Source organism: Desulfobacula sp. (assembly GCF_030145145.1).
GTDB lineage: Bacteria > Desulfobacterota > Desulfobacteria > Desulfobacterales > Desulfobacteraceae > Desulfobacula.
Window position 1 is genome coordinate 1 of record NZ_JAQYWD010000012.1, and the last position, 57,671, is coordinate 57,671.

Annotated in this window: 52 protein-coding genes and 1 other RNA gene (1 of these 53 running past the window's edge); 30 read left to right on the forward strand and 23 right to left on the reverse strand. The window is 43.7% G+C overall.

Translation table 11 applies throughout. The features are described from left to right. Window positions 1-1,088 precede the first annotated feature (1,088 nt). The 3 genes from Q1Q15_RS08335 to Q1Q15_RS08345 are packed head-to-tail and all read right to left on the reverse strand — an operon-like array spanning window position 1,089 to window position 2,001. Window positions 1,089-1,541, reverse strand: coding sequence for a type II toxin-antitoxin system PemK/MazF family toxin (locus Q1Q15_RS08335; protein WP_300458428.1), 453 nt, complete (start codon window positions 1,539-1,541; stop codon window positions 1,089-1,091). Beyond that, entirely contained in the window at window positions 1,535-1,780 is a 246-nt protein-coding gene (locus Q1Q15_RS08340; protein ID WP_300458430.1) for an AbrB/MazE/SpoVT family DNA-binding domain-containing protein, read from the reverse strand. The genes Q1Q15_RS08335 and Q1Q15_RS08340 overlap by 7 nt, the downstream gene beginning before the upstream one ends. After that, window positions 1,780-2,001: a type II toxin-antitoxin system prevent-host-death family antitoxin gene (locus tag Q1Q15_RS08345; protein WP_300458433.1), complete on the reverse strand. Its 222-nt coding sequence runs from the start codon at window positions 1,999-2,001 to the stop codon at window positions 1,780-1,782. Before Q1Q15_RS08345 ends, Q1Q15_RS08340 begins: the two co-directional genes overlap by 1 nt. A gap of 423 nt (window positions 2,002-2,424) precedes the next feature. Here Q1Q15_RS08345 and trpE point away from each other — a divergent pair, with 423 nt between their 5' ends. Genes trpE through Q1Q15_RS08370 form a run of 5 tightly spaced genes read left to right on the forward strand, consistent with a single transcriptional unit; the run spans window position 2,425 to window position 6,970 of the window. After that, window positions 2,425-3,915, forward strand: a complete 1,491-nt coding sequence (trpE, locus tag Q1Q15_RS08350) for an anthranilate synthase component I (RefSeq protein WP_300458435.1) — start codon at window positions 2,425-2,427, stop codon at window positions 3,913-3,915. Then, window positions 3,916-4,494, forward strand: a complete 579-nt coding sequence (locus Q1Q15_RS08355) for an aminodeoxychorismate/anthranilate synthase component II (protein ID WP_300458437.1) — start codon at window positions 3,916-3,918, stop codon at window positions 4,492-4,494. Continuing rightward, window positions 4,491-5,510 (forward strand): anthranilate phosphoribosyltransferase, encoded by a 1,020-nt coding sequence (gene trpD, locus Q1Q15_RS08360; RefSeq protein WP_300458439.1) that lies wholly within the window; start codon window positions 4,491-4,493, stop codon window positions 5,508-5,510. Before Q1Q15_RS08355 ends, trpD begins: the two co-directional genes overlap by 4 nt. Further along, window positions 5,503-6,309, forward strand: a complete 807-nt coding sequence (locus tag Q1Q15_RS08365) for an indole-3-glycerol phosphate synthase TrpC (RefSeq protein WP_300458441.1) — start codon at window positions 5,503-5,505, stop codon at window positions 6,307-6,309. Before trpD ends, Q1Q15_RS08365 begins: the two co-directional genes overlap by 8 nt. Beyond that, window positions 6,299-6,970, forward strand: a complete 672-nt coding sequence (locus tag Q1Q15_RS08370) for a phosphoribosylanthranilate isomerase (protein WP_300458443.1) — start codon at window positions 6,299-6,301, stop codon at window positions 6,968-6,970. Before Q1Q15_RS08365 ends, Q1Q15_RS08370 begins: the two co-directional genes overlap by 11 nt. Window positions 6,971-7,115: 145 nt before the next feature. Here the strand turns inward: Q1Q15_RS08370 and Q1Q15_RS08375 are convergent, their stop codons facing one another. Together Q1Q15_RS08375 and Q1Q15_RS08380 are read right to left on the reverse strand one after the other, a co-directional pair. Further along, window positions 7,116-7,325: a dodecin family protein gene (locus Q1Q15_RS08375; RefSeq protein WP_300458444.1), complete on the reverse strand. Its 210-nt coding sequence runs from the start codon at window positions 7,323-7,325 to the stop codon at window positions 7,116-7,118. A gap of 313 nt (window positions 7,326-7,638) precedes the next feature. Next, a complete protein-coding gene (locus Q1Q15_RS08380; RefSeq protein WP_300458446.1) occupies window positions 7,639-8,322 on the reverse strand; it encodes a LysM peptidoglycan-binding domain-containing protein in 684 nt (227 codons plus the stop codon). 199 nt (window positions 8,323-8,521) lie between these two features. Between Q1Q15_RS08380 and Q1Q15_RS08385 the strand changes: the two genes are divergently transcribed. After that, window positions 8,522-9,382, forward strand: coding sequence for a formylglycine-generating enzyme family protein (locus Q1Q15_RS08385; protein ID WP_300458448.1), 861 nt, complete (start codon window positions 8,522-8,524; stop codon window positions 9,380-9,382). Here Q1Q15_RS08385 and Q1Q15_RS08390 read toward each other — a convergent pair. From Q1Q15_RS08390 to murJ, 5 genes are read right to left on the reverse strand one after another with little or no spacing between them, the layout of a single operon-like run. Further along, on the reverse strand, window positions 9,369-9,797 hold the full coding sequence (locus tag Q1Q15_RS08390) for a MauE/DoxX family redox-associated membrane protein (protein ID WP_300458449.1): 429 nt from the start codon (window positions 9,795-9,797) through the stop codon (window positions 9,369-9,371). The genes Q1Q15_RS08385 and Q1Q15_RS08390 overlap by 14 nt on opposite strands. Then, on the reverse strand, window positions 9,787-10,287 hold the full coding sequence (locus tag Q1Q15_RS08395; RefSeq protein ID WP_300458451.1) for a rhodanese-like domain-containing protein: 501 nt from the start codon (window positions 10,285-10,287) through the stop codon (window positions 9,787-9,789). Before Q1Q15_RS08395 ends, Q1Q15_RS08390 begins: the two co-directional genes overlap by 11 nt. Further along, on the reverse strand, window positions 10,284-10,565 hold the full coding sequence (locus Q1Q15_RS08400; protein WP_300458453.1) for a hypothetical protein: 282 nt from the start codon (window positions 10,563-10,565) through the stop codon (window positions 10,284-10,286). Before Q1Q15_RS08400 ends, Q1Q15_RS08395 begins: the two co-directional genes overlap by 4 nt. Beyond that, window positions 10,562-10,864 carry a septum formation initiator family protein gene (locus Q1Q15_RS08405; protein ID WP_300458455.1) on the reverse strand — a complete coding sequence of 101 codons (303 nt, stop codon included), beginning with the start codon at window positions 10,862-10,864 and terminating at the stop codon, window positions 10,562-10,564. The genes Q1Q15_RS08400 and Q1Q15_RS08405 overlap by 4 nt, the downstream gene beginning before the upstream one ends. 3 nt (window positions 10,865-10,867) lie before the next feature. Further along, complete coding sequence (gene murJ / locus Q1Q15_RS08410; protein WP_300458456.1) at window positions 10,868-12,409, reverse strand: murein biosynthesis integral membrane protein MurJ; 1,542 nt, start codon at window positions 12,407-12,409, stop codon at window positions 10,868-10,870. Window positions 12,410-12,510: 101 nt separating this feature from the next. Here murJ and rpsT point away from each other — a divergent pair, with 101 nt between their 5' ends. Then, window positions 12,511-12,765: a 30S ribosomal protein S20 gene (rpsT, locus tag Q1Q15_RS08415; protein ID WP_300458458.1), complete on the forward strand. Its 255-nt coding sequence runs from the start codon at window positions 12,511-12,513 to the stop codon at window positions 12,763-12,765. A 96-nt stretch (window positions 12,766-12,861) separates the two neighbouring features. Here the strand turns inward: rpsT and lptE are convergent, their stop codons facing one another. Together lptE and leuS are read right to left on the reverse strand one after the other, a co-directional pair. Further along, window positions 12,862-13,380 (reverse strand): LPS assembly lipoprotein LptE, encoded by a 519-nt coding sequence (gene lptE, locus Q1Q15_RS08420; RefSeq protein ID WP_300458459.1) that lies wholly within the window; start codon window positions 13,378-13,380, stop codon window positions 12,862-12,864. A 1-nt stretch (window position 13,381) separates the two neighbouring features. Then, the gene (gene leuS, locus Q1Q15_RS08425) at window positions 13,382-15,985 is read right to left on the reverse strand and encodes a leucine--tRNA ligase (RefSeq protein ID WP_300458461.1); all 2,604 of its coding nucleotides are present in this window, start codon (window positions 15,983-15,985) and stop codon (window positions 13,382-13,384) included. A 199-nt stretch (window positions 15,986-16,184) separates the two neighbouring features. Between leuS and Q1Q15_RS08430 the strand changes: the two genes are divergently transcribed. Then, the gene (locus tag Q1Q15_RS08430; RefSeq protein ID WP_300458463.1) at window positions 16,185-17,840 is read left to right on the forward strand and encodes an HD domain-containing phosphohydrolase; all 1,656 of its coding nucleotides are present in this window, start codon (window positions 16,185-16,187) and stop codon (window positions 17,838-17,840) included. 162 nt (window positions 17,841-18,002) lie between these two features. On the opposite strand, the gene Q1Q15_RS08435 is transcribed toward Q1Q15_RS08430, so the two are convergent. The 4 genes from Q1Q15_RS08435 to Q1Q15_RS08450 all read right to left on the reverse strand — a co-directional run bounded on the left by Q1Q15_RS08435 (window position 18,003) and on the right by Q1Q15_RS08450 (window position 20,129). Continuing rightward, window positions 18,003-18,494: an ADP-ribosylglycohydrolase family protein gene (locus Q1Q15_RS08435; protein ID WP_300458465.1), complete on the reverse strand. Its 492-nt coding sequence runs from the start codon at window positions 18,492-18,494 to the stop codon at window positions 18,003-18,005. 43 nt (window positions 18,495-18,537) lie between these two features. Further along, entirely contained in the window at window positions 18,538-18,771 is a 234-nt protein-coding gene (locus Q1Q15_RS08440; protein ID WP_300458621.1) for a DNA/RNA non-specific endonuclease, read from the reverse strand. 283 nt (window positions 18,772-19,054) lie between these two features. Further along, on the reverse strand, window positions 19,055-19,267 hold the full coding sequence (locus Q1Q15_RS08445) for a hypothetical protein (RefSeq protein WP_300458467.1): 213 nt from the start codon (window positions 19,265-19,267) through the stop codon (window positions 19,055-19,057). Window positions 19,268-19,511: 244 nt separating this feature from the next. Continuing rightward, window positions 19,512-20,129, reverse strand: a complete 618-nt coding sequence (locus Q1Q15_RS08450; protein ID WP_300458469.1) for a sigma factor-like helix-turn-helix DNA-binding protein — start codon at window positions 20,127-20,129, stop codon at window positions 19,512-19,514. Between the two features lie 279 nt (window positions 20,130-20,408). Here Q1Q15_RS08450 and Q1Q15_RS08455 point away from each other — a divergent pair, with 279 nt between their 5' ends. Next, window positions 20,409-21,287 (forward strand): site-specific integrase, encoded by an 879-nt coding sequence (locus Q1Q15_RS08455; RefSeq protein WP_300458471.1) that lies wholly within the window; start codon window positions 20,409-20,411, stop codon window positions 21,285-21,287. Window positions 21,288-21,453: 166 nt separating this feature from the next. Here Q1Q15_RS08455 and ssrA read toward each other — a convergent pair. The 4 genes from ssrA to Q1Q15_RS08475 form a co-directional block, all read right to left on the reverse strand. Then, window positions 21,454-21,810: a transfer-messenger RNA gene (gene ssrA / locus Q1Q15_RS08460) on the reverse strand. A gap of 108 nt (window positions 21,811-21,918) precedes the next feature. After that, the gene (gene smpB, locus Q1Q15_RS08465; RefSeq protein ID WP_300458472.1) at window positions 21,919-22,383 is read right to left on the reverse strand and encodes an SsrA-binding protein SmpB; all 465 of its coding nucleotides are present in this window, start codon (window positions 22,381-22,383) and stop codon (window positions 21,919-21,921) included. Beyond that, window positions 22,380-24,155 carry a phosphoenolpyruvate--protein phosphotransferase gene (gene ptsP, locus Q1Q15_RS08470; RefSeq protein WP_300458475.1) on the reverse strand — a complete coding sequence of 592 codons (1,776 nt, stop codon included), beginning with the start codon at window positions 24,153-24,155 and terminating at the stop codon, window positions 22,380-22,382. Before ptsP ends, smpB begins: the two co-directional genes overlap by 4 nt. Beyond that, a complete protein-coding gene (locus Q1Q15_RS08475) occupies window positions 24,152-24,439 on the reverse strand; it encodes an HPr family phosphocarrier protein (protein WP_300458477.1) in 288 nt (95 codons plus the stop codon). Before Q1Q15_RS08475 ends, ptsP begins: the two co-directional genes overlap by 4 nt. A 218-nt stretch (window positions 24,440-24,657) precedes the next feature. Here Q1Q15_RS08475 and Q1Q15_RS08480 point away from each other — a divergent pair, with 218 nt between their 5' ends. Next, window positions 24,658-25,332: a TIGR00730 family Rossman fold protein gene (locus Q1Q15_RS08480; protein ID WP_300458478.1), complete on the forward strand. Its 675-nt coding sequence runs from the start codon at window positions 24,658-24,660 to the stop codon at window positions 25,330-25,332. 3 nt (window positions 25,333-25,335) lie between these two features. Here Q1Q15_RS08480 and Q1Q15_RS08485 read toward each other — a convergent pair whose 3' ends face one another. Continuing rightward, window positions 25,336-29,205 carry a class I adenylate cyclase gene (locus Q1Q15_RS08485; RefSeq protein WP_300458481.1) on the reverse strand — a complete coding sequence of 1,290 codons (3,870 nt, stop codon included), beginning with the start codon at window positions 29,203-29,205 and terminating at the stop codon, window positions 25,336-25,338. A 105-nt stretch (window positions 29,206-29,310) separates the two neighbouring features. On the opposite strand from Q1Q15_RS08485, the gene parE reads away from it, so the two are divergent. The 11 genes from parE to topA all read left to right on the forward strand — a co-directional run bounded on the left by parE (window position 29,311) and on the right by topA (window position 44,555). After that, window positions 29,311-31,251, forward strand: coding sequence for a DNA topoisomerase IV subunit B (parE, locus tag Q1Q15_RS08490; RefSeq protein ID WP_300458483.1), 1,941 nt, complete (start codon window positions 29,311-29,313; stop codon window positions 31,249-31,251). After that, window positions 31,251-33,530 (forward strand): DNA topoisomerase IV subunit A, encoded by a 2,280-nt coding sequence (gene parC / locus Q1Q15_RS08495; RefSeq protein WP_300458485.1) that lies wholly within the window; start codon window positions 31,251-31,253, stop codon window positions 33,528-33,530. Before parE ends, parC begins: the two co-directional genes overlap by 1 nt. Next, the gene (gene mltF / locus Q1Q15_RS08500; protein ID WP_300458488.1) at window positions 33,527-34,909 is read left to right on the forward strand and encodes a membrane-bound lytic murein transglycosylase MltF; all 1,383 of its coding nucleotides are present in this window, start codon (window positions 33,527-33,529) and stop codon (window positions 34,907-34,909) included. The genes parC and mltF overlap by 4 nt, the downstream gene beginning before the upstream one ends. Before the next feature lie 168 nt (window positions 34,910-35,077). Then, window positions 35,078-36,550 (forward strand): Rne/Rng family ribonuclease, encoded by a 1,473-nt coding sequence (locus Q1Q15_RS08505; protein ID WP_300458491.1) that lies wholly within the window; start codon window positions 35,078-35,080, stop codon window positions 36,548-36,550. 160 nt (window positions 36,551-36,710) lie between these two features. Continuing rightward, a complete protein-coding gene (locus tag Q1Q15_RS08510; RefSeq protein ID WP_300458492.1) occupies window positions 36,711-37,445 on the forward strand; it encodes a hypothetical protein in 735 nt (244 codons plus the stop codon). Window positions 37,446-37,479: 34 nt separating this feature from the next. Further along, complete coding sequence (gene yajC / locus Q1Q15_RS08515) at window positions 37,480-37,815, forward strand: preprotein translocase subunit YajC (protein WP_300458495.1); 336 nt, start codon at window positions 37,480-37,482, stop codon at window positions 37,813-37,815. A 21-nt stretch (window positions 37,816-37,836) separates the two neighbouring features. After that, the gene (gene secD, locus Q1Q15_RS08520) at window positions 37,837-39,408 is read left to right on the forward strand and encodes a protein translocase subunit SecD (RefSeq protein WP_300458496.1); all 1,572 of its coding nucleotides are present in this window, start codon (window positions 37,837-37,839) and stop codon (window positions 39,406-39,408) included. Window positions 39,409-39,420: 12 nt separating this feature from the next. Continuing rightward, complete coding sequence (gene secF / locus Q1Q15_RS08525; RefSeq protein ID WP_300458499.1) at window positions 39,421-40,452, forward strand: protein translocase subunit SecF; 1,032 nt, start codon at window positions 39,421-39,423, stop codon at window positions 40,450-40,452. A gap of 4 nt (window positions 40,453-40,456) precedes the next feature. After that, window positions 40,457-41,146 (forward strand): tol-pal system protein YbgF, encoded by a 690-nt coding sequence (gene ybgF / locus Q1Q15_RS08530; RefSeq protein ID WP_300458501.1) that lies wholly within the window; start codon window positions 40,457-40,459, stop codon window positions 41,144-41,146. Window positions 41,147-41,217: 71 nt separating this feature from the next. Continuing rightward, entirely contained in the window at window positions 41,218-42,291 is a 1,074-nt protein-coding gene (dprA, locus tag Q1Q15_RS08535; protein WP_300458502.1) for a DNA-processing protein DprA, read from the forward strand. After that, entirely contained in the window at window positions 42,288-44,555 is a 2,268-nt protein-coding gene (gene topA, locus Q1Q15_RS08540; protein ID WP_300458504.1) for a type I DNA topoisomerase, read from the forward strand. The genes dprA and topA overlap by 4 nt, the downstream gene beginning before the upstream one ends. 27 nt (window positions 44,556-44,582) lie before the next feature. On the opposite strand, the gene efp is transcribed toward topA, so the two are convergent. Further along, on the reverse strand, window positions 44,583-45,146 hold the full coding sequence (efp, locus tag Q1Q15_RS08545) for an elongation factor P (RefSeq protein WP_300458506.1): 564 nt from the start codon (window positions 45,144-45,146) through the stop codon (window positions 44,583-44,585). A gap of 245 nt (window positions 45,147-45,391) precedes the next feature. On the opposite strand from efp, the gene guaA reads away from it, so the two are divergent. From guaA to Q1Q15_RS08565, 4 genes are read left to right on the forward strand one after another with little or no spacing between them, the layout of a single operon-like run. Beyond that, the gene (gene guaA, locus Q1Q15_RS08550; protein ID WP_300458507.1) at window positions 45,392-46,921 is read left to right on the forward strand and encodes a glutamine-hydrolyzing GMP synthase; all 1,530 of its coding nucleotides are present in this window, start codon (window positions 45,392-45,394) and stop codon (window positions 46,919-46,921) included. Between the two features lie 22 nt (window positions 46,922-46,943). Further along, window positions 46,944-47,924, forward strand: coding sequence for a hypothetical protein (locus Q1Q15_RS08555; protein ID WP_300458509.1), 981 nt, complete (start codon window positions 46,944-46,946; stop codon window positions 47,922-47,924). Between the two features lie 20 nt (window positions 47,925-47,944). Then, window positions 47,945-49,549: a SidJ-related pseudokinase gene (locus Q1Q15_RS08560; RefSeq protein ID WP_300458511.1), complete on the forward strand. Its 1,605-nt coding sequence runs from the start codon at window positions 47,945-47,947 to the stop codon at window positions 49,547-49,549. A gap of 46 nt (window positions 49,550-49,595) precedes the next feature. Further along, the gene (locus tag Q1Q15_RS08565) at window positions 49,596-49,763 is read left to right on the forward strand and encodes a hypothetical protein (protein ID WP_300458513.1); all 168 of its coding nucleotides are present in this window, start codon (window positions 49,596-49,598) and stop codon (window positions 49,761-49,763) included. A gap of 2 nt (window positions 49,764-49,765) precedes the next feature. On the opposite strand, the gene Q1Q15_RS08570 is transcribed toward Q1Q15_RS08565, so the two are convergent. After that, window positions 49,766-50,875 (reverse strand): lytic transglycosylase domain-containing protein, encoded by a 1,110-nt coding sequence (locus Q1Q15_RS08570; RefSeq protein WP_300458515.1) that lies wholly within the window; start codon window positions 50,873-50,875, stop codon window positions 49,766-49,768. 288 nt (window positions 50,876-51,163) lie between these two features. Here Q1Q15_RS08570 and Q1Q15_RS08575 point away from each other — a divergent pair, with 288 nt between their 5' ends. The 5 genes from Q1Q15_RS08575 to Q1Q15_RS08595 all read left to right on the forward strand — a co-directional run. Beyond that, complete coding sequence (locus Q1Q15_RS08575) at window positions 51,164-51,925, forward strand: inositol monophosphatase family protein (RefSeq protein WP_300458516.1); 762 nt, start codon at window positions 51,164-51,166, stop codon at window positions 51,923-51,925. 74 nt (window positions 51,926-51,999) lie between these two features. Beyond that, window positions 52,000-52,851, forward strand: coding sequence for a ribosome biogenesis GTPase YlqF (gene ylqF / locus Q1Q15_RS08580; RefSeq protein WP_300458518.1), 852 nt, complete (start codon window positions 52,000-52,002; stop codon window positions 52,849-52,851). Then, window positions 52,832-54,898: a carboxy terminal-processing peptidase gene (locus Q1Q15_RS08585; RefSeq protein ID WP_300458520.1), complete on the forward strand. Its 2,067-nt coding sequence runs from the start codon at window positions 52,832-52,834 to the stop codon at window positions 54,896-54,898. Before ylqF ends, Q1Q15_RS08585 begins: the two co-directional genes overlap by 20 nt. 89 nt (window positions 54,899-54,987) lie before the next feature. Then, on the forward strand, window positions 54,988-55,266 hold the full coding sequence (locus Q1Q15_RS08590; RefSeq protein ID WP_300458624.1) for a peptidylprolyl isomerase: 279 nt from the start codon (window positions 54,988-54,990) through the stop codon (window positions 55,264-55,266). A gap of 88 nt (window positions 55,267-55,354) precedes the next feature. Further along, window positions 55,355-57,671, forward strand: the 5' portion of a protein-coding gene (locus tag Q1Q15_RS08595) for an AsmA-like C-terminal domain-containing protein (protein ID WP_300458521.1). 896 nt of this gene lie beyond the right edge of the window; 2,317 of the gene's 3,213 nt are visible here — the first part of the coding sequence; the start codon lies at window positions 55,355-55,357; the stop codon falls past the right edge of the window.

The following is a 57,671-nucleotide window of genomic DNA, read 5'->3' on the forward strand; positions in this document are numbered from 1 at the left end:
TGACAAAGGAAGCTATGAAAAAAATAGAAAACACTATCTGGCGGATAGAAGGAATTGGGAAATGGGCAGTTGATATACTGTGCTATGATGAATAAAATGGCCGATTTAATTTTGACTCATTGCCTAACTCAACTTTCGGGATTCAGATTCATAAAGACAAAAAAAGCATAACAAATTGAAATTATATTAAAAAATAGTTGAAGAGCTCAGACATTTGATATAATATGGATTTGCGAAAAATACAATAATATCAGACAGTAAGGGCTCAAATTATTCATAACAATATTGACACAGAAGCACAAGCGGACATTCAAATTCTTGGTAAAATTGATGATTTTTTTGACCAATTTAAAATTGCTACTTCCCTACATCAATGTGGCGTTCGAAAACGGCATGGGCATATTGTACGCTCCTTGATTATTGCCATTTTCACATTGCCTTTTGTGGGGAAGAATTTTTTCAGAGGCATTGCGATTAACGATAGTTTAGCATTTGGTAAAGACGTTGCAATTCCGGAGCAATTCCGGGGACAGTAAATTCCGGGGACAGTATATTAAATTCCAATCGGGTAGCTGGCAATTTTAATCCCACAGCCTCCGCAGCACACTGCATGCTGACCCGCACAGGTCGAAAAATTGTACTTGCTAAGCAATGAAAACAAAATAAACTGAACATAATCATGCTTTTTCTGGTATTGCTCTAAAATTCCGGAAATTCCGGGTAGAGTAGAGCACTGATTCAGCAGGTTTCTTCCGGCTCTTTTATTTAACGCCTTGCCGCACGCGGCTACTACGTGCTCCGGATTCCTTATCTTTCCTCAGTGCTCCCTCATCAAACCGTGCATACGGTTTTCCCGTACACGGCTTTCCGATGTTCTTCATTGTACAAAAATTCTGGGAGTAAAATTCTGGGGACAGAATTCTGGGTAAATTCTGGGGACAGTAAAATTCTGGGGACAGAAATTCTGGGGACAGTATATTAAATTCCAATCGGATTGCCAGGGGTTTTAATCCCACAGCCTCCGCAACATACTGCCTGCGGACCCGCACAGGTCGAAAAATTGTACTTGTTAAAATGATTCACCTTTTTTACAAAAATTCTACCACAAAAACCGAGATTTTTTTTACTGGAAAGTGTGGAATGCAGTGAACGATAAGCTGTGTGACAACAAAACCAGGTCCATTACCAGCGATAGATTGGACCCCCCACATTAAAATGCAAATAATCTCTGTAGGATTGAAATAACGTCCAACTGGGCTCGTGAATCTATCGTGCCAAGTTTTTTTAATAAGTCGTGCCTTATCTATTGTGCGTATTTGATCTATAACAATTTGGCCACGTTTCTTTCTAAAAGTACAGGAAACAAGGGTGGGGTATTCTTTTTGGGCAGGGGTCATGGGAGCTATAATCACTGTCCGAATGTTACGATTCATTTCATCCGGTGAAATAACCAGACACGGCCTTGTTTTTTGAATCTCCGACCCGATAGTAGGATCAAGGGTTACCAAAAAAATGTCAAAACGGCTCACTACCATTACCATTCTTCTTCATCCCACGGGTGCGGAATGGTTTCGTCAATGATTGGTACATCATCACCTATTTCGGCCATAATTTTAAACGCTGCCTCCCAACCCTCCCGAAGATTTTTAACAGGTCGAATGATTATTTGATTTTTTCCAACCTCAATTTCAACATCATCCAAAATCCCCGTTTGCTCAAGAATAGGCTTTGGCATACGCAATCCTTGGGAATTACCAATTTTTATTACACGTGCCCTCATTACATGTATGCCTTAAAATCTTCCAGGGAAGTGTCAAAGTCGTCAGACATTTTAATCAATCCTTTTGCTGAGCCAAACTCGCGTTGTTTTTTATTTTTTGATATGCCGACGATTTTGGCAATCGGTAAACCCTGTTTTGTTATGATAATAGTCTCGTCAATGCTCTGTTCAAGAATTTGTGGCAAGCTCTGTTTCAGCTGGTTAATATCTATATTTTTCATTGTATATCCCCATGTTTAATTATTTTGCATCATCCATTGAATTGACTAAATCCGATCTTACTCTTTCCTTTTTTTAAGATCATAACACTCGTCCGAGAATAGAAAAACTATAAAATCAGTGAGTTTTTATTTTGTTTCTGTTTATAGAAACATTTTTCTTGACACCCGATTTCATTTGGGTTAATTTATCGCAAACAATAAAGAACACAAGGGCTATGACAAAAGACAATATACATATGAACGAAACAATCAACTGGTGGTGGCAAAGCTGGACCTGGCCCTTGCTGCCGTCAGACTAATCGTTCAATTGACATAAAAGAACCTTAAGGCTGCGGCAGCAACACATTGTCGCAGCCTTTTTGTTGTAAAAGGCTGCATCGTGATACACGCTTGCATGCCTTTTTTTGATTTTAAGGAACCCCAATGATATTACAACAATTTCCGGACAGAGAAACCTTTTTAACTGCTGCCGACACCTGCACGGTCATCCCGGTGTGCACCCGGATCCTGGCGGATACGGAAACACCGGTGTCCATTTTACAAAAATTCTACCACAAAGACAAAGAATGTTTTTTACTGGAAAGTGTGGAAGGTGGTGAACGATGGGCCCGGTATAGTTTTTTAGGGGTGTCTGCCTTTGGCACCATTAAAATTTTCGCCCACCATGTTGAGATCCGGACAAAGAATGACACCCGGCACATTGCCCACCACAATGATCCCCTGGATGTCATCCGGACCGTTTCAAAGGAATTTATTCCGGCTCAAATTCCTGAACTGCCCAGGTTCTGGAGTGGATTTACCGGATACTTCACCTATGAAATGGTGTCATTTTTTGAAGACATTCCCGTGTCTTTGCCCGAAGATATGCCCTATGCCCATTTTATCATTCCCCAGGAAATGATCATTTTTGATAATGTAAAACAGACCCTGACCTGCCTGGAAATGATCTACCTCCAGGCAGGAGATGACCATGATGCCCTGTTTGACCAGGCCCAAACAGACCTTGACCGGATGATCGACACCATTCACCAGCCGTTTGTACCCCAGAAACCTTTGCCTGCCGTGGCGGTTCAACTGGCATCGGAAACACCGGCCCAGGAGTATCTGCAAGGGGTGAAAAAGATTAAAGAGCATATTGTTGAAGGAGATATTTTCCAGGCAGTGTATTCCCAGGCCTTTTCCTGCCATACCCCGGTGGATCCCCTCCAAATCTACCGGGCCCAGCGGTATATCAATCCGTCTCCTTACATGTTTTTTATGAATTTTACGGATATCACCATTGCCGGATCTTCGCCGGAAACCATGGTGAGGCTTGAAAATGATATTGCCACCCTGCGGCCCATTGCCGGCACCCGGCCCCGGGGGAAAACCGAGCAGGATGACCGACGACTGGCCGATGAGCTCTTGAACGATGAAAAGGAACGGGCCGAACACGTCATGCTCATTGATCTGGGTCGAAACGACCTGGGCCGGGTGGCCAAAGCCGGTACCGTCCAGGTCACGGACACCATGGTGATTGAGCGTTACTCCCATGTCATGCACCTGGTGTCCAATATCACCTGTGACATGAAAAAAGATACCGATGCCTATGACCTGTTCAAGGCCACGTTCCCGGCAGGTACACTGTCCGGGGCACCCAAAATCCGAGCCATGGAAATCATTTCCGAACTGGAGACCCCACCCCGAAGAGTTTATGGGGGGGCTGCAGGGTATATCTCCTTTACCGGAAACATGGATTTTGCCATCACCATTCGAACGGCGGTCATGGAAAAAGGCAAACTCACGGTGCAGGCCGGGGCCGGGATTGTGTATGATTCTGACCCGGAAACAGAATTGTTGGAATGTAAAAACAAGGCGAAAAGTGTGGAAATGGCATTAAAACTTGCCCTTGGCAAACCCAGCGGAGGCCGATAAATGTTAGTTGTTGTCATTGATAATTATGATTCATTCACCTTTAACCTGGTTCACCACCTGCTGCATACAGGGGTGGAGGTACAGGTGTTTCGAAACGACAAGATTTCCATTGATGACCTTGGGGCGCTGAAACCGGGCGCCATTGTCATCTCCCCGGGACCCGGCCGGCCCGAAGATGCCGGTATTTCCCTGGATGCTGTCCAGGCGTTTTCCGGCACGGTTCCCATCCTGGGGGTCTGCCTGGGTCACCAGGTCATTGCCCAGCGCTTTGGCGGAACCATCTGCCATGCCCAACAGATCATGCACGGAAAGACCTCGAAGATCACCGCTGACGGGCAGCACATCTATTCGGGCATTAACAAGCCCTTTTCCGTGATGCGATACCATTCCCTGGCCGTGGCAAGAGAGGACCTCCCTGACTGCCTGACCATTACAGCCGCGACACAGGCGGGAGACATCATGGGAATTCGACATAAAACCCACCCCACCCAGGGGGTCCAGTTTCATCCGGAATCTTTCATGACCCCCATGGGCAAACGGTTGATCAGAAATTTTATCAAAGGAGCAAAAACACCATGACCTTTACCCAGAATTTACAAACGATTATTGCCGGACAAAACCTTGACCAGGACAGCAGCGCTGCCATGCTCATGGATATTTTTTCAGGACAGATCACGGATGCCCAGATCGGGGCATACATGGCTGCCCTGGCCACCAAGGGGGAAACCTTTGAAGAACTGGCCGGTGCTGCCAGGGCCATGCGGCGAAAGGCCGTCAAAATCCAGACCCTGTCCCAGAATGCCATTGATATCGTGGGGACCGGCGGGGATGCCACGGGAACTTTCAATATCTCCACCACCACGGCCTTTGTGGTGGCCGGGGCCGGTGTCACGGTTGCCAAGCACGGGAACCGGAGCATATCCAGCCAGTGCGGCAGTGCAGACGTGCTGGAAGAACTGGGGGTGAACCTGGCCACCGACCCTGAAATCGTTGAGGAGGCCATTAATGAAATCGGCATTGGGTTCATGTTTGCCCCCCTGTACCACGGGTCCATGAAATATGCGGGCCAGGCCAGGCAGGACTGCGGTATCCGGAGTATGTTCAACATGCTGGGGCCCCTGACCAACCCGGCAGCGGCCAGTTGCCAGCTGCTGGGAGTATATGCCCCACAATTAACGGAAATGTTTGCCCAGGCCCTGAAATTGTTGAAGGTGAAAAAAGCCTTTGTGGTCCACGGCCACGACGGCATGGACGAAATCACCACCACGGCCCCCACACGGATCTGTGAACTCCATGACGGTCATATCCGGTCCTATGACCTGGACCCGTTGGATTTTTTTGACGATTATGCCGATCCAGAAGACCTGAAAGGCGGGGATGTGCGAACCAATGCCGCCATTACCCGGGCCATCCTCAACCGAGCGACCGGGCCCAAACGGGATATTGTTGTTCTCAACGCAGGGGCAGCCCTGGTGGCCGCACAAATCGCTGACACCATTAAAAGCGGAATTGAACTGGCCGAAGCATCCATTGATTCCGGCCGGGCCCTGGAAAAGCTGGACCTGCTGGTGGGGTATACCCGGGAGAATGGCTGATATGAGAATTGACGGATTTTTAAAAAGTGTACGGGAAAGCACCGCCCTGGCAATCGCGAAAAGCAACGCCATCCTTCCGTTGAATACCCTTCGAAGGGAAGCAGAACAGACCGCACCGCCAGCCAGTTTTTTAACGGCCATGGAAACCAGCCATGCCGGGGACATCGGCATTATTGCCGAAATTAAAAAAGCCTCGCCCTCCCAGGGGGATATCCGGCCGGACCTGGATCCGGCACTGTATGCCCAAGCCTATACCCGGGCCGGGGTGAGGGCGATTTCCGTTCTCACGGAACCCCGATATTTTAAAGGCAGTTTAACTGATCTGGAAACGGTTTGTGCCCATACCGACCTGCCGGTTTTGAGAAAAGACTTTACCATCAGTTCCTACCAGATTTATGAGGCCAAACGAGCCGGGGCTGCTTCCATCCTGCTCATCACCACCCTGTTGTCCAAAGACCAGTTGACGGCATATATCCATCTTTGCCGGGAGCTGGGCCTGGAGCCGCTGGTTGAAGTCACCTCGGAAAAAGAATTTGAAATGGCCCATACCTGTGATGCCCGGGTGGTGGACATGAACAATCGAAACCTTCAAACCCTTAAAACCGATTTGACGATTTCCAAACGCATTGCCGCCATTCTTCCCCCGGGTATCATACCCGTAGAGGCCAGCGGCATCGCCGGCCCGGCTGACATACAAAACGGCCTTGCTGCCGGTATCCATAATTTTCTTGTGGGGGAAAGTATTGTCCGGGCCAATGACACGGAATCGTTTATCAAGGCACTGCGACATGTCCAGTGATCCGGCCGTCATCCCCTGCATGTCCCAAACCAGACCCTGGATCAAGATCTGCGGACTGACAGACCCGGAAAATGCCCTGGGGTGTGCCCGCCTGGGCGCTGATGCCCTGGGGTTTGTGTTTTTTGAACAAAGCCCCCGGAATGTGTCAATAAAAACAGCGGCCCATATCGCAAGTGTCTTGCCGGACCATATCCTGACCATTGGGGTATTTGTGAATGAAACCTATGATACGATCATGGAAACCGTCCATGAGTGCCGGTTAAAGGGGGTTCAATTGCATGGCAATGAACCCCCTGAACTTGTCAACTGCCTGTTAAAAGAAAACCTGTGGGTCATTAAAGCGCTGTTTGCAGCAAAACCCCCTTTTTTAAGCCAGGCCCCCCAATACGAAACCGCTTCCTTTGTATTGGTTGAATATGGAAAAGGCCCCCTGCCCGGCGGGAACGCAGAATCCTGGACCTATGAACACGCCCTTGACGCGGCGACAACCCCACCGGTGGTGATTGCCGGCGGTCTGCATCCTGACAACATCTGCCAGGCCATCCGGGCTGCTCACCCGGCCGGGGTGGATGTCTCCTCCGGTGTTGAAAAAGCCTATGGCATAAAAGATTTAAAAAAGGTCAACGCGTTTATCACCCGGGTTCATAACCAGCAATTCTAACTATGAAACATCAGGATGGGGTCAGGCTTGCTTTATGGCGCTTTTAGCCCCTTCAAGAATCGATTTGTATAAAAAGCACAATAAAACAAGCCTGACCCCTTCACGAAAATACCAAAATGAGAATTGCTGGTCAATAACACCTTCCCTAACCCTTGTACTTAAATGACAACCGCAGATTTGTCCTGAATTGTGCGGGCTTGCCGGCTTCAATTTTAATGTCCAGTTTCTGAACTTCTGCAATCCTTAAATCTTTTAATGACGCTGAAGCCTTTGCAATGGCGCTCGTGGCTGCATCTTCCCAGGATGTCTGGCTTGAACCGACAAGATCAATAATTTTGTAAACACTGTCACTCATAATACCCTCCTGTAATCAATGAAAAAATTAATAAAAAAGCGGGAAAAGAACATCAGATCTTTGAAACGCAGAACAAAATCAAGAAATGGAATAGTATTGATTATATAAAAATATAAACAATTGTCAAACCTATTTTTTCACCATCAGCAATTCTCATTATGGCGATAACCAAACCGGTTCCGGCTGCGCTCAAAACCACAATATGCCTGGGGTCAGGCTTTCTTTATGGCACTTTTTACCCATCGGGTCATGGAATCAGGAAAAAAAGCACCATAAAAAAAAACCCTGCCATTAAAGCTGAAGAGCAGTTGAATCAGTTACGAATCCGAATGGTATTTCCCGGATAAATTTTCGCCGTAGCGGACAGTTGATTCAGTTTTCGCAAGGTTTCAACACTGGTGTTATACTGCTTGCTGATCTGATACAAGGTTTCTCCCTTTTGCACGGTATGCAACAACGCCGATGCCGGCTCTTTTTTTAACGACTTTTTTACCGGTATGACAGGGGGGGGTGTTTGTTTTGGCGGCACTGCCGCAATGGGGTTGCGGTTTATCCGGGATATCTGTTGTTCAATGCTCCCCATTCGTTCGGTGATGGAATCGAATTTCACTGAAAAAGCCGTTTCAAGCCGTGTCATCCGACCCTTCAGCGTGTCCATATCGCCCCGCTCCTTTGCTGCGGCATCATCTGCCGACCCCAGGGACGGTTCCCGGGTTTCAAGGGCGTTTTCCAGTCTGTCCATCCGCTTTTCAAGATCTGCAACCAAGACATTTGACGAATTTTTTTGAAGCGATTCAGATGTTGGACCGGGGGATTTGAAAAAAAGGAAAAATATCACCAGGGTCAATACCAGGGCCCCCACCAGAATCAAGGCAAATTCATTTTTTTTTAACAGCACCGTATCCATCCGTTTCTGGCTGCCCCGGGCTTTGGATGGCTTTTCTTTGCTGATCTTTGGGGTCTTTAGGGGGGATCCGGGTTTTTCTTTGGGGGTCATGGCAACACTCCTGCTTTATTTTTTTTATCCAACGTTCGGTCATTGGCTTTGGTGTTTCATCTGTTCACTTCATATCATTTTAACCGTTATTTTCAACCTGTAAACATAAAAAATGCAGACTTTCAGTGTTGAACAACCGATCCGTTGTATGATAGAGTCCTGGACAATACTTGGGGTGCACACTACTGAGGATGCGGTCATGAACCTTTATGTTAAATTTGTTGTCATTGGTATTTTTGTTGCTTTGTTGGCGTGTTTGAATCCGTTGGTTTTTGCCCAGACACAGGTCTATACCAATAAACTGGGGATGCGGTTTGTCCTCATTCCCCGGGGAAACTTTTTAATGGGAAGCCCGGAATCCGAACCCGGTCGCCAGTGGAATGAGAAGCGCCACCGGGTTGTCCTTTCAAAAGCGTTTTATATGGGAGAAACAGAAGTCACCCAGGGACAATGGAAAAAACTGGTGGGATTTAACCCGTCATCCTTCTCCGCCCTGGGCAAAACCTTTCCAGTGGATACGGTTTCCTGGAACGACTGCATGGAATTTATCCGGGTATTAAACGAATGGGAGGGAACCCAGAAGTATCGTTTGCCAACGGAAGCGGAGTGGGAATATGCGTGTCGGGCAGGCTCCGACGAGGCGTTTGCCGGCGGTCCCATTACCACGGTTTCCTGCAATGACCCCGAACCCGCCCTTTTTAAGATGGCATGGTATTGCTACAATTCAGGACTGACAGATCCCCCCCGGGATTTTAAACCCCATCCTGTCAAAACCCGAGCCCCCAACCGCTGGGGCCTTTACGATATGCACGGCAATGTCCAGGAATGGGTCCTGGATGCCTGCAAGTGGCGTAGTTTCTGGAGAGCCAAGGTCGGTGTTGTCACAACGACTTACACGGATAATATTGTGGACCCCTTGAATAAAACCGGAGACCGCAGAATCATCCGGGGCGGGGGATGGTACCAGACAAGCAAATATCAACGAAGTGCTTACAGAAGTTATTATAAGCCGGGGGTTAAACGAAACAGCCTGGGATTCCGCATTGTCAGGATGCCCTGATGAATCGCCATGCCACCATCCCAAATCCCAGCAGGAAGACATCCCGGACCAGCAGAAAAATGTTTGATGCGGCATGACCCTGACTGGGGATGGAAAAACAGCCGCAATCAAATTGATGACCCCGCAGCAGGTTAAATCCAATGACAAGGATAAACCCGGCAAGCAATGCATTGATGATCAAAAGCGCCGACCGGGGATATACCCCCATAATCAAACTGAACCCGGCCACCAGTTCGATAAAGGGAAGGGTCATGGCCATGAGATTGATACTGGCACCCGGAAAAATCCCATATCCATATATGATCCTGGCAAATCCGGCAGGATCTTCAATCTTATGCCAGCTGGCATAAATAAAGGTGATCCCCAGCACCAGCTTGATGATAAACACAAGCATTGTTGAAACTTCAGTCTTCATTTTTCTCTATTTCATACCCCTTTTCCTGCCATTGCCGGAATCCGCCTGAAAACACCTTGACACTCGTATACCCCAGATTTTTCAACCGCCCGGCAACAGTATGACTGTCGGTGCACTCAATGCTGGCGCAATACACCAGAATGTCAGATGACCGTTGGGTTGACGTTAAGAATTGGGGCAGGGCCTCATCAAACGCCATGAGGGGAAAAGATACGGCATGGGGCAGGTGACCTTGATCATAGATCTCCCCGGGCCTGACATCCAGAATAATCCACTCTTTTTTTTGAACCATCTGGCGGACGACATCCGGATTCAGTATCTCCATGCTGCTGTCCGCATCCCGGGTTGGAACCGCTTTGACCACCCCCTGGTCAGGGTCCCATTGACCCTGCAAGGCCATTCCCGGGGAAAGAAACGAGTGATAGAAAAAGGCCGTTACCAGCGCAAAGGACACCAGCAAAAAGATACCTGTCACGTCTTTTCGGGTCATACAGACAACCGCTGGGCAGCCATTTTTTTCATTGTATCCACCCGGTGTTGCAGAACCAGCAGTTTCACCCATTTTTCAAAAACCTGGGACAGGGGGCTGTCGGGAGAGACGGACGGTTCTTTTTTTTCCATCCTTTTTTCCATCCGGTCTAAACCGGCTCGTGTTTCAATGGACGGTTCCCGGTCGTCCAGAACGGTATACGTTTCCAAGGCCTCTTTAACATATCCCTGGCGCTCATAAAGCTTTGCCAGTTCCAGCGTTTGTATATCCTGTGTCATGGTATTTCCTTTTTCCTGGCGGATTTGTCTTTGAAGATGAGTTCATCTGATTCTGCCATATCATGTTCATGCTTTGCCACATGTTTAATATAATCCATATCGGTTTTCAACCGTTGAATTTCATTTTCCAGGTTTTGATTTTCAAGGTCAATGACCCGTATCTGATCCTGGATGGCCCGTTCCTTACCCCTTAACACCTTATAGTCTAACAGCCCGTTCTTTGAAAAGACAATCAGGCACAAGACTGCCAGGAGAATGACCAGGGAGGCGTAAAGTCCTGTTTTTTCCATGCGTGTCATCTGTTATTCCCGCCCTATCCCTTGTTTCAGCATCTTGAGTTCAGGACTCGACACAAGGCAGTTTACACTCCAATACACCACCATTCCAAAACCGATACAGCCGATCACACCGGCTCCAAACCAAAACCCATTGGCTTTTTCCATCACGATAAGGCCCGCTGCCTGTCGAACAAAAATAAACATTATAGCAGATAAAAAAACGGATCTGCAAGCAGAAACAATGATCTGGGTTTTATCAATCCTCACGATTCCCGGAATATTGACAAACAAAAAAACAAACCCTGCCATGGCAGACAGGGAAACAGACAGGGCAAGCCCCCGGAGCCCCAGACAATCCACCAGCAGCGGACACAGGACCAGGTTCATCCCCATGGCCAGGATGCCGGAATAAAAGGGAATTTTGATACACGACAGGGCATAGTACAAGGTAACAAACAGCCTTACCCCGGTGAAGGCCCACAAGCCTGACACCAGAAAAAACAGGCTGTCTGCTGTCTGTTGAACGGCCAGGTCATTAAAGGCCCCATGGCCGAACAACACGGCAACAATGTTTTCACCCAGGGCCATCAATCCCGCCATTGCCGGGATGGTGATAAACAGCACCAGCTTTACCCCGTTGGAAAATAAAACGGCAATGTCATCCAGTTGCCCCTTCACCGCTTTTCTGGATAACGCGGGTAAAAAAACCGTTGCCGCGGAAACCGCAAAAAGGGCCATGGGAAACTGTACCAGCCGATCGGCATAATAGAGAAATGACACGCTGCCGTCATCCAGGGTTGACGCGAAAAATGAGGCCACCATGATATTGACCTGATAAGATGCCGCCCCGATCATACACGGTATCATTGTTCGAAGGACCGTCACCATTTCCGGTTGAAAAAAAGAAAAAAAAGCGGGATTTAACATGCCCAGGCGAATCATAAAAGGGATCTGGATGGCCAGCTGAAGCACCCCGCCAATGGTCACACCCACGGCCAGTCCCATCACGGGAATTTTAAAATAATGGTCGACAAGCAGGGTAAATACGATCACCACCAGATTAAACACAATGGGGGCACTGGCGGGAACACCAAAATTCCCCACGGCATTTAACACCCCCATGCACAGTGCGGTAATGAGAACCAGCCAGAAATACGGCAGCATCAATTTTAACAATAAAATTGTCAGGTCATATTGAACCGGGTCTGCCCTGAATCCCGGGGCAATGATCTTGATCACCAGCGGGGCAAAAACGATCCCGGCCAATACCACCAGAACACCGGCCAGGGAAAGAAAACAAAAAAAAGAAAACCCTAAAGCAACGGCCCTTGATTTGCCTTTCCGTTCCATTGTCTCAGAAAAAACCGGCACAAAGGACATACTCAAAATCCCTTCGGAAAACAATTTTCGGACCAGGTCAAAGGGTCTGAACGCGACAAAAAACGCATCACTCTGGGAAGATGTCCCAAAACACATGGCAATAAGGGCATCCCGGACAACCCCGAGCACCCGGCTGAAAAACGTTAAACCGCTGAGCAATGCGGTTTTTTTAAATATCTTTCTCACAAGTTTTCCTTGACAAAAACCAATAAACCCTATATGTTATCGAATTTGAAATATGGTAAAAATTTTAAATTTAATCCACTTATATAAGGAGCTATACCAACTTGGCTAACCATAAATCTGCAAAAAAACGGGCTAAACAGAGTCAGGTAAGACGGCTTAGAAACAGATCTGTAAAAACCACGCTCAAAAACCTGGAAAAAAAGGTTCGTGCCGCAAAAGAAGACAATAGTGAGAATAAAGATGAGATCATGAGAAAAACGCAGTCAGCAATTCAAAAAGCCGCTAAAAAAGGCGTTCTCCATAAAAAAACGGCTTCCAGAAAAATTTCACGACTATTCAAATTCATGAACACCTAAAAATTGCATCGTTTGCTTTAGGGTATACCCGTTAAGACAGGATTTACTTGAGTAACCCTGCAAATCCTGTCTTTATTCTTTTCTATTCTTTTCCGGTTAAAAATTGGTCAGCAGTTTACTGACCAGTTTTTCAGCAGTCCTGGTGGCAATTTTAGCGACTGCCTCTCGTTTGTTTTGTTCATCCTCGACCTTGTCTTCAGATACTGTATAGTCTTCATGGGACGTAAAATCCTTGACAGACCAGATCACCTCTCCATCCGTGCGGATCAGTTTCACATCAACGGTGGCCCACGCCCGCCTGCCCACAACAGACTCGGTGGTTGACCGGGACAAGGTTGAAAAGGTGATGGACTTGATGGTGCCTTCCAGCACGACCGTTGCCCGGGACGGGTCAACAACCGTTGTATCGGTCCGTTCAAGGATTTCCTCAATGAATGCATTGGTAAAAGTGATGCCGGCCCCTGTTTCAGAGCTGTTATTTTTCAGAATGGTCACCCCAACCCGTGTCACATCCTGGTGAAGGTATCCGCCCCCTTCAAACTGGTAACCACAGGATGCAAAAAACACAAGTCCGCACACCAGCCCTCCCCATAAAATCCTGTTTAACCGATTCATATCACACCACAATATTCACAAGTGTCTGTTTCTTTATGATGACAATCACCTTTTTGGGAGGTTTGTCCCCCATATGTTTTTTAATCTTTTCATCGGCCAGGGCCATTTCCTTGATCACCGCCTCTTTTGCGCCAACACCCATGGTAAATTTAGATCGAAGTTTCCCGTTGATCTGGACCACCACCAGGACTTCATCGGTTTTAAGCGAGTCTTTTCTGTAATCCGGCCAGGGGTGCTCAAGGATTGAACCGGTCTTACCCAGTCGTTCAAACAGTTCTTCACAAAAGTGCGGAATAATGGGGGACAGCAGCAAAAGGATATTCTCGAGGCTGAACCGGATCACGGTTTTCATCTCAGTGTCTGTTGCCTCGGCATCAATGGCATACATCTCATTTACCAGCTCCATGACCGCGGAGATGGCCGTATTAAAATGAAAACTTTTATCAATATCTTCCGTCACCTTTTGTATGGTCTGGTTTGCCTTGATATAAAGCGCTTTTGCCGGTTCTGAGCTAAGATCGGAAGCTGGGCCGGCAAATGGCTTGGAATCTTCAATTTTTTCCAGCCATTCCAGGACAAGCCGCCACACCCGGTTTACAAATCGATTGCTGCCTTCAACCCCATCCTCACTCCATTCCAGATCCCTTTCCGGAGGCGCCGCAAACAAAGAGAACAACCGGGTCACATCGGCCCCGTATTTTTCAAGCAATTCATTGGGGTCCACAACGTTTTTCTTGGATTTGGACATTTTGATCACCCGTCCCACTGCCACATCCTGGTTGCACCGGGTGCACACAAGATTTCCGTCAGCGGTTTTCACGGCTTCTTCCGGGAAAAGATACCCATGTTCAGGACAGGTCATGGTCTCCTTGCACACCATTCCCTGGGTGAGGAGCCGGGTAAACGGTTCTTTAAAATCGATCATCCCAAGGGTATGCAGCACCCGCATAAAATACCGGGAGTATAATAAATGAAGCACAGCGTGTTCCACCCCACCGATGTACTGGTCCACGGGGGCCCAATACCTTACGGCCTTTGGGTCAAACATGCCGTCATCATACCGGGGAGAACAATATCTTAGATAATACCATGATGATTCAACAAACGTGTCCATGGTATCGGTGTCTCTTTTCGCATCCTGCCTGCCGCATTCAGGGCAGGTCACCGTTGCAAAATACGCAAGGGTCGACAGGGGTGACCCCCCTTTGGCAAGGAGATTCGCCTCTTCAGGAAGTCGGATGGGAAGATCCGCCTCGGGAACCGGAACCACACCACAATCCGGGCAATGGATCACCGGAATCGGTGCGCCCCAGTATCGTTGCCTGGAAATGCCCCAGTCCCTTAATCGATAGGAAATGGTTTTCTTTCCCCGGCCCTTTTGTTCCAGCCAGTCGGTCATGATGTCCATGGCTGCTTTACTGTCCAGCCCATTGAATTCACCGGAATTCACCATGATACCGGCACCGGTGTAGGCTTCAGACATGGTATTTGCATCAAGGGTCTCCCCTTCGGGTTGGACCACGATCCTGATGTCAAGCCCGTATTTCCGGGCAAAATCAAAGTCCCGCTGATCCCCTGCCGGTACCGACATGATGGCGCCGGTCCCATATTCCATCAACACAAAATTGGCTGTATACACGGGAATCTTTTGTTCCGTTGCCGGATTGATACAATATGCACCGGTGAAAACCCCTTCTTTTTCATATTTTTCCAGTCCCTCGGCAGATCTTTCCTGGCGGGAGACCTTTTGAACAAAGGCCGCGACCTCATCTTGCTGTTTGTTCCCCTTTGATAGGCTTTCAACCAGGGGATGCTCCGGGGCAAGGCACATGAAGGTGGCCCCAAAAACGGTGTCCGGCCGTGTGGTAAACACCACGATATCCTCATTTCGGCCATCAATCTTAAATTTCAATTCCGACCCAACGCTTCGACCAATCCAGTTTTTCTGCATGACCGTTACTTTATCCGGCCAACCAGGCAGTTGATCACAATGGACCAGAAGGTCCTGGGCATAATCTGTAATCTTGAAAAACCATTGCCACAGCTTTTTCTGCTGAACCGTCTGGGAGCATCGCCAGCACTTGTCCTGTTCAACCTGTTCATTGGCAAGAACCGTCTGGCATTTCTCACACCAGTTCACATAGGATTCTTTGCGATAGGCCATGCCTTTTTCCAGCATTTTAAGGAAAAGCCATTGCTCCCATTTATAATATTCCGGCCGGCAGGTGGCGATTTCACGGTCCCAATCATAGGAAAATCCCATCTTTTTAAGCTGCACCCGCATGGCGCTGATATTGTCATATGTCCAGGCTGCCGGATGGGTATTGTTATCAATGGCGGCATTTTCAGCGGGCATGCCAAAGGCATCCCACCCCATGGGATGGAGAACGTTAAACCCTTTCATCCGTTTGTACCGGACCACCACATCACCAATGGTATAATTGCGCACATGACCGATATGTATTTTACCGGACGGGTAAGGAAACATCTCGAGCAGGTAATATTTTTCTTTTGAGGGGTCTTCAGTGACCTTAAAAACGTGGTTTTCTTTCCAGTATGCCTGCCATTTAGGTTCTACCAATTCCGGTTGATACCGCTCCTCCATTAGACTTACTCCTTGTGAAAATATCCTGTATAGGGCGTTGCTATTTCATTATTTAAATCTTATTAAATGCCATAATCAACGGTAAATAGCAAGAAGATCGAGGCTGCCCGTTATATTTTTCTTTTCTTGTTTCATTTTTCTTTTTTTGGTATTTTAATCTACTTTGATCACCATGGTTAACCCGCTTTAAGGATATAAAATGGCTGACAATAAAAAATTTTCTAAAAACCCCAGGATCAATATTGTCATTGAAAACTTTATTGATGAACTGAGTCTTCACCTTCAAGAGCAGGCAAGGGAAATATCGGAATTGACCGCCATTGGCAAGGCCATTGGTACGGGAAAAAATATCAACAATCTCCTTGAAATGATCCTTACCATTGCCCGACGGTTTACCAAAGCAGATGGCGGCACCCTTTACCTGGTTGATCAAACAAGCCAAAATTTAGATTTCAATGTAATCCATAACGAATCATTGAATATCAAAAAAGGGGGCAGTGCAATAGATCTCCCCAGCGTCCCTTTATATGATGACAACCATGCCCCTAACCTGTCCAATGTTTCCTCATACGTGTTTCATACCGGGGAAATTGTGAATATAAAAAATGTTTACACCACCAAAAAATTTGATTTTGAGGGAACCAAAAAATTCGATGCTGCCTTGCACTACAAAAGTCAGTCCATGATCGTCATTCCCATGAGAAATCATGAGGATGAAATTATCGGCATTCTGCAGTTGATTAATGCAAAAGACCTGCCATCCAACAGCATCATCCCCTTCAGCAGTGAGGACCAGGAAAAAGCAGTGGCCTTGGCCAGCCAGGCCTCTGTAATTTTAACCCAGCAGACGCTCATTCTTGAAATGAAGGCATTGTTTGAGGCATTTATCAATGCCATTGCCGTATTAATAGATGAAAAATCAAAACATACCGGCGGTCATATCCAGCGCGTCACAGAACTCAGTATGATGATCGCCCAAAAAATAAACCAGGATCCAACCGTATTTAAAAAGTTCTGTCTTTCCCCGGATCAAATGGATGAACTCAGGATCGCCGCGTTAATGCATGACACCGGGAAAATAAGCACACCCGACCATATCATTGATAAATCCTCAAGATTAGAAACGGTTCATGACAAAATAGAACTGATTGAAACACGATGGGAATTGTTTAAAACCCAGCAGAAACTCATGGCGGCACAAACCAAACTGGCCCTTTTCGATCAAACCGAAAAACAAATGGAACTGGCCCGGATTGATACGATTTATAATGAAAAAATCCAGGTCCTGGAAACAGAATTTGAAACCCTTTCGTTTATCAATGCAAGCAAAAAACGCCTGGAAGAAGAACATTTTGACGCGTTAGCAGCCATCAATAAAAAATCCTGTCATGTTTCCGGCAAAGACGTGCCCTACCTGACTGAAAATGAATTTGAAAATCTGTGTATTTTAGAGGGGACCTTAACCGCCGCAGAAAGGGACATCATTAACAACCATGCAGATTTGACTGAAAAAATGTTAAACCAACTCCCCTGGCCCAAGAAACTGGCCCACATCCCTTCCATTGCCGGCGCACACCATGAAAAACTTGACGGATCAGGATATCCATTGCACCTGACAAAAGAAAACCTGACGATCCAGGCAAGAATTTTAGCCATTGCCGATATTTTTGAAGCCCTCTCGGCCCCGGACCGTCCCTATAAAAGCCCCATGACATTAAGCCAGGCAGAAGCGATCCTTCAAAGAATGGGAGAACAGGGAATGTTGGATAAAGATATTATCACCCTCTTTTTTCGATCTGGAACCCACCTTGAATATGCCCAAAAACACCTGTCCGACTTTCAGATGGATCTGTAAAGGAAGCCGCATGCTCGACCGTGACAGCGATATGAAGCCCAGCCTTTGACAGCATAATTACTCCTCCCTGGAACGTTGTATCTTCTTAACTATTTTAGCGATTTTTTCCATCATTTTTTGAGTCCGCACTCAGATAACGATTACAACGTTCTGTTAACCTTTTCATCCAAATTGATCAAACAGGTCTCCGTCTATTTCTACTATCAAATCTTTATGTTCAAGGTCCATCAGCCAATTCTCAGGAATAATATCAAGCCCATATAATGCACCTAAAATATTTCCTGTAATTGACCCGGTTGAATCACTGTCAACAGAATGATTTACCGATAACGAAACCCCTTTTTTGAAATCATGGCCGGCAACTACTGCACAACAAAGGCTTATAGCCAAAGCTTCTTCAGCCACCCAAATGTAATCGGCCTCTTTAACATATTTCTGAGATGGGATATTCAAAGTGTATGCCTTGCTTTGAACAATACAATCATAGCTGTATGTGGCTTTACGCAATGACACAGTTACGCATGGCGGCTTGGAACAACAAATACCACCCCAAGCGGCGGTCATAGCATTGGCTTTCCCATCCTTATCGTATGTGGCTACTATAAGGACAGGTGCGGGGTAAACTATGGTTTTGGCTCCTATTGATCTTTTCATTTATAATCTCCTGAAAAATAATAATGTGCTTAACTGAACTTCCTTACCAATCAATGCTTTGAGATAGTTTTTCTTCCACCCTGCCCTCAATCTCACTATCCAGAACGGTTAAAAAATCAAGCCCTGTGAGACCTTCAATTCTGTCAATTGAAGTCAGGAAATGATTCAGATTTGCTTTGGATTTCGGCAAAATATTTGGAATGATAAACGACAAAGTTTCAACCTTGTCATGGTTGCCAGTTTCTCTGATCACTATTTTAAACAATGCATCCGGTATCGCTCTTTATTTTCACCATCTTGACCCAACCACATTGCTGGGGATTTATCAAAAAAGACAGGGCCTTATATCACCCAGGCCTGGTCATATTTATCTGCCCAATCGTTTCAGAGTTGTTCAAGTTTTTTCCAAATACCATTATTTTGCCACTGAAGTTGAGGTACTGCATTTAAAACTGTGTGGGTATTGTAACCGATATTTTTTTCATTATGATCTTGCCTCTTAAATTTTTGCTGATCAGATTTATTTCTACTCTTTTCTGTTTCTTGAAATTTTATTTGTTCTATTCAAGTTGATCAAGAAAAGTATGGGATTCAGCAAGAAGCTTACTGCGTGATTCAACATCTTTTACAGTCTTCAGTTCACCATAAATTTCAATATACCTTTTTTTGATACGCCGAAAAACAAATGAATCATACAATTCTTTGATCCAATTTTTATCCTCTGTGGTTAAAGCATTCAAAACCTCCTCAGGGGTATAATCTAAATAATTCATATCCCCATCAGAAGAAGAGTGCCAGATTGGCCCTGCCTTTTTGTAGAGAGTCACAAAGAGGTCCCACAAATCCCATCTAAAATCTCACGCAGTTAGCCCTATGTAATATTTTTCAATGCATTCCCGGATCTCTGTTCGTTTTTCTTCAGAAAGGTACATGAAGTCTCCTATTTCAGATTATGGAACCCTATTAAACTCAAAAAGAGATTTTTCAAAATTTAAAATAAAAAAACCGGTGCCATCATTAAAAATCCAAATTGGATTCAATCACGATATAACCATTCTTTATTTTCAAGCCTGTTTTTTTCCACTGCGGAAATTCTTTTAAATATTCTATAAATGGGACGGCATCTTTCAACAATTCTCCTTGGGGTCCTTTCTCTAATAAACGAGTGATTAAATCTGAAAATGCAATTTTACCACCTGATGATCTAACGATCCGCTCTGTTTGTTCAATCAAAGGATCAAGCCGAATTCCGTAAATGGGTCTAAGACCTGTCATCTTTAATTTTTTAACAATCATTCTTACGCGTTCTCTTGAAATATCATATTTCAAAGCTATTTGTTCATATGTTTGGGGTAGTTTTCCAAGCATTCCCATGCGTAACATAAAGACGTTTTTATTTCTCTTTGATTTTTTTGAAATACTTAAAATCCAGACGTCAAGTGAAAGGAAAGGTTTTGTTGGATCGACGGCATCTCCGATATCAAACAATTCCCGCGTCTTTTTATCAAACTTTATCATTGATTTAAAATCAGTCATTTCCATAGCGTTTTGGGATTGAATTATTTTGACAACCTGGTTAACTGTATTTTGTATTCGTTTAATCTCTCCAATTTTTTTGTAACCGCAATTTTTCATACGGATAAGATCCCCCTGTGTCAGGATAGATGTCGCCTCAATTAAAAATTAAATAAACATCTGTATCAAGAAAGCAAAAGTGGAATCTGGAATTTTAAAAAAAAGGTTAGAGGTCTTAACAAACCATATAAATTTTCTTTGGAAACAACCTCTGTTCTTGAAGCAAGAAGAAAACGAGATGAGTATCTCCTTGATATAGCCGTCAACGGTAAAATTACCGACAGAGACATTCCGGTTGAAGACCCAGAAAAAAAAAGTTTTTGGTGAGGTAGCAGTAGAGTGGTCAAAAATAAAATATCCAAATCAACAATGGAAGAATATAAAAAGGATATGAACGCTCACGTACTTCCAAAATTTGGGAACAAGTCCATAGCATCAATCACTGGTCTTGATATTGAACGATTTATCAGTCGGCTCAAATGTAGTGGCAAAAGAAAAATTAATATTCTGACTCCGTTTAGGGATGTGATGAAGTTTTCCTTGAAGCACAAGTTGATTGATTCCAATCCGATGGATGATGTTGATGGTATTAAAAAGGAAATATCAGAAAAGCACCCTTTGAACCTTGATGAAATTAAAACTTTTCTGGAAGCAGTGCCGGTATATTACAAACCGCTGTTTATGTTTTTGTTTTTCACTGGGGTACGATTCGGTGAGGCAGCCGCCTTGAAATGGAAGAGAGTCCACTTTAAGGACGGCAGAGTTCATATCCGTAAAACCCTTGTCAGAGGAGAATACAAAGAGCCAAAAACAAAAAGTTCTGTCAGGTTTGTGAAATTATCACCGATGGCAACGAAAGCTCTTCAAATACAGAAGGAACATACTTTTGGTAAATCCGAGTTTGTTTTCTTGAATAGGTTCGGTCGCAACATTCACCAGCACAGTGTGAACATTCATGTGTTCAAACCTACGTTGTTAAAAGCTGGTCTATCATCAGGCAGCAGTTGTAAAGATACCCGGTCATCCTATATTACAAATTCCCTGGATAATAATGAACGGATGGGGTTTGTCCAAAAACAGGTCGGGCATACTACAACGAAGATGATTGTTGAACATTATTACAATCACATCCCTGCCCCAGATGATGGCAATGGGCTTGAAAAAGCATTTACAATGACATTATCAGGTGATGATACGATACCGGAGGCCACAGAATAGTGCTGTGTAATGAATTTTTGACATTTAACCATAAAAAACAGAAAAGACCCTTGTCAATCTTGGGTCTTAATGTTTTTTTACAAGTTTTAATAAATTTGAAATTCTACCAGTATTCTACCAGAGCAACCAATGTTTTTTTTAAGTTATTGATTTTATTGATAAAAATTGGTGGAGGCGGCGGGAGTTGAACCCGCGTCCGAAAACAATCAACCTAGGCTTCTACATACTTATCTCAAAATTTATATTCATTGAATTGTCTCCTTTGAGATGGATACAAAACAGTATAGTCTGAAAAGTTTAGCCTTTAAGGTTCAGAAACCCTTAAAAAGCGATCTTGCAAAGTCGACGCCCTGACCTGAAATCTGCAAGAAAAATTTCAGCAGGACGGAAGCTGCTCTACGCAGCTACAGCGTAATTATAATCATCTGCGATTATGTTTATGCTTTGCCAAGTTTACGAGCTGACAAAAGACTCGGTATGCTACCATGGGCCTCAGAATCTCCGTCGAAGCCATTTCGCCCCCAAATTGTAAAAGATCAATTGTTATTAAATAATAAGCCTAAAAACGTAAAAAGTCAATATTGAAGGTTAGGGGCTCGGAAATAAATAATGACTCCAGCTTGTTTGTCTTTCAGAAGGATTGTTTTTTTCTTTCCCTGTCAAGGTCACGCTTCATATCTTTTTTCTTAATGGTTTCTCTTTTGTCAAATAATTTTTTACCCCTGCCAAGACCGATGAGAACCTTAATTTTATCATTTTTAAAATATATTTTTAAGGGAATCAGGGTATATCCCTTTTGTTTGATCTTTGACCAGATTCTTTTAATCTCATATCCGTGAAGCAATAGCTTTCTTGTTCTCAAGGGCTCATGATTGGTATAGTATGCTTCTTTGTAGGGTGAGATATGCAATTGCCTTAAAAAAAGTTCCCCATTTTTAATATCGGCATAGGCATCCTGGAAACTGACTTTTCCCTGCCGAATCGATTTAACTTCGCTCCCTAGCAGAACGATTCCTGCTTCATATTCCGACTCAATGGCATAGTTGTGCCAGGCTTTTTTATTGGTGGCAATGAGTTTCGTATATTCTGAATTCATATGGTTTCATCCGCCTCTTGAAAAGGAAGTATCTCTTTATATTCCTGTGAAATAAAATCAGATATTTCCTGCACGGTTTTGAGTGTCATGATTTTTTTTACGCTCTTTTTCGCTTTTTTAGTATCAAGATCACGAATTATTTTTTTAACGGCTGGAATGGCGGCAGAGTTCATGGAAAAATTAGTCAATCCCATACCCACAAGAACGGGCAGATTCATAGGATCTCCGGCCATTTCTCCGCACATGACAAAGTCAATTCCTTTTTTCTTTGCTGCATCATAGGCCATTTTTATCATTTTTAATACCGCTGGATTTAATGCCTGATAAAGATGAGCAACCCTTCTGTTCCGCCGGTCAATGGCCATGGTATATTGAATCAGGTCGTTTGTTCCAATACTGAAGAAATCCACATGATCTGCCAGGCTTTCTGCGATAATGACCGCAGACGGCACCTCAATCATGGCACCAAGGGGGATATCCTTATTAAAAATTTTATCTTCCCGTTCCAGTTCAAGGATCGCTTTATTCATGACCTGTTTAACTTGAATAATTTCTTCGACACAAGAAATCATTGGAATCAACAATTTGATATTTCCAAAGGCAGCTGCCCTTAAAATGGCTTTCAGCTGGGTAATAAAAACATCCTCATTTTCAAGGCAGAACCTTACCGCCCGCAATCCCAGGGAAGGGTTGGCCTCTTCAACTATAGACAGATACGGGTTAACCTTGTCACCATTAATGTCAAGTGTCCTGATGGTGACACTTTGCGGACTCATTAATTCGACCAGTTCCTTGTATTTGCATAAAAGTTCATCTTCTGTGGGGAACCGCTTTAAATCAAGGTATAAAAATTCGGTCCGGAAAAGGCCGATATCAATTGCGCCATAGTCTTTGACGGCAACAACCTCTTCTACCAGTTCAATATTGGCCATCAGGTTTATTAAAATGCCGTCTTTTGTGACAGACGGCAGATGACTATCTCTTTCCAAGCCGGCTCTGTATTGTTCAAACCTTGCCAGACGTGCTTCATATTTGAAAAGCGTATCTTCTTCCGGATTAATGATCAATATCCCGGAAGAGCCATCAACAATTAAAATATCATCATTTCTAACATTGATGGTTGCCCGGCCTAATCCTAACACGGACGGAATTTTCAAGGATTTGGCGATAATACTGGTATGGGAATCTTTGCCACCACGGTCCGTAACAAATCCTTTGATCCGTTCAAGCTGTATTTGACTGGCATCAGCAGGCGATAAATCATGGGCAACAATAATCACACGCTTGTTTATATCAGAAATCTTAATATCCTCGGCACCAACAAGATACGACATAATCTTGTCTGAAACCTGGACAATATCATTTACTCGGGCCTGCAGATATTGATCATCGATTTGCTGAAACATGGCTTTGACTTTTCTTGAGACCTTTCTTAACGCCCATTCAGCATTTATTTTTTCATTGGTAATGGTATCGATGGTCTTGCCATAGAGCATTTTATCTTTAAAAAGCACCATGTGCGTCTCAAGGATATTCAAATTTTCACCGATATCATCCTCAAGGGATTCAATGACCTTGGCATGGTCATTTTTTGCTTTTAACACCGCATGTTTGAACCTGTCGATCTCTTTGGGTACCAGGGCATCACTGATTGGATATCGTTTCGTGAGATTAACCCCTTCTCTATCAACGACATATGCCTTACCAATGCAGATACCCGGTGAACCACTGATCCCTTTGATACTTATCTGCCTTGACGTTGAAATGCTCATCTTTCTACTTCCCCAAAACCGGTTTCAAAAAAATCAACAATCTGATCAAGTACCACACTGTCCGCTTGATTTTCAATTTCGATCACAATCTGAGTTCCTTTCACAGCACACAGGGTCAGGATATCAATAATACTGGTTGCATCAACTTTTGTTGAGTTGACACACAGCCATACGTCCGAGTGAGCCAATTCAGCCATTTGTGCAATTTTGGATGCCGGTCTGGCATGCATGCCAAGTTCATTTATAACCGATGTTTTGCGAGTAATTGTTCCGCTGTTTTTCACTGTTGTTCTTTCTCTGAATTTTTTTTCCTTTTCTTTATCGCTTTTCCCTGAAAATGTCAATGTAGAGAAAAGCAGCAATTAAAAGGTGTATAATTGACAGCTATCTTAATGTATGGTAGGTCCTTGATTTATCGGTCAATGAATACATATGCCATTGGCTTGTAAGCGTCTGTTACTTTAACGATTTTAAATATAAGAAGGTTATTGAAATTATCAACATGGAAAAACTATATCCCAACGGGAAATATCCCATTAATGATTTTAAACCCGGTGAGTCCTGGCGGTTGTTCAAAATTATGGGAGAATTTGTCGAAGGCATTGACGAGTTGTATCATCTGGGTCGGGCAGTCTCTATTTTCGGGTCTTCAAGAACGGATGCACAACACCCGTACTATAAAAAAGCTGAAAACCTTGCTGCATTGTTTGCCCAAAATGGGTACGCAGTCATCACGGGTGGCGGCGGTGGCATTATGGAGGCTGCCAACAAAGGCGCTGCAGCAGAAAATGCAACTTCAGTGGGATTGAATATTACGCTTCCGTTTGAACAAGCACCCAATCCCTATGCGAACAAACAAATTGAATTCAAGTATTTTTTTGTCAGAAAGGTGATGTTTTTAAAATATGCCCAGGCTTTCATTATTATGCCGGGGGGATTTGGAACCCTTGATGAGTTGTTTGAAACCATTACGTTGATCCAGACGAAACGGATCAAAAAATTCCCGGTCATCCTTGTGGGGAAAGACTACTGGCAAGGCCTTATCCAATGGATAACAGATAAATTTTTAACAGAAAAAATGATTTCCGAAAAAGACCTGGACCTTTTTCATCTGCTGGATGATCCAGAGGATATTATCAAGGTGGTGATGGATTTTAATGACTCCCAAACAAGCTAACGGTTATCTGGCAATCCCTTTTGAAAAATAAAAAGCAGTGTTTTTCGGCAGTTTTTTGACCCCAATGGTGGTCATGATATGTTTTTTTGCCTGCTCCATTGTTAACACCCCCTGATCCGAAGAATAGGACCTGCAAAACATTTCTCCCCATGAGTTCAAATAAACAGCGGTATATTCAGACACGTTTCGTTGTTGCCGGGGGGCATAAAAATTGATGGAAATAAACAGGCAGACCATTGTATTTTTCTTTAACAACTCATCAAAACCGATCACGCGTTCGAGTACAGGGCTGAAAAAATCATGCATGACATTATAGAGTTTGCGGATATCATCAATGGTCACTTCTGTGGGATTGGGGACCAGATTAAGAATGGTACTCGCATTATAAAGACAATTGTTGATCAACCAGGCACCAATTTCTTCAATGGTTTCTGTCTTGATCAAAACATCTTCCTGGTGATTCAGTGTCCTGGACTTTTTGTGCAATAGGGCCCAGGACCCGATGCCGTTCTCACGTTTAAAATAGTTAAGCTGTAACCCATTAAAATGCCGGTCACTTCGGGATATGAGCAGCACCTTTTCAACTTTACCCGGTTGTTTTGAAAATTCAATCAACACTTTTCGTCCCAGGACTGTCCGATCTTCAGGACTGATTCTTGACTGGTCATGGAACCGTCTTTCAAATGCATTATTTACGATTTTATACGTTTTAAGCATATAGGTTTTAATGGTATTGGAAAGTGTTGCGATATCACTATATGCCCAGGTTTTAAAACTCCCGATTTCAAAAATTTTGTCTTTATTCCAGCCCCATTTGGTCAGGCATTTTTCAAGCAGTATTTTTCTAAGGCCAAAAACCGTATTCTCAATCTGGGCCTCTTGTGAAATCTCAAGTTTGAGAAAAAAACAGGTCAGTAAAAGATGAACCGACGACGCATCTCCTGCTGTCTGGTAATACGTGATTAAATTTTCTATCAATATATAGTAGGCATCATTCTGGGCCAGTTTTAAATGGGTGCCGGAATTCATCCATTCATCCTTATATTGATTGCAGAGCAATGACGATTTACCATACTCATAAATATATTTTTCAAGAAGGGACATTTTGATCACGGATTTAAAGGGACTTTTCAGCCATTTAAACATCTGCCATATGGATGCACCAACATATTCACTCGTTGATATGGCATGGATATCTCCCAAATCAATATATCTGCCAAGATCTGGAAAACTTGAAACATTTTTTAAAACACTATTATAATAATGGAGACTGATGGTCGTGGGTAATACAGCCCATAGGGGTAATTTCCCAGCAATATAAATCATGGTACGGTAAAATTCTTCTTTTAAAAGTCTTGTTTGAGCAGAACCTGAGCTTTCAACGGTTGACCCTCCAAAATCATTATTCCTTGCTTTGAAAATGTCCACTAAAAAGAACGTCACCTTGGTGTTAAACTGATACCCGGCCATGCGCTCGAGTGTATCCAGTTTTTGTTTAAATAATTCAAGCCCCCTGGGGCTGAAATTATCCTCATTGATACAGACCCAGTAATCGATATCTGAGTCTGATGTCTGGGCAATGGAACCGGTACTCCCAATGGTAAAAAGGCCTTCAATTGAAGGATGCTGACTGCGTCTGACAAGGATCGTATCCAGGCGGATATATTTTTTTAAGATATCCTGGGCTTCAAGGCTTGGCATATAATCGCAGATGCCATGGGGGGTTTCATCATGGAAGGATGGTGTATTGGGAAACCCAATATTTTCATGAAGTAAAAACGGGATGAGTTGAAACAAATCCGCTTGTTTGGTCTTAAAAACATCAAACGCCGTCAACAGGCTGAGCTGATTTTGTCTCACAAACTTCATCTCCCCATAATGAATGAATTCACAGAAAATCAGCAGATTTATCTGCGCGACAATCGTTTCATCCAATGGCGGCATGTCCGTTAAAGACAACTGGAATTCTCTGGCATTGCAATCCATATCACTGTTTTGAAGAAGGGATCTTGCCGTGGGAGGAAATCTGCAAAACCGTGCACCCACACCTGAAAAATCAGCCTGTTCAACATTTGAATTGACAAACGATACCGCTGAAATCTTTGAATACGCAAAACAGGCGCAGGAAAGATTTGTCTGATTAAAAGAGGTTTTTGAAATAATGGCGCTCAAGAACGATACGTCCATCATCCCGGCACCATTGAAATTGCAATTATAAATAGACACCTGTTGAAAACTGCAGTTTTTAAACGTGGCTCTCTGGGCATTAACATTGATGAAAACGGCATTATCAAAATTAACACCATCAAATTGCGCATCCCGCATATCAATATTGTAAAAAAGGCTATTCTTGAAAAAAACCCCGGAAAAGGATGCCTTGGACAAATCACAATTATGCATTCGGCAGTTACTGAAAAAAAGAGAGGCAGAAAAAAACCCCCCGGCTGAAAGATCAACATCTTGAATGGTTTCATTTTCAAAATCAATGGCATTTGACAGGGTTTTGTTTTTAAGGGCCTCTATCTTTTTTTCAACCGGGCTTAAAAAAAAATTCTGCATAAAGCCTTTGTTTATTTTTGATTCCTGTTTGACCCCCTGGACAAAGGCATCAAATTCGGTTTCAATACTCTGTTTTTCCTTTGAGAGCTGGTGTTTTGTTTTTTCTATGAACCGGTTGATATCCTTCCGCAAAGAATTTTTAGGATCGGTCCCATATTTCTTTAAGATCTTGACAACCCGCTCCGGCCTTTTTTTAATCATGCCCAGGATACAGGCAAGATTTACCTCAACGTTGGCGGTTCTATATTTTTCTTTGTTCAGGGCAATATCCTGGATAATGAAAAAGGATATTCTGGATAAAGCGGCCATTTCATTCTGGATAACCGGCATAAGGGTGGGGTATTGTTTCTTTATGGTTTCCAACAGGGTATACAACGGCAATTTCCCCGATACAACCATTGCTTTGAAAGCGGCAAAGGCTTCATGTTGATCACAGGTATACAACAGGTCCATCATCGGAGAAAACAGTTCAGGATACATTCCCATGGAAGAATTTTCAACAATCTGATAAATGGCCAGTCTAACGTTTTTGTCGTTCTGTGCTGTCAGAATATTGATCAATATCTCCGGGGGAATTTTAGTCACCATCATGGCAAGTGCTTTGAGCCCAGTAATGGCGATGTCACTTGACCGAGACCGGAGTTCATTGGAAATGATCTGATCAGGATCTCGTAAATCCGCATTGATATTCCCTAAAAACGGATCCACATCCCTTTGTCGATCAAAAAGTCCGGCATAGAATTCAACAACGGGTTTTCGTTGCTTAAGGGATCTTAAAATCCGTATAAACGAGACATTGAATTTCATTCGGACACTTGGCTCGGTTTGAAGATATTGATCCACAAAAGATAGACGGGCAGGTTCAGAAACCGTGAAAATAATTTTTTCCATGGCCGTCACACTGACCTTTCCCCTGTAGACAAGCTTGTACGCAAAGAACGCCCCTTTACCATCAAATTCAAGTAAGGTTCTATAAAAATAACTCAGATCATTGAAGTGCATTTCCGGATGGATATGCGCCGATATCCTGGCACAGATTGAGGCAGACGCTTTTGCACCTTCCAACCATTCCAGGGTATCAGAAGGGGCGGATAACAGTCTACGAATGTCATCCTGGAGGACCTCAAGGCTTTTTCTGGCATTATTTCTCAGATAAAAATGGTAGGATGAGATCCCCGCCAATATAGGCAGAATGGCATGTCTTGGATCTAAATTCCCCACTTTTTTGACAACAATGGCCTTTTCTTCTTCAGATAATTTTTCCCATTGGGGTTCAAACCGGTTGAAATCGAAATCTTTGACTAAAAAGTCCATGATGGCTATAATTTTCCTATTTTTACATTTACCAATAAAAATGCTATAGGGGTTGTTTGAAATTTTATATTGTTAATTAACTTTTATATCACAACAGAATAATTTATGAAATTATTTGAGCCGAGCACTGAAAATAAAAAAACAGCATCTGTTTACAACGCTGAATCCATTGAAGTCCTAAAAGGACTGGATCCGGTCAAAAGAAGGCCCGGGATGTATACCGACACGTCCAGTCCGGATCACCTGGCGTTTGAAGTTATTGACAATGGTGTGGATGAAGCCATAGCAGGATATGCCACCCGGATTGATGTGGTGCTGAAAACAGATCAATCCATTGTTGTTTCGGATAATGGGCGGGGGATGCCCGTGGATATTCATCCGGAAGAAAACATATCCGGTGTGGAATTGATCATGTCCAAACTTCATGCCGGCGCAAAATTTTCCAACAAAGATTATAGTTATTCAGGCGGACTGCACGGTGTCGGGGTGTCTGTTGTCAATGCCTTGTCCATACGGTTGATCATCCATATAAAACGAGACGGGCAGGAATACCGTATTGGGTTCGAAAACGGGATTAAAACCGAAGAACTGACCATTGTCAGATCCATTGGTAAGTCAAACTCCGGAACCTCGCTTCAGTTCTATCCTGACGTGTCTTATTTTGACACCCCTTTTTTTTCAAAAACCGCCTTGAAAAAAGCCTTGAAATCAAAAGCCATTCTCTGTAAGGGGCTTGCCACAAGCTTTTATGATGAAGCATCCGGTGAAAAAGAAACCTGGGAATATGATCATGGCATTGATGCGTATCTCAATGAAACATTAAAAGAAAAAAAATGTATTTTTTCTGCGCCGTTTACCGGTGAACTTCATGGAGAGGATATCCACCTTCTGTGGGCGGTTACCTGGACCCTGGACGTGGGCCAGAACCCCCAGGAAAGTTATGTTAACCTGATTCCGACAAGTCTGGGGGGAACCCATGTCAACGGTTTCAGATCAGGCCTGTTAGAGTCTGTCAGAGAGTTTTGCAAATTCAGGTCCCTCCTGCCCAAAGGCTTGTTCCTGGCGCCCGAAGATATCTGGGACAGTGTCAGCTATATCCTGTCTGTCAAACTGTCCGATGCCCAGTTTTCAGGGCAGACAAAAGAAAGGCTGTCCTCCCGTCATTGTGCCAATCTTGTGAATATCCAGATCAGAGATACGTTCAGTTTATGGTTGAATCAACATATCGAGGAAGGGGAAAAGCTGGCCACCCTGGCCATTGAAAATGCAAAAACACGGCTCAAAAAAGCCAAACAGGTCACAAAAAAAAGGGCCTCAAACGGCATTACACTGCCGGCCAAATTGTCAGACTGCACCAGTGTTGACCAGGCACGACGGGAATTGTTTTTTGTGGAGGGAGATTCTGCCGGCGGCTCGGCAAAGCAGGCAAGAGATCGGCGGTTTCAAGCCATTATGCCGTTGCGGGGTAAAATATTAAATACCTGGGATATCGATTCTTCCGCCATTTTTCAATCCCGGGAAATCAGGGATATTTCCCAGGTTTTAGGTGTGATACCCGGATCTGATGACATTTCCAAACTCAGGTATAATCGAATCTGTATTCTGGCGGATGCGGATTCTGATGGACTGCATATTGCCACGCTGATGTGTGCCTTGTTTTTAAGACATTTCCCCCAAATTGTAAGCCAGGGACATGTGTATATTGCCATGCCGCCATTATACCGGATAGATGTGGGCAAAGAAGTTTTTTATGCGCTGGATGATTCGGAAAAAGAGAATATTATCAAACGGATCAATCGACGCAAAAGGCATGGCAAAATTAATATCCAACGATTTAAAGGGTTGGGCGAGATGAATCCGGCACAGTTGAAAGAGACGACCATTTCACCGGATTCCCGGCGACTTGTCCAGTTATCCGTAGATGATGGTTGCGAAGCATCTGTCAAAGAGGTGTATGCCATCATGGATATGCTCCTGGGCAAAAAAAGATCCAAAGACAGAAAAATATGGATCGAAACCAACGGCAATATAAAAGAGATTGAATAATGAAAGACCTTCTGCCATCTGCGATTGAAGACCATGAAACCATGCCGTTTCAGGAATTTACCCAGAAAGCGTATTTAAACTACTCCATGTATGTCATCCTGGACCGTGCCCTGCCCCATATTGGTGACGGCTTAAAACCGGTCCAGCGCAGGATTATTTATGCCATGAGTCAATTGGGGTTATTGTCCACTGCCAAGTTTAAAAAATCGGCCAGAACCGTGGGGGATGTACTGGGTAAATTTCACCCCCACGGAGATTCCGCCTGCTACGAGGCCATGGTTTTGCTGGCCCAGCCGTTTTCTTTGAGATATCCCCTGGTGGAGGGTCAGGGGAACTGGGGAGATCCCAATGATCCAAAATCCTTTGCCGCCATGCGGTATACCGAATCCAGGTTATCACCGTATGCCCAGATTTTTCTTCAAGAACTGGATCAGGGAACGGTTGACTGGGTGCCGAATTTTGACGGAACCCTCAAAGAGCCCACACTTCTTCCGGCCCGGCTGCCCAATATTTTACTGAATGGGTCCACCGGCATTGCCGTGGGGATGGCCACCAATCTTCTGCCCCATAATCTGCGGGAAGTGTCAAAGGCCCTGATCCATTTAATCGATAATGAAGACGCAGACCTGGCAGATATCTGTCACTTTATCAAAGGTCCTGACTTCCCGACAGATGCTGAAATCATCACCCCGATTTCGGAAATTATGGAGAGTTACAGGACAGGGTACGGAAGGATAAAGATGCGGGCCAAATTCCATGTGGAAGATTCGGAAATTATTTTTACGGCCCTGCCCCATCATGCTTCCACGGAAAAAATCTATGAACAGATTGCCGCCCAGATGGAAGCCAAAAAACTGCCCATGGTCATTGATATCAGGGATGAGTCCGACCACGAAGACCCCACGCGGCTTGTGGTGATACCAAAATCAGGTAAGATTGATGTCAGTGCACTGACCGATCATCTGTTTGCCACCACTGATCTTGAAAAATCATACTCCGTTAACATGAATATGATTGGCATCAACGGCCGGCCCCAGGTTAAAAATCTGCTGGATTTGCTGACAGAATGGCTTGAATTCAGGGCAGAGACCGTCAGAAAAAAATTGACGTTCCGGCTGGAAAACCTTTTAGATCGTCTGCATATCTTGGACGGTTTTCTTATCGCATTCCTGAATCTGGATGAAGTGATTAAAATTATCAGGGGATCTGACCATCCCAAAAAAGACCTGATCAAGGCCTTTTCATTGACGGAGCGCCAGGCAGTGGCCATTCTGGAAATCCGGCTGCGCCAGCTGGCCAGATTAGAAGAAATAAAACTGCAGTCTGAAAAACAGGACCTGGTATCCCAAAGGGAAACCCTTGAAAAAATCCTGGGCAATGAAACCGCATTTAAAGCCTATATAAAAGACAACATCCGATCCGATGCAAAAAAATATGGGGACAAAAGACGATCCCCCATAAAAAAGCGCAAAGAAGCAGAAAAATTTTCAGTTACCGATGTCATGGACATTGAACCGGTCACCGTCATTTTATCAAAAAATGGCTGGATTCGATCGGCCAAAGGCCATGAGATTAATCCGGCAACCGTTAAGTTTAAATCCGGTGATGCGCTGTTAGGGTATTTAAGGACCAGAAGCGACAAACCCATTGTTTTCTTAGACAGTACCGGCAGAAGCTACCGGTTGTTCGCCCATTCACTGCCGTCGGCAAGGGGGAATGGCGAGCCGCTGACCGGTCACCTGTCCATCACACCCAATGCCCATATCAAATTTATGGTATCAGGCGAAGATCACCACCATTTTCTGGTCGCCTCTGACAGCGGGTATGGGTTTATCATTAAATTTGCCGATTTTCTAACCCAGTATAAAAATGGCAAAGCCATTATCTCTTTGAAAAAAAATCATGAATTATTAACACCTGAAAGGGTTGTTGCCCTTGAAACAGACAACATCGCTTCAATCACATCCAAGGGAAGGCTCTTGATATTTGCCTTGAACCTTCTGCCCTACCTGAAAAAAGGACAGGGGAATAAAATTATCTCTATCCCGAAAAAAGAACGCCATTCAACAGATCCCGAAAGACTTCAGTTTCTTAAGATATTACCATCAAACGCGAATCTGATCATCCATTCCGGTAAGCACTCACTCAAATTAACCCCTGGAAATCAAATGGATTATACAGGCATGAGGGGCCATCGGGGCAAAAAACTCCCCCGGGGATACCAAACCGTCGATCGTGTTGACATTGTGCCCATTGAAACGGGTAATCATAAAAAATGAAAAAATTTTTTGTTAATTATTTTATTTTAATCCTCCTGTTAGGGTTATGCTCTTTTTTTATTTTTTTATGTGTAAAAATCCATCATAAGGACTTTAATCCCTATCGCGACAGTGTGGAAAAGATAAAAAAAACAGGAGCCCTCCGGCTGATCACAACGAATGGCATCAATACCTATTACCAGTATAACGGTGATCCTTCCGGATTTGAGTATGACCTTGCCAGGGAATTTGCCAACTTTCTCAATGTTGATCTTGATATTATTACCCCGGGCTGGAACAATATGGTGCCCTTTCTTGAGCAGGGAAAGGGTGATTTTATCGCATCAGGACTTGCCATAACAAAGGAAAAACTTGAAAAGGTCAATTTTTCAATTCCCTATATGACCGTTCAACAGCGCATCATTCACCACAAACTCATTTTAAATCCCAAGAATATTGAAGATCTTGCCAATAGGATCGTGCATGTCCGCCGGGGAACCTCTTATCATTCTCGACTCAAGGAAATTGAAACATCGGGTGTCAAATTTAATTATATTCTTCATAACAATCTCCCCACGGAAGAATTGATCCGTATGGTCAACACCCGGCAAATAAAATTTACCATTGCCAACAATACGGTTGCCTATCTGAATCAACGACATTATCCGGATATCCGCGTCGGGATTCCTTTGCAGAAAAAAGAACACCTTGCCTGGGCGGTCAACAAAAAGGATTCACACCTGCTGGAGCAGATGAATAAATTTTTTCTGTATGCCAATCAAACCGGCCTGTTAAAACAGATATCCGACAAATATTATGCCGACATTGAAAACATAGACCCCTTTGATTTGAAAAAATTTCATCAAAGGATCCGGACCCGGCTGCCCAGATACAAAAAAATAATTATCGAAGAGTCCATGAAATATAATTTTGACTGGAGACTTATGGCAGCTGCTATTTACCAGGAATCCCATTTTAATTCCAACGCAAAAAGCTTTACAAACGTCAGGGGGTTGATGCAACTCACAATGGACACAGCAGAAGAAATGGGGATCGAAGATCGACTGATCCCTTCACAAAGCATTAAGGCCGGAATAAAATATCTTGATAAAATGGTAAAAAAATTCGATTATCTTAAAGATGATTATGAAAAGATTCTGTTTGCTCTGGCCAGTTACAATATCGGCTACGGACACGTGCTGGATGCCATTCAGATTGCCAGAGACATGGGGATGGATGAAACAAAATGGCAAAATTTAAAGACAACGCTGCCATTATTATCAAAATCAAAATACTATGAAAAGACCCGATATGGTTTTGCAAGGGGGTGGGAGCCGGTTCAATATATTGCACGGATTCTTACCTATTTTGACATTCTCAAACAAAAAGATATTCACTAAGGACCAGGACCCTTTTTCATTAAAGATATCTTGCGAAAGCACAATTTTGGTGATCAACAAAATAAAAAAATTGACTTGCCTCGTTCAATTTACTACTTAAAACGGCAACACTGCTAATTGAAACGGCAATTAACAAAGTATAAAACCAATGATTCAAGAGAAAAATCAATGACACAAAAAATTCTGATCAATGCTTTAGATTCTGATGAACACAGAATTGTCGCGCTAAAAGATAACAAACTGGAACAATTTCATATTGAAACGACAGCCAAACAAGTCACACAAGGCAATATTTATAAAGGGATTGTGACAAGAGTTGAACCCAGTCTTCAGGCTGTCTTCGTGGATTATGGCGCGCCCAAGAATGGGTTTCTTCAAAAAAATGAAATCCATACAGACTATTTTCAAGATGTAGAGGCGGGTGAAAAAGCCCTGTTTAAGCTCATCAAAAAAGGACAGGAACTGATTGTTCAAGTGACAAAGGACCCGATCAGTCAGAAAGGGGCCATGCTGACAACCTTTATCTCGCTGCCGGGAAGGTTATCGGTACTCATGCCGGGAAACGCCACAAAAGGGGTTTCCCGAAAAATCGGTGATGAGGATGAAAGAAAACGACTCGCCAATATCATAAAAACAATGAAGATCCCCCCAGGATTTGGCATGATCGTTCGGACGGCCGGTGAAAATTCCACGAAAACCCTGTTAACAGCGGATTTAAAGTATTTGATGCGGGTATGGAACAACATTGACAAAACCGCCATCAAAAACACTGCCCCGTCATTGCTCTACCAGGAGCAGACCCTTGCCGTGAGATCTTTAAGGGATTATTTTACGTCTGATGTCAAAGAAATCCTGATTGACAGTCCTGAAATTTTTAAAGAAGTACAAGAGTTCATCAGTGTGATCGCTCCGAAACAAAAAAAAATAGTCAAACAATTCAAGGGTGAAAAACCCATCTTTACCAAATATCAGGTGGAAGACCAGATCGCATCTATTTATAAAAAAGAAGCGACCCTTAAATCAGGCGGATCCCTTGTCATTGAACAAACAGAAGCCCTGGTGTCCATTGATGTAAACTCAGGAAAATCCACTAAAAAGAAAAACATTGAAGAAACCGCTTATCATACAAACCTTGAGGCCTGTGAGGAAGTTGCCCGGCAATTGAGACTTCGGGATATGGGCGGATTGATTGTGGTTGATTTTATCGATATGAGGGAAAGCGGACACAAGGCAGATATCACGAAAACCCTGAAAAAACATTTAAAATCAGATAAGGCTAAAACAAAAGTGGGCGGCATCACCAAATTTGGATTATTGGAAATGTCCCGGCAACGGATCCGGCACTCCATCACTTTTGGAAGCCATGAGACGTGCCGGCATTGTAAAGGCAGGGGTCAGATCCCTTCAGTGGAAACCCAGGGACTGGCTTTTTTACGGCAGTTGAACTTGAAAACCTTAAAACCTGACATCAAGGAAGCAACCGGTATTGTCCCCCATGAAGTGGCCGGGTATCTGTTAAACAAAAAAAGAGAGGAACTCACTGAAATTGAATCGAAAAGAAAGGTATCCATTACCATTGAGGGCGATCCCCATATGGTTTCCGGGGAAAGCCAAATCAGGGTCAACTCCCATACTGATTGAAGACCTTTCTTGACATAAATGGTTCTATTGTGTATCTGAATCAATTTTAATCTTAAGAAAAACTGTAAACCCTATGCGCCCGAAAAAAAATAATAGCAAAAGAGGTTTCATAACGATTGCCGTGGTTTTGCTTGGGGTGTTTTTTTTCAGGACCCTGTATGTGAATAAGTTTCGAGAAAAGCCCCTGCTATCCCTGAAAAATGAAATCGGGGCAGTGAAAAAACCCGGGGACAATAAAACAGACATGACGACGAATGAAGACGGCATCGTTCAAGGGGATATTGTTGTTATGCCGACCATTGATTATAACCATCTTAATGAAGACAAAAAACTCAAGCACCTCATGGCATCCCGCAAAGCACCCCTGGGAATCAAAAAAAGTCTTGACATGATTGTCAGGTCTGATGAGACCGTTCAAATTGGTGATACGCAAATTTCCATGAGAGATATCCTGGAAAAAGCCTTTGTTAAAGAGGGAGCTGTTTTCCAGGAACGCATCCATGAATCCGGGGCTGTCCTGCCGCAACAGATAAAATCCTACGGGATTTATGTGATTCGGCCCGGGGATAATATATGGAATATTCATTTTAATATTTTAAAAGAATTTTATGAGCATCAGGGGATAATAGTTTCAGCAGAGGCAGATGAACCCATTGATAAAGGCATGAGTTCCGGGATCGGGAAAATTTTAAAGTTTTCCGAAACCCTGGTGATTATTTACAATCTTATTGAAAAAAAGGTGGACTCAGACATTGACCTGGTTGAGCCGCTGAGTAAAATTGTCGTTTACAATATGGAGGAGATATTTTCGCTTCTCCAGGAAGTTGACTATCATAATATAAACAGAATCCACTTTGATGGAAAAACCATCTGGATTCCTGCAAAAAAATCATAACTATGTATTTTATTTATTTTAAGGAGGATTTGCTTTGATTAGTACTGCTTATGCAATGGGACAAACAGGTGGACAAGCGGGTGGAATAGCCGGTTTCTTACCGATTATTATTTTATTTGCCATTTTTTATTTCCTTTTGATTCGACCCCAGCAAAAAAAGGCCAAGGAGCACAGGGAAATGATCGCAAATTTAAAAAAAGGCGTTAGAATCGTTACATCGGGTGGTATTTATGGAACGATCCAAAGTCTAGATGACACGACCATCGGGCTTGAAATTGCTGAAAAGGTAAAAATAAAAATTTCCCGGGGAAATGTTGCTGCGGTAATTTCTGATACGCAACCGGTACAGAAAGAAGATAAAAAAAAATAAATCCATTAGGAGTAATTCGATTTGAAACCATTTACCGTTAAAACTGTATTGATTCTTATTGTTGTTTTGACAGCCGTTGTCTGTTTGCTTCCGACCTTCTTTAATTGCTGGCCCCATAAAAAAATCAATCTGGGGCTGGATCTCCAGGGAGGAATGCATCTTGTACTTGAAGTTCAAAATATCAAAGCAGTTGAAGCAGAGGTGGAAAGAACCATACAAGAGATTAAAAAAGAGATTAGAAATGAAGGTGTGAAGCATTTGGGAATTTCCCGTCTGAATGACAACTCTATTCTTGCTAAATTTCAAGGGGATAAAAACAAATCCGGCTTTGAGACAGTTCTTTCAAAAAACTTTAAAAATTTGATCACCCAACGACCTCAAACCAGCAACAATATCATTTCCTTTAAATTGGCCTTGCCGGAAAAAGAGGTTGCCTCCATTAAGAAAATGGCCACGGAACAGGCCCTTGAAACCATCCGCAACAGGATTGATGAGTTTGGGGTAAGTGAGCCCGATATCCGTATACAGGGTGAAAACAGAATTCTTTTGCAGCTGCCGGGGATCAAGGACCCTGAAAGGGCAAAAAGTCTTATCGGAAAAACCGCCCAATTGACATTCCAACTGGTGGATGATGATGCAGATGTTAATCTGGCCTTAAAAGGAACCCCTCCCGTGGGAGATGAGGTTCTTTATCAAAACAAATACAATCCCGCATCCGGCACATCCACTAAAATTCCTTTTTTAATCAAAAAAAGAGTCCTTTTGGATGGCAGTCTATTAACCGATGCCAGGGTCGAGTTTGACCAATTTCAACAACCCCAGGTGGGGATTGAATTTGATCGAAAAGGGGCCAGAATTTTTGACCGTGTCACCGGGGAAAATATCCATAAACGCCTGGCCATTGTCCTGGATCAATCGGTGTATTCCGCACCGGTCATCCAGGACAGGATTGCCGGGGGAAAAGCCCGAATAACCGGTAACTTTACTTTGAATGAAGCAAAAGATCTGGCCATTGCCCTGAGAGCCGGTTCTTTGCCGGCACCGGTGAATATCATTGAAGAACGGACCGTGGGTCCCACACTGGGGTCTGATTCCATCCGTACCGGGCTTGTTTCAATGGCGGTTGGCGGACTGCTTGTGATCCTGTTCATGGCGATTTATTATAAGGGTTCCGGTTTGATTGCGGATCTGGCACTGATTATCAATATCATTCTTATTGGTGGTGGACTTGCAGCGTTCCAGGCCACCTTAACGCTGCCCGGAATAGCCGGTATCATTCTGACCATCGGTATGGCGGTTGATGCCAATGTGATTATTTATGAAAGGATCAGAGAAGAACTCAAGTCCGGGAAAACAGCCCTGGCATCAGTTCATGCCGGATTTGACCGTGCAACCCTGACAATTCTGGATGCCAATGTGACCACCCTGATTGCCGCCCTGGTGCTTTACCAGTTTGGTACCGGTGCGATCAAGGGATTTGCCGTTACCCTTTGCCTGGGAATTGTGGCAAGTCTTTTTACGGCCCTGGTCCTTTCAAAAAACATTTTTGATTTTGTTCTCAAGAACAAAGTATCGTCAAAATTAAGTATATAAAGGAAAACCATAATGCAACTTATCAAGTCTGGTATTAACATAGACTTTATCGGTAAACGAAAAATCGGATTTGTTTTATCCATTGCCCTGATCCTCCTGAGCATCGGGTCCCTCATTGTTCATAAGGGACCCAACTATGGCATCGATTTTGTGGGGGGGACCATCATCCAGCTCAAATTTTCAGAATCGGTCCCCATTGGCGACATCCGATCCGCCATATCCAATATCGGCTTTAAAGATGCTTCCGTACAGAACTTTGGACAGGATATGGACCATGAATATCTCATCCGGACCAGCAACCTGGAAATGACCAGTAAAGGATTGTCTCAATCCATATCTGATGCGGTCAAAGCAGCCACCGGGATTGTGCCTGAAATCCGAAGGGTGGAGATGGTTGGCCCCCAGATCGGCCAGGACTTAAGGAACAAAGCCCTTTTGGCTATTTTTTATTCCCTGTTATTTATCACCATCTATATTTCCGGCAGGTTTGAATTAAAATGGATGATCTCCGGTGTTACTGCCGGGTCATTAATGACTGCTGTTTATTTTCTGTCCATATTCAATGTCGGTATTGGTGTGCTCATCGCAGCCGCGTTGGTGATCTCTCTAGCCTTGTTCTGGGTATTACAATTCAGATATGCCATGGGTGCCATTGTGGCTCTCCTGCACGATGTGTTGATCACGGTGGGGGTATTCTCAATTTTAAACCTGGATTTTTCTTTGCCGATTATTGCCGCCCTGTTGACCATTATCGGGTACTCATTGAATGATACCATTATTGTCTTTGACCGGATCCGGGAAAACCTGAAAGGGATCAAAACAACGGACAAATTGTCAGTGCTGTTTAATAAAAGCATCAATGAAACCCTTTCCAGAACAATTTTAACATCAACAACCACGTTGATCGTTCTGCTGGCGCTTTACTTTCTGGGGGGAGAAATCATCCATAATTTTGCCTTCGCCATGATTATCGGTGTCCTTATCGGCACGTATTCTTCCATATTTGTGGCAAGCCCTATTGTTCTGGCCGCCACCAAAAGGTAAGGGAATGATTGATTTCAAATCTCATTTGTGTCACCTTGTTTTTCTGTTGATGTCAACAATTTTCTTTGTTTCCTGCGGTGCTATCCATTCAACGGATGGACCCGCAGGAAACCTTGAAAAGAAAACGGCCGCTGAGACCCGGATATCCAGGCTGGAATCGGAACTCTCAGCAGTCAAGCAGGGCCAGGCAGAATTGGTCGTTCAAATGGAAAACAAAAATACCACCTTGGAAACGCTTGAAGAAACCCTTTTGACCATGGAAAAAAAGATATCCGCCCTGGAAAAAAAACCGTCCGCTGCCCGGTATACCGCCCCCTCTGTCAACCCGACATCGCTGTATAAAAAAGCAAGAAACGTTTTAATTGAGGGAAACTATGAAACGGCGGCAGACCTGTTCACTGAGTTTATCAACACCTATCCCCAGGACCACCTGGCCGACAACGCCGTCTACTGGCTGGGGGAGTGTTACTATTCTCTGGGAGAGTATCACCGCGCCATTTCTGTGTTCAAAGATCTGGAACTAAAATATCCAACATCAGATAAAACCCCGGATGCACTGCTAAAATTAGGCTATTCATATTTATCCCTGGCAGATGCCAATCGGGCAAATCACTATTTAAAACAAGTCTTAAAAAAATATCCTTTTTCTTCGGCCGCAGAAAAAGCCCAGGAAAAACTGGAAAAATTTGAATAATATCCATTTTAAACATGCAGACGTCCTTTGAAAAATATCTACCTTGGTTTACGTTGCGGGAAATTCCGTTTTTGGGCAATACCCTGTATAAACGTCTCATCCATGAATTTAACTCCCCGGAAAACGTTTTAAAGGCATCTGAAAATCAACTTCAACGGGTGAACACCCTCTCTTCAAGGATTTTAACCGGCATTCTCCATCATACAGCAGCGCTTTCCAGGGCAAAAAAAGAATTAGATCTTATTTTAAGCAACCATATTCAAATTGTAACCTTGACAGATGCGGCCTATCCTGCGTTACTCAAACAAATTCCAGACCCTCCCCCTTTTTTGACCTACCTGGGCATCCTTGATAACACCGCGCCGAGTATCTCTGTTATCGGCTCAAGGACGGCAACCGCCTATGGCTTAAGTACCTCTGAGAATCTTTCCTATAAATTGGCCATAAACGGATTTCAGATTGTCAGTGGGCTGGCAAGGGGAATTGATACCATGGCCCACAAGGGTGCCTTAAAAGCAAACGGGAAAACCATCGCTGTGATGGGGTCCGGATTGAATAAGATATATCCCAGGGAAAATCAGGGCCTGTTCCAGGCCATTGCGGAAACCGGCACTGTTTTTTCAGAATTCAGAATCAATACCCATCCATTACCCTCAAATTTTCCCATTCGAAACCGGATTATTGCCGGGCTGTCCTGTGGCAGCATTGTTGTTGAAGCTGCCAGAAGAAGTGGATCTTTGATCACGGCTCGACTGGCCGGTGAATATAACCGTGAAGTATTTGCAGTTCCCGGAAGCATCACATCAAAAAAAAGCGAAGGCACCCATTCGCTGTTAAAACAAGGGGCCAAACTAGTTGAAACCGAAATGGATGTGATGGATGAACTCCATCATTTTGTTCATAAAAAACGAGAAACCCGTCCAGCGACCCCTTTAAAACCGACAACCCACCATGAAAAATTCAAACAGCATCCATCTTTAATGATGAATTTTCTTGACCCCTACCCTGTCCATATCGATGTTTTGATCGAGAAAAGCGGAATGGACAGTTCCCAGGTGACATCACAATTACTGGATTTGGAACTGGAAGGTAAAGTGACACGCCATCAGGGCAATTATTATTCGATCTCGGAGGAATACCATTGAGCAAACCCCTAATTATCGTCGAGTCTCCAACCAAAATTAAAACCCTGAAAAAATATGTGGGAAAAGAATTCAATGTAGCTGCCAGTGCCGGCCATATAAGGGACCTTCCCGTTAAAACCCTTGGGATTGATCTTGAAAAAAATTTTAAAGCCCAATATGTCAACATAAAAGACAAATCAAAAGTGATCGCTAATTTAAAGAAACTGGCCAAGGATGCGGATGAAGTCTATCTTGCACCGGATCCGGATCGTGAAGGGGAAGCCATTGCCTTCCACATCATGGATATTTTAAAGAAAAAAGACCGGGTGTTTCATCGTGTTCTTATTCATGAGTTAACGAAAAAAGGCATTCAAGAGGCATTACAGCAGACCCTGGTACCGGATGTTCACAAATATGATGCGCAACAGGCAAGAAGAAAACTGGATCGGCTGGTGGGGTATCAGATTTCTCCGTTGCTATGGCAAAAAGTCCAGAGAGGATTAAGTGCAGGAAGGGTTCAGTCTGTTGCGGTTAAAATTATTTGTGACCGGGAAAGAGATATTCGAAAATTTATTCCGGAAGAATTTTGGACGATTACAGCAGACCTTGTTTCAGAAGCGCCCCCTCAGTTTAATGCCAGCCTCATTAAGATTAACAATAAAAAAGCCAAAATCATTAACGAGAAGCAGGCCACAGGTATTTTAAAAGATCTTGAAGCCGCCCAGTTTGTTATTCATGAAATAAAGACCAAAACCATCAAGCGAAACCCCTTACCCCCCTTTATTACCAGCAAACTTCAACAGGATGCCATTAACCAGCTTAGATTTTCAGCACGAAAAACCATGGTGGTTGCCCAGCAGCTCTATGAAGGCATTGAGATTGGAACAGAAGGCCCGGAAGGCCTGATCACCTATATGCGGACCGATTCCATCAGAATCGCACCGGATGCCGCCCAGGAAGCACAGTCATTTATCCTGCAAAACCTGGGAGAAGAATATGCATTGACCACCCCCCGGTCCTTTAAAAACAAAAACAAGGTCCAGGATGCCCATGAAGCCATTCGTCCCACTTCGGTTTTTCACACACCTGAAAACCTTAAAAAATTTCTATCACCGGATCAGTTCAAACTCTATGACCTGATATGGAAACGGTTTGTGGCATCACAAATGGCCCAGGCCATCATAGACCAGAAGACCATCTTGATTCAGGCAACCGAGACATACCTGTTTTCAGTCAGCGGTTCAACCGTGCGGTTTCCGGGTTTCATGACGCTGTATTCCCAGGATGAGGAAGCAAATGGGAAAGACATACAGGCGCTGCCGGATGCCAAAGAAGGCACCCTGCTGGAAACATTGGGAATTATTCCCAAACAGCATTTTACAAAGCCACCCCCACGATTTTCCGAGGCATCCCTTGTCAAAGAGCTTGAAAAAAACGGTATTGGTCGACCCAGTACCTATGCGTCTATCCTGTCCGTGATCCGGGATAAAGGATATGTGGACCTTGTGAATCGGTATTTTATTCCCAGTGAACTCGGGTTTATTGTCAACGATCTGTTGGTCGCTTCTTTTCCAACGGTTTTAAATATCTCTTTCACCGCCCAGATGGAAACCAACCTTGACGATGTTGAAACCGGTAACTTAGAAGAAGTGCAGCTGTTAACTGATTTTTACACGTCCTTCAAGACATACCTGGATGCGGCAAGTGAACACATGACCAGTGTCAAAGGGGTTGGCATTGAGACAGGCTTGACGTGTCCGTCCTGTGAAAAGCCATTGAATATCAAAATTGGCAAAAACGGTCATTTCCTTGCCTGTACCGGATATCCAGAGTGTTCATTTACCAGCAATTATCTTCGAGATGAACGCGGCAATATTTCAATTGTTGAAAAAATCATTGATAATACCAAGGTCAAAGACTGCATCAAATGTGGTAAACCCATGGTTCAAAAAGAAGGCCGTTTCGGCCCCTTCCTCGCCTGTACCGGATATCCGGAGTGTAAGCATACCGAATCCGTCAATGGGGAATTCAGTGGCAAGGATATCGGCGTAAAATGCCCTGAAACCAATTGCCAGGGAACCATTGTGGAAAAAAAGACCAAAAGAGGAAAAATCTTTTTTGGCTGCTCAACCTATCCGGATTGCACCTTTGCATCATGGGACAAACCGGTTGACAGGGTTTGTCCGGATTGCAACTCACCCTATCTGGTGGAAAAAGAGACCAAAAAGGAAGGAAAATTTTTAAAATGCCCCAACCGGAAGTGTAATTTCAAAGAACCGATATAAAAAATCCGACCCGGTTATTTACCCTTTTTATTCATTAACCCTTTCGACATATTCTCGGGTCCGGGTATCAATTTTTATCATCTGTCCCTGGTCTATAAAGGGGGGCACCTGGACTTCTAATCCGGTTTCAAGGATTGCCGGTTTGGTGCTTCCGGTGGCGGTATCCCCTTTTGCCCAGGGTTCTGATTCCACCACCTGCAAATTGATAAAATTGGGCAGGGTAATCCCAATGGGCAGGCCATTATACAAGAGAATGGTACAGACGGTATTATCCTTAAGCAAATCTGTTGCATCCCCTACCTGGTCTTTGTTCAGGAAATGCTGTTCATAGTTGGCGGTATTCATAAAACAATAACTGTCTTTATCCGAATATAGATATTCCATTTCCTGTTCTTCAAGATCCGCTCGCTTAAACTTGTCACCGGATCGATAGGTCCGTTCGAACAAGTTACCCGTAATCATATTTTTTAATTTGCATTTATAAAGGGACTGCCCTTTGCCGGGTTTTTTAAATTCAAATCCAATAACGATATAGGGTTCACCATCTATTTCAAACTTTAACCCCTTTTTTAAATCACTTGCTAAATACATGTAATGCTCCTCATTTATCTTTCGAATATAATTGTTGCCATCATTTCCTTCTCTTTAATCATATTAGGGGCCAATTGGCAACCTCCGGATACACCAATTCTCATTATGGCAATAACTAAACCGGGTCAGGCGACCATTGCGTTTTATGATGAGAATTGCGGCACCAGATAAAAACAACTTGCTTTTTTGTCTGTATTATAGGAAAAAATATGATTTAGAAATTTTATCAATACAGGGAAAGTGTTATGATCATCGTTATTGATTTCGGTTCACAATTTAACCAGTTGATTGCCAGAAGGGTTAGAGAAAACAACGTTTATTGCCAGGTAGAACCCTCAAATATTTCCGTTGACAAGATAAAGGCCCTCAATCCAAAAGGCATTATTCTTTCCGGAGGCCCTTCCAGCATATATGAAGAAAACAGCCCCCGTATGGACCGATCCCTTTTCGATCTTGGGATCCCCATCCTTGGGATCTGTTACGGGATGCATTACATGGTCCATACCCTGGGCGGGACGATCAAAAAAGCGGCCAAGCGGGAATATGGGTTTGCAAGCCTTGATATCAAGGAACCCGACCCTTTATTCAAAGATATGGACACCGGGTTTCAATGCTGGATGAGTCATGGGGATTCTGCCCTGGAATTGCCGGATAATTTTGTGGTTACCGCTTCCACCAAAAATACGGCCATCGCTGCCATTGCAAATCATGAAAAAAAATTTTACGGGCTCCAGCTTCACCCTGAGGTTGAACACTCAATAAACGGCGCATTGATGATCCGTCATTTTCTATTTGATGTCTGCCAGTGCCAGGAAAACTGGACGATGCAATCATTTTCTGATGGCGCCATTGCCCAGATTAAAGCAGCCGTTGGCGACAAAAAAGTTATTATGGGGCTTTCCGGCGGTGTGGATTCATCCGTTGCCGCGACCCTTATTCATAAAGCCATTGGCAAAAATCTATTTTGTATTTTTGTTGACAACGGGCTGTTGAGAAAAAACGAAAGAGAAACACTTGAAAAAAGCCTGATTGCCAACCTGGATTTAAATATCCGCTTTGTTGATGCAGCAGATAAATTTTTAACCGCATTAAAAGGTGTGACAGATCCTGAAAAAAAACGAAAAATTATCGGGACCCTTTTTATAGACGTGTTTGATGCTGAAGCAAAAAAAATAGATGGTGCCGAGTTCCTGGGACAGGGAACCTTGTACCCGGATATTATTGAATCCAAATCCGCCTTTGGGGGACCCACTGACATCATCAAATCCCATCACAATGTCGGGGGGTTACCGGAAAAAATGAAGCTGAAACTCATCGAACCCCTGCAGCTTCTTTTTAAAGATGAAGTCAGGAAACTCGGCGCCGAACTGGGGATTATTGAGGATCTGATATGGCGGCAGCCTTTTCCCGGGCCGGGACTGGCCATCAGAATCATGGGAGAGATCACCCCGGAACGACTTGAAATTATAAGGGCGGCAGACGCTGTTTTGCTTGAAGAAATAAAAGCTGCCGGACTTTATAGAAAATTATGGCAGTCTTTTGCGGTTCTGCTGCCCATAAAAAGTGTGGGCGTGATGGGAGATAAAAGAACCTTTGCCAATTGTATTGCCATCCGGGCTGTCACCAGCAATGATGCCATGACGGCGGACTGGGCTAAATTACCCCATGACCTTTTAGGTCAGATTTCCAACAGGATTATCAATGAAGTCGACCATATTAATCGCGTCGTTTTTGATATCACTTCAAAGCCTCCCGGAACCATTGAATGGGAATAACTAACATATAAAAATGGATTCAATGAATTTAAAAGATTTCAGACCTGATCATCCGAATTTCGATACGGGGAAAAAGGCCGGGAAAATGAGTGACAGAGACATCCCAGCATCAGCGTATCACGAAGAAATCAATACCCTGAAAATCGATAAGCTTTCCAACCGGGTCACCATTATTTCCATCATTATTCCCTGCCTGATCGGTGCTATTTTTATCTTTGCCTACCTTGATATCACCGAACGTATGGTGGATGTGGATCAGACCAAACAAAGCCAGGTGGAAAGGGTTTCTCAACAAGTAGAAGAAAAATTAAATGCCCTGGATGTAAAAATAGCAAGGAACCGGTATGATCTTGATAATCAGCTGCCGGTATTGAACACGAAAACGACTTCACTTGAAGGCCAGATGGTAAAACTAACCCATTCAAAAGCAGATGCGAAATCTATTGCCGACCAGTTCGATAAACTTAGCAAGCAGGTTGCCAACAACGCGAATCAAGACAAAACAACCCTTCAGACCTTTGAAAGGATCAACAAAGAAACCCTTTCCACCATAAAAAAAAATCAAACCCTGTTTGATACCACATCACAGCAGATAAAAAACGAGATCACCCTGTTTAAAGAAGAATTTGATGTCAGACTTTTGGAGCTTTCCCACTATGACGAGCAAATCGGAGCGCTTCAAAAAGAGTTAAGTCTTCTGGTGAAGAAATATAACCGGTTGGAACAGGAGACCCTCTCATCTGCCACACTTGATGAGCGGTTAACGCCATTAAAAACCGATTTAGACCATCATATAAAGACGATTGATGCGCAGGTAGACGTCTTGAATCGAAAACTTACTGCCAATATATCCCGGCTTCAAAAAGATCTTGACCTGTTGATGAACACGTCTTCGCCCAAAACGCCACCCCAGAAAACACCCCCCCTTTTTAAACCAGAACCACAAATCAATATTGATTCATCTGATGCCGTTAAGATTGAACAAGAATCTCTGGACCAATAGAGGGTGAGTGCCGGGTTCTTTTGATATCATTTGCAGACAAACAAGAAGGTCGACTTCAGACGGAACATCAGCTGTTACATCAAACCATTGGGTTTTCCGCAGCGTATCTGGCCGTTCAATATCTTTTTTCTCACATAAAAAAAACACCGGAATCCATCACCGAACAAACCGTCACAGCACTCTTGATGCTGATTCAATCCAACCGGTACGCTGCCAAACGACAAGCCTATTTCCTGTATAAAGAGACGGCCTGTGCCCTGATCCATCTGTCCTTTGACAGGACACACCCTTTGGCCGGGTTTAGCATTTTTAAACTTCAGGAACTCTTACTCTCAAGTCACGGGAAAAAACATCGAGCGGTTTCAGAAGCGCTTGGATCTTTGCCCTTAACCATCACCGGCCCGGATATCCAGGCCATAAACCTGAATGACCGGGTGGACGTATCATTTGATACCTTGTTGTGTCAGCTGGAGGATCTGGATATCACCGCTTTTCACTGGCATGGCAGAACCCTCAGGGGCGAGATGCCCAATGGACACATCGCTTGTATTAAATTTGCCCGATCAAAAGAAAATGGGGCTGACCTCATCATGGAATCCCATTGGCTTCATTTTTTAAGGGACAATCCCCCCTGCCGGCAGTCGACATTTAAAATCCCTATTCCTGTCTGCATCAACAATACGGCCTTGTTTAAGTTAACCCATCTGCCGAATGTCATCCGGGAAAACCCCCATATATCAAAAGAATATCTGGCCATTGTTTTTATCGCAGAAAAAGATTATTTCTTTTATCCCAATGCCCCGGATTTTTTTAAAGACCAACGCATGGCTGTGAAAGAAATATTCAGGCGAAATGCATGGCTTCTGGGAAAGTTAACGTCCCAAGGGATTATCCATACCGCCCTTATTCCTTTATTTCATAACCGGGTCCAGCAATCCCGGCGTGATGATCACGGCGTCTACGTCTGGGAACAGGGCGGCAGGCTGGACAAATGGCTTGAATCCAGCCAGTTTCCGAATTTTGCAAAATCCGGTTTAAGGGATTTTGAACATTTGATAGCCATTAAAGATACCAAAAAACTACACCATTTTATTGGAGAACACATTTTAGGCTTTGTGCTGGTTGTGGGAAGTGTTTTTCGAAACAAAGCCCCGGAACGACTCGGATGGGATGAAAACGGTCACCCGATTGATACCCGGAGCCTTTTTGACAGGTCCGTGTTTTCAGAACTGTTCCAGGATATTGTGCGTCTTTATTATCAAGGCATGACCGGTGTTCCCTTAAAGACCATCAACCAATTTTTTGATGACCGTTTGATCGACCGTCTCATTGAAACCATGGGGATGGACCATCACATGGAAGAAACCCTTCGGATCCGGGATCAAGACAACATGACGGAAACTGAGTTTCATGATTTTTTAATTTCCCGGGGATATGACACCTCCCTGCCGGCTCATATTAAAAAAGGCGACCAGGATATCGTTTTAAATACCGGCCCTCATTTAGGCGGCTTTAACCAACCCATTTCAGTCCCGGAATTGATGGAATTTCTCTTTTGTCTCTCTTCCCTGTGCATATCTGACCGGTACCTCATGGAAAATGGGTTGAAAGCTTCTTCAAATTAGGGTAGTATATTCCATTCTTTGGGGATACCATTAAAAAGGATTAGAAATGTCTAAACAATACCCGGAATGCCCGCTCTATAATCACGCAACCTGCAGAGAATTGCATAACCCAAAGCTTTGTGCCATCATACGAGAGGACAAAATCTGTTTTAAAAAGCAACAAAAACCCAAAAAAGAGACGTCCAAACAAGATTCCACCGAGATCCCCTCGTAATCCTATTCAATCAACAGCCTGTCACCTGGATAAATTTTACCGTTTACAGAAAGATTATTTGATTTTAACAAAGAAAAAAGAGAGATCTGATATGCTTTGGCAATCCCCGTCAGATTTTCGCCACGTTTAACTGTGTGAAATTTTGTGTTAGCTGTTTTTTTCCAGTGTTTATAATATGCTGAAAACCGGTCGTTAAATCCTTTTGCGGTTCCTTTGGGTACCAGGATATGACGTTTCCCTTTTCCCAGGTAATACCCCCGCAATTCCGGGTTGTAATCTTTAATTGTTTTAAAGGGTAACCCGGCAACCTGGGCAATGAATGAGATGGGAAGTTCAGCACCGGATGTGAACGTGACGCGATCAAATGCAAAAACAGGGTATAGGTCTGATTTTTCCAAAAAGAATCCGTATGATGCGGGATTTTCAAGAATTAATTTGGCACAAATAAGTTTAAAGATATACCGTTGCGTTTCCAGCGGAAGATACAATGAAAAAAAATCATTGCTTTTTTGAAGTTCGATTTCACCTTTCAATCCATATTCGCCCATATTATAAGCAGACAGCGCCAGCAGGTAGGATCCAAACTGGGTCTTTAACGCCTTTATATAGTCACAGGCCGCATGGGTTGATTTAAAAATATTCCGTCGTTCATCCACCTGGGAATCAATCCTGAGGCCATGTCGTTTACCCGTGGACTTTAAAAACTGCCAATACCCCACAGCACCTTTGGCAGAACCGGCATGGGGCCTTAATGCGCTTTCAATGAGGGGAACATATTTCAAATCAAGGGGTAACCCATGGTGGTGTAAAATATCTTCCACATGGGGGAAATATTTTCCCGCCCGTTTCATCCAGAGAATCACCTGGGGTCGATCCCACACGGCCAGTAACATCTCTTTTTCAAGTCTTTCTTTTATATCCTGATGTTCCAGGGGAATGTTAACGTTACAATATTGAATATTTGTTTTAAATTGAATACTTTCCATTAATGAAGGGAACGCCTGTTGGACGGGCTGAGACCGCAATGGCTCTGTGCCGGAACACAGAAAAGGGAAAACCGCCGCCCCCAGGATTAAAATAAAGCCAGCAATACAGGAAGTCTTAAATGTCATAGCCATATCCAGATGTTAAAAAATTTTGGTTAAAGAATCATCTCAAAATCAAATTTCAAAGTCAATGCACCATTCATGGGAATTGATGACATGGGGCGTTTTCCTTTGAAAAGACGTCCCTGATATGCCATACTTCCCAAAACCGTTATTCACATAACTGCCATGCCCTGACGGGCACAGCAAAATATGAACGTTATGAGAGGTGAGTCATGAGTATTGAGGGAGGCATAACTACTCACTACTCAAAACTCATAACGCATTACTTTCATATAACATTCAGGTGAGGCAATGATCTCCTTTTTAAAAGTTCTTATTCGACAGGCAGGGGCGATCTGCATGAAAGAGCAACCGCTTTTAACGCTTTCAGATGTGGCATTCAAAAACCAAAAAGATCTGGTCACCCTTACCGATAAAAAAGTTGAAAATTTTATCGTTCACCAGATTAGAACCGCATATCCCTCCCATGATATTTTGGGAGAGGAAACAGGACGGACCCATTTTTCGTCAGATTACCTCTGGATAATTGATCCCATAGACGGAACCACTTCCTTTTTCCATCAACAGCCGTTTTATGCCGTCAGTATCGCTGTGCAGCACCAGGGTCAAACGATCTGTGGTGCAGTTTATGTCCCCTGTATGGATGAGCTGTTCTATGCGGATAAAGGCGGGGGGGCTTTTTTAAACGATGAGCCAATTTGTGTTTCAAAAACCGACCAGCTGATCAATGCTGTCATGGCAACGGGATTTGCATGTTTGAGAGCAAACCTTGAAAAAAACAATCTACCCTATTTCAACCGGATTGTTCCCCAGTTAAGAGACATTCGACGGTATGGTTCAGCCGCCATTGACCTTTGCTATGTGGCATGCGGCAGGCTTGACGGTTTTTGGGAAATGAATTTAAATGTGTATGATATTGCCGCAGGGGTATTTATCGTTGAACAGGCCGGTGGAAGCGTCTGTGATTTCAAAGGAGCATTGAATTTCCCTGAACAGGGAATTATGGCAACCCCTTTGTCCCTTCAAAAGAAACTACTTGAAAATTTTGGATAAATCCATATCATATGGAGACGGATGTACCGGAAAAAACATGAAATTACCCCATTCAAGGAAAAGACATCAATAAAATGACGATTCAATGGTTTCCCGGGCATATGCTTGAAACGGAAAAACAGCTTAAAAAGGCCATATCGAAAGTGGATGCTGTTTTAGAAATTTTAGACGCAAGACTCCCCCATGCCAGTGCCAATCCCTTTGTAAATAAAATCTGTACGGGTAAATTTCGAATAAAAGTCTTGAACAAAACCGATCTGGCAGATCCTGAACAAACCGCCTTATGGCTGAAATATTTTGAAACAAAACAAGTGCCTGCCATTGCCATTTGCGGCACTCAAAAATCAGATGCCAATGCGGTATTAAAGTATTGTGTGAACCATACTGATCGAAACAGGGCCAGAAAATTAAAGGTCATGGTATTGGGTATCCCCAACACAGGCAAATCCACTATTTTAAATACCCTGGCAGGGAAAAAAATTGCCAAGACAGGGAATGAGCCGGCCATCACCCGGCAGCAGCAACGAACCAGTTTAAACAATAACATTGATATGTATGATACACCCGGAATATTATGGCCGGTGATAGCGCCCAGGCAAAGAGCCTATATCCTGGCAGCCAGCGGTGCCATATCCGATACAGCCATTGATTATACCGACATTGCATTTTTTACCGCTGCCCTTTTAATTGAACGTTATCCTGATTTGTTGATGGGGCGGTTTCCTTTTCTGGAAACCTTACCCACAGATGAACTCACATTGATCGAAAAGATAGGGACTGCCAGAGGCCATTTAAAAAAAGGGGGCCACGTGAATTTACACAAAGCATCTGAAGTCTTGATTCGTGAACTTCGGTCCGGTAAAATAGGAAAAATAAGTTTTGAAACGCCAAAGGATATTGAAAACGATGAAACCTTTAAAGACTGATCGTATGAGATGGTCGAGACTGCTGACACCCCTTTTATGCGTGTTCCTCTTTTTGCCATCCGCAACCTGTTCAGGGGCAGATACGGGTACCCCCCTCAAACCGAAGCCGGAACACGCGTCGCAATGTGTAAAAATCATCCGCGCCCTTGAACAATATCATTATCTTGAAAAAAATCTGGATAATGCAATGTCTTCGATGATTCTGGATCGATATATAAAACTGCTGGATCCGGGAAAATTGTTGTTCACCCTGGAAGATATGAACCAATTAAAACAATCTCAATTTCGACTGGATGATCAACTGAAAAGAGGAAACCTGAATACGGGTTTCGAGATATTTAATCTATACATGGCAAGATCCCGGGAACGGCTGACGTATATTTCCACCCTGATAGCAGATTGGGAAAACGTGTTTGATTTCAGCAAAAACGACGTCATCATCTTAGACCATGACCTGCGGCAATGGAAACCCAATAAGCAGGCGCTTTATGCCCTATGGAAAAATGATCTGAAAAATCATATTATTTCCATGATCCTGGATGATCAGGAAAAAACGTCCATCCGCCAGACGCTTGACAAAATCTATTCAAGCCGGTTGAACCGATTATTGCAAACCAATTCAAATGATATTTTTCAAATTTTCATCAATAGTGTTACGGCCAGTTTTGATCCGCATACCCAGTTTTTTCCCCCCAGGGCTTCCGAGGATTTTGATATCCATATGAGTTTATCCCTGGAAGGGATCGGCGCCGTCCTTCAAAACGAATATGAATATACCAAAATTGTGCGGTTAATTTCTAAAGGACCTGCTGACAAATCTAACCTGCTCATGCCCGGAGATAAAATTATTGGTGTGGGACAAGGCGAAACAGGGGAAATTAAAGATACCATAGGGCAGCGGATTGATGATGTGGTCAAACTGATCAGAGGCCCCAAAAATACCGTGGTACGACTAAAGATCATCCCTGCTAAAAAAAGCAATTCAACCCAGACCATTCAAATAAAACGAGACCGGGTTAAATTAGAAGAACAATCTGCCCAGAAAAGCATTATCACCCTTGATCATCATACCGGCCCATTGAAAATCGGCGTGATTGAGATTCCCAATTTTTATATTGATTTTAATGCGTATCACAGGGGAGACAAAGACTATAAAAGCACAACAAAAGATGTTAAAAAATTATTGGCTGAATTAAAACGAGAAAATATTGACGGATTGATTGTTGATTTAAGGGACAATGGTGGCGGGTCCCTGAAAGAAGCCAAGCAACTGACCGGGCTGTTTATTAAATCCGGTCCAATGGTTCAAATCAAGTCCAAATACCGGATTACACGATTATATGATGATGACCCGACCATGGCATATGACGGCCCCCTTATCGTGTTAATGAATCGGATGAGTGCCTCGGCGTCGGAAATTTTTGCCGGGGCCATTAAAGATTATCATCGCGGCGTGATTGTCGGTACCAGAAGTTTTGGCAAGGGGACTGTTCAGGAATTACAGCCACTGGGAGAAGGAAAACTCAAACTGACCAGTGCAAAATTTTATCGGGTATCCGGGGAAAGCACTCAAAATCTGGGGATTGTACCGGATTTGAATTATCCCCAGCTCTATAACATTAAAGATACCGGTGAAAGTTCTTTGGATGGCGCCCTGCCCTGGGATCAAACCGTCAAAACATTCTATAAGGCCTATCGGTCACTTTATGCGATGAACAAACGATTAGATGCCGATTATCAGGAAAGATCGCTGAAGGACCCGGGGTTGACCTATCTTAAGAAAAAAATAGAACTTGCCGCTAAAATAAACAATCAAACAACGCTCTCATTAAATCTGGATGTGCGAAAATCAAGGAAAAAAACATATGAACAATTGGAACTGGATATTGAAAATAATTATTTGAGGTCCAGGGACAAAGCCCCCCTGGAAAAACTTGAACAGGAAGATACAGAAATCAAGGACTTCAAAGAGATCTTGATGAATCAAACCCATCTTGTAATGGCAGACTTTATTGATCTTTCCCATGAATTTAATTTTTCATGGTAATGGCGGCAATCTTCATTATCACTTGAAAATTACCAGATGATTTACTACAACTCCCAGGAGTTGACATGATAACATTAAAGGAGAAACAAATGGCAAAAGCCAGTGCTAGACACATACTTGTTGAAAAAGAAGACTTTTGTACTGAACTGATTGATCGAATAAAGAAGGGCGAAGACTTTGGTGAATTGGCCCAAAAACACTCTAAATGTCCTTCCGGAAGAAATGGGGGAGATCTGGGGGAATTTGGCCCGGGTCAAATGGTACCTGAGTTTGATACCGTGGTTTTTAATGAAGCCGTCGGCATCCCCCATGGACCCGTTAAAACAAATTTTGGATTTCATATTGTTGAAATCACAAGCCGCAGCTGATCGTTCAGGAAAATAACCTTCTACGGCACGGGGGTTTTTTAACCCGTGCCATTGACCCAATGGTATGATATCTTTGCTGAAAATTGGGATGAAACGACCTGTTTTTTACGGCATTTTTTTCAGTCTTATTCTATTCTTATCGATTCTTTTGTTTATTAATCCCCTCGTCAATACGGCGTATATAAAAAATAGAATCGCTTCTGTTGTTTATGAAAAAACAGGAATCCCTATTCACGCGTCAACGTTTTTTCTTACCGTATTTCCCCGGGCAAGCCTTATGATCGATAAGGTTCATTTCGCCTATGACAAACGAACAACGATCACCATTGATGTCTTAACAGTTGATATGGATATCCAGGCGCTTTTACGGGGTAGACTTCATATCCGTCAAATAACACTGGATCATCCCCGGATTCAATCCAGTATCCTGAACAAAAAACACGCCCCGGCACCCATTGATGTTTCCATTTTCAAGGATCTTTCGGGGGTAAAAAAAATATTTGAGTTTTTACCCGAAGACCAGACATCTGTCAACCTGACGGTCAACCACCTGATATCCCCGTTCTTTAAATGGATGGATGGGGATTTTTATCTGTCAAAAGAAGAAGAGAGCCGTTTCCATGCAACCCTAAAAGGGATCAAATACCAGTCATCCGAACGTTCTTTTGCCGATTTTGATTCATATCTTGATTTAGATACCATTGCACTTGATCAATTGGAAATAAGGGCAACCATCACCCCAAACAATGAAATCCACGGGCAGTGTGAGGGGATTTCTCCAACGCTGACATCAGAAACTAATGATATCCTGATGGACGCAAACCGCATTAAGGCAGTCTTTAACCTGTCGGAAAAGCGGTATCAAATTGATATCCCGCCATTTGCCGTAAATTACCCCAAAGGGAAGATTGGCATTCATTTTTCAAACGATCGGGTCCACCACCAAACCAAACTGCAATTCACCGGAACCCAGATCCATATCGATGAGGCACGAGAAATGTCTTCAGCGGTTTTCAAGGACAATGCCATCACCCAAACCCTGTTTGAAATTCTACCCAGGGGAATGGTTCCCACGGTCACGGTCTTTTTCCAGAGCCGTTCGTTGAAAGATTTGTTTCATGGCGAGCATTTTAAACTTGAGGGAACGCTTGAAGACGGGTGGGTAAATATTCCGAAGACAGATCTGGCAGCATCCCAGGTATCTGGAGAAGCCCGAATCGAAAACGGCCGTCTTGATATTACCACCAGCACAGCGGTGATTCAAAACTCGGACATCAAAAAAGGACAACTCTTTGTAGACCTTTTAAATTATGATGACCACCCGTTTGAAGGGGAATTTTTGCTTGATATTGATCTTTCAATGATGCCGCAAACCTTGATCTCACTTTTACCCGGCACGCTTTTATCCCGGGAATTATTACGGGTTAACGATGTTGTCGGACGCGCAACTACCCAATTGAATCTTTCGCTGGCCCCAGGCGCCCATGACCTTAATGTTCACGTCCAAACAGGTGATTTTTCCGTCACGGGTTTCTATGATCGTATTCCCGGCGCCATTTCCCTTGATACGATAACACTTGGATATACCCCCGCTACCCTTCAACTCAGTCATGTCAAAGGCGGGATTAATGGCGCCAGGATTGATGATCTGGATGCGGTAATTGATATGAAAGAAGCCCCCTGGATCACCATCCAATCGGGCACTGGGGTTCTTGACCTGGAGACAATCATCCCCTGGTTGATGTCCTATAAAAAAACCCGGGACATGCTTTCTCCCGTCAAAACAGCCAGCGGTAACCTGCAGATAACATCAATGGATCTATCCGGACCGCTTTTAACATCGGACCTGTGGACCTATGACGTCATCGGTACCGGTCTGGGCATCAATGTGACAACAGTGCCAGATCAACGACAAATGGAAAATCTGTCCTGTCAATATCGATTGTCAGAAGACTTTTTGAGTTTGAAAGACATTCAAATGAAAATAAGTGATCTTTCTTGGTTACACCCCTTGATTGATAAAAAATATCTGGATAGCCTTCTGGTTCCGTTCTACCTGGAAAACGGTCATTTTCAAACCAACCCAAACCACTGTTTTTTCACCAGTGATCTTATGTTCCCTGCCGGACCCAGGCTGACCATTGATCTAACGGGTAAAACAGCAGCGTCACTGCGCTTCGACACCATACGCTTTTTTGACCAGGACGTCTCAAAGGGCTTGATAACGGTTTCTCACGACCTTGAAAAACCCTTGTTTGATTTTACCGGAATGCTCCACACAGAAACCATCAACAAAATCGTGATGCCCGCCAGTTTCTGGGCAAAGCAAATGAATGCCGTTACACAAGGAAAGCCCGTACGAATCTATATGGATGCAGCGGCTCATTTAAATATCATCACCCAGC

Bases quoted from the DNA above. Each gene is read 5' to 3' on its own strand.
- Q1Q15_RS08335 (WP_300458428.1), bottom strand. From the start codon at position 1,541: ATGGTAATGGTAGTGAGCCGTTTTGACATTTTTTTGGTAACCCTTGAT.
- Q1Q15_RS08340 (WP_300458430.1), bottom strand. From the start codon at position 1,780: ATGAGGGCACGTGTAATAAAAATTGGTAATTCCCAAGGATTGCGTATG.
- Q1Q15_RS08345 (WP_300458433.1), bottom strand. From the start codon at position 2,001: ATGAAAAATATAGATATTAACCAGCTGAAACAGAGCTTGCCACAAATT.
- trpE (WP_300458435.1), top strand. From the start codon at position 2,425: ATGATATTACAACAATTTCCGGACAGAGAAACCTTTTTAACTGCTGCC.
- Q1Q15_RS08355 (WP_300458437.1), top strand. From the start codon at position 3,916: ATGTTAGTTGTTGTCATTGATAATTATGATTCATTCACCTTTAACCTG.
- trpD (WP_300458439.1), top strand. From the start codon at position 4,491: ATGACCTTTACCCAGAATTTACAAACGATTATTGCCGGACAAAACCTT.
- Q1Q15_RS08365 (WP_300458441.1), top strand. From the start codon at position 5,503: ATGGCTGATATGAGAATTGACGGATTTTTAAAAAGTGTACGGGAAAGC.
- Q1Q15_RS08370 (WP_300458443.1), top strand. From the start codon at position 6,299: ATGTCCAGTGATCCGGCCGTCATCCCCTGCATGTCCCAAACCAGACCC.
- Q1Q15_RS08375 (WP_300458444.1), bottom strand. From the start codon at position 7,325: ATGAGTGACAGTGTTTACAAAATTATTGATCTTGTCGGTTCAAGCCAG.
- Q1Q15_RS08380 (WP_300458446.1), bottom strand. From the start codon at position 8,322: ATGACCCCCAAAGAAAAACCCGGATCCCCCCTAAAGACCCCAAAGATC.
- Q1Q15_RS08385 (WP_300458448.1), top strand. From the start codon at position 8,522: ATGAACCTTTATGTTAAATTTGTTGTCATTGGTATTTTTGTTGCTTTG.
- Q1Q15_RS08390 (WP_300458449.1), bottom strand. From the start codon at position 9,797: ATGAAGACTGAAGTTTCAACAATGCTTGTGTTTATCATCAAGCTGGTG.
- Q1Q15_RS08395 (WP_300458451.1), bottom strand. From the start codon at position 10,287: ATGACCCGAAAAGACGTGACAGGTATCTTTTTGCTGGTGTCCTTTGCG.
- Q1Q15_RS08400 (WP_300458453.1), bottom strand. From the start codon at position 10,565: ATGACACAGGATATACAAACGCTGGAACTGGCAAAGCTTTATGAGCGC.
- Q1Q15_RS08405 (WP_300458455.1), bottom strand. From the start codon at position 10,864: ATGACACGCATGGAAAAAACAGGACTTTACGCCTCCCTGGTCATTCTC.
- lptE (WP_300458459.1), bottom strand. From the start codon at position 13,380: ATGAATCGGTTAAACAGGATTTTATGGGGAGGGCTGGTGTGCGGACTT.
- leuS (WP_300458461.1), bottom strand. From the start codon at position 15,985: ATGGAGGAGCGGTATCAACCGGAATTGGTAGAACCTAAATGGCAGGCA.
- Q1Q15_RS08430 (WP_300458463.1), top strand. From the start codon at position 16,185: ATGGCTGACAATAAAAAATTTTCTAAAAACCCCAGGATCAATATTGTC.
- Q1Q15_RS08435 (WP_300458465.1), bottom strand. From the start codon at position 18,494: ATGAAAAGATCAATAGGAGCCAAAACCATAGTTTACCCCGCACCTGTC.
- Q1Q15_RS08445 (WP_300458467.1), bottom strand. From the start codon at position 19,267: ATGAATTATTTAGATTATACCCCTGAGGAGGTTTTGAATGCTTTAACC.
- Q1Q15_RS08450 (WP_300458469.1), bottom strand. From the start codon at position 20,129: ATGAAAAATTGCGGTTACAAAAAAATTGGAGAGATTAAACGAATACAA.
- smpB (WP_300458472.1), bottom strand. From the start codon at position 22,383: ATGAATTCAGAATATACGAAACTCATTGCCACCAATAAAAAAGCCTGG.
- ptsP (WP_300458475.1), bottom strand. From the start codon at position 24,155: ATGAGCATTTCAACGTCAAGGCAGATAAGTATCAAAGGGATCAGTGGT.
- Q1Q15_RS08480 (WP_300458478.1), top strand. From the start codon at position 24,658: ATGGAAAAACTATATCCCAACGGGAAATATCCCATTAATGATTTTAAA.
- Q1Q15_RS08485 (WP_300458481.1), bottom strand. From the start codon at position 29,205: ATGGACTTTTTAGTCAAAGATTTCGATTTCAACCGGTTTGAACCCCAA.
- parE (WP_300458483.1), top strand. From the start codon at position 29,311: ATGAAATTATTTGAGCCGAGCACTGAAAATAAAAAAACAGCATCTGTT.
- parC (WP_300458485.1), top strand. From the start codon at position 31,251: ATGAAAGACCTTCTGCCATCTGCGATTGAAGACCATGAAACCATGCCG.
- mltF (WP_300458488.1), top strand. From the start codon at position 33,527: ATGAAAAAATTTTTTGTTAATTATTTTATTTTAATCCTCCTGTTAGGG.
- Q1Q15_RS08505 (WP_300458491.1), top strand. From the start codon at position 35,078: ATGACACAAAAAATTCTGATCAATGCTTTAGATTCTGATGAACACAGA.
- secF (WP_300458499.1), top strand. From the start codon at position 39,421: ATGCAACTTATCAAGTCTGGTATTAACATAGACTTTATCGGTAAACGA.
- ybgF (WP_300458501.1), top strand. From the start codon at position 40,457: ATGATTGATTTCAAATCTCATTTGTGTCACCTTGTTTTTCTGTTGATG.
- efp (WP_300458506.1), bottom strand. From the start codon at position 45,146: ATGTATTTAGCAAGTGATTTAAAAAAGGGGTTAAAGTTTGAAATAGAT.
- guaA (WP_300458507.1), top strand. From the start codon at position 45,392: ATGATCATCGTTATTGATTTCGGTTCACAATTTAACCAGTTGATTGCC.
- Q1Q15_RS08555 (WP_300458509.1), top strand. From the start codon at position 46,944: ATGAATTTAAAAGATTTCAGACCTGATCATCCGAATTTCGATACGGGG.
- Q1Q15_RS08565 (WP_300458513.1), top strand. From the start codon at position 49,596: ATGTCTAAACAATACCCGGAATGCCCGCTCTATAATCACGCAACCTGC.
- Q1Q15_RS08570 (WP_300458515.1), bottom strand. From the start codon at position 50,875: ATGACATTTAAGACTTCCTGTATTGCTGGCTTTATTTTAATCCTGGGG.
- Q1Q15_RS08575 (WP_300458516.1), top strand. From the start codon at position 51,164: ATGATCTCCTTTTTAAAAGTTCTTATTCGACAGGCAGGGGCGATCTGC.
- ylqF (WP_300458518.1), top strand. From the start codon at position 52,000: ATGACGATTCAATGGTTTCCCGGGCATATGCTTGAAACGGAAAAACAG.
- Q1Q15_RS08585 (WP_300458520.1), top strand. From the start codon at position 52,832: ATGAAACCTTTAAAGACTGATCGTATGAGATGGTCGAGACTGCTGACA.
- Q1Q15_RS08590 (WP_300458624.1), top strand. From the start codon at position 54,988: ATGGCAAAAGCCAGTGCTAGACACATACTTGTTGAAAAAGAAGACTTT.